Source organism: Pseudomonas sp. C8002 (assembly GCF_013385765.1).
Lineage (GTDB): Bacteria > Pseudomonadota > Gammaproteobacteria > Pseudomonadales > Pseudomonadaceae > Aquipseudomonas.
In genome coordinates this window covers 552326-598432 of sequence record NZ_JACAPJ010000012.1, presented here as the reverse complement: position 1 = coordinate 598432, position 46107 = coordinate 552326, and the positions used below count along the sequence as shown (strand labels likewise).

35 protein-coding genes (1 of these 35 running past the window's edge) are annotated in these 46107 nt (G+C 62.1%); 15 read left to right on the top strand and 20 right to left on the bottom strand.

Going from position 1 to position 46107, the window contains the following annotated elements:
• Positions 1–211 precede the first annotated feature (211 nt).
• Positions 212–868 carry a DsbA family oxidoreductase gene (locus tag HX814_RS20490; protein ID WP_177008785.1) on the bottom strand — a complete coding sequence of 219 codons (657 nt, stop codon included), beginning with the start codon at positions 866–868 and terminating at the stop codon, positions 212–214.
• 62 nt (positions 869–930) lie between these two features.
• On the bottom strand, positions 931–1950 hold the full coding sequence (locus HX814_RS20485; RefSeq protein ID WP_032899419.1) for an alpha/beta fold hydrolase: 1020 nt from the start codon (positions 1948–1950) through the stop codon (positions 931–933).
• 203 nt (positions 1951–2153) lie between these two features.
• Between HX814_RS20485 and HX814_RS20480 the strand changes: the two genes are divergently transcribed.
• Both HX814_RS20480 and metR read left to right on the top strand, forming a co-directional pair.
• The gene (locus HX814_RS20480; RefSeq protein WP_177008784.1) at positions 2154–7730 is read left to right on the top strand and encodes a dermonecrotic toxin domain-containing protein; all 5577 of its coding nucleotides are present in this window, start codon (positions 2154–2156) and stop codon (positions 7728–7730) included.
• Between the two features lie 96 nt (positions 7731–7826).
• Positions 7827–8744 (top strand): transcriptional regulator MetR, encoded by a 918-nt coding sequence (gene metR, locus HX814_RS20475; RefSeq protein ID WP_003216460.1) that lies wholly within the window; start codon positions 7827–7829, stop codon positions 8742–8744.
• Positions 8745–8857: 113 nt separating this feature from the next.
• On the opposite strand, the gene HX814_RS20470 is transcribed toward metR, so the two are convergent.
• From HX814_RS20470 to HX814_RS20450, 5 genes are all read right to left on the bottom strand, one after another.
• Entirely contained in the window at positions 8858–9268 is a 411-nt protein-coding gene (locus HX814_RS20470) for an NUDIX domain-containing protein (RefSeq protein ID WP_177008783.1), read from the bottom strand.
• Positions 9269–9316: 48 nt separating this feature from the next.
• Positions 9317–10663, bottom strand: a complete 1347-nt coding sequence (locus tag HX814_RS20465) for an HD domain-containing phosphohydrolase (protein WP_023659212.1) — start codon at positions 10661–10663, stop codon at positions 9317–9319.
• 182 nt (positions 10664–10845) lie between these two features.
• On the bottom strand, positions 10846–11118 hold the full coding sequence (locus tag HX814_RS20460) for a type B 50S ribosomal protein L31 (RefSeq protein ID WP_003216453.1): 273 nt from the start codon (positions 11116–11118) through the stop codon (positions 10846–10848).
• A 100-nt stretch (positions 11119–11218) separates the two neighbouring features.
• Complete coding sequence (locus tag HX814_RS20455) at positions 11219–12544, bottom strand: APC family permease (protein ID WP_177015427.1); 1326 nt, start codon at positions 12542–12544, stop codon at positions 11219–11221.
• Positions 12545–12772: 228 nt separating this feature from the next.
• On the bottom strand, positions 12773–13594 hold the full coding sequence (locus HX814_RS20450; RefSeq protein WP_003216449.1) for a carbon-nitrogen hydrolase family protein: 822 nt from the start codon (positions 13592–13594) through the stop codon (positions 12773–12775).
• Between the two features lie 93 nt (positions 13595–13687).
• Here HX814_RS20450 and HX814_RS20445 point away from each other — a divergent pair, with 93 nt between their 5' ends.
• The 4 genes from HX814_RS20445 (at position 13688) to HX814_RS20430 (ending at position 17833) form a co-directional block, all read left to right on the top strand.
• Complete coding sequence (locus HX814_RS20445) at positions 13688–14452, top strand: LuxR C-terminal-related transcriptional regulator (RefSeq protein WP_177008781.1); 765 nt, start codon at positions 13688–13690, stop codon at positions 14450–14452.
• Between the two features lie 130 nt (positions 14453–14582).
• Positions 14583–16202 (top strand): FMN-binding glutamate synthase family protein, encoded by a 1620-nt coding sequence (locus tag HX814_RS20440; protein ID WP_003216444.1) that lies wholly within the window; start codon positions 14583–14585, stop codon positions 16200–16202.
• 66 nt (positions 16203–16268) lie between these two features.
• Positions 16269–16565 carry a cupin domain-containing protein gene (locus HX814_RS20435; protein WP_003216439.1) on the top strand — a complete coding sequence of 99 codons (297 nt, stop codon included), beginning with the start codon at positions 16269–16271 and terminating at the stop codon, positions 16563–16565.
• A gap of 143 nt (positions 16566–16708) precedes the next feature.
• On the top strand, positions 16709–17833 hold the full coding sequence (locus HX814_RS20430; RefSeq protein WP_177008780.1) for an OpgC family protein: 1125 nt from the start codon (positions 16709–16711) through the stop codon (positions 17831–17833).
• Between the two features lie 45 nt (positions 17834–17878).
• Here HX814_RS20430 and HX814_RS20425 read toward each other — a convergent pair whose 3' ends face one another.
• Entirely contained in the window at positions 17879–19291 is a 1413-nt protein-coding gene (locus HX814_RS20425) for an amino acid permease (protein ID WP_003216436.1), read from the bottom strand.
• 656 nt (positions 19292–19947) lie between these two features.
• Here HX814_RS20425 and HX814_RS20420 point away from each other — a divergent pair.
• The 3 genes from HX814_RS20420 (at position 19948) to HX814_RS20410 (ending at position 28993) form a co-directional block, all read left to right on the top strand.
• Positions 19948–20406: a transposase gene (locus HX814_RS20420; protein WP_032899435.1), complete on the top strand. Its 459-nt coding sequence runs from the start codon at positions 19948–19950 to the stop codon at positions 20404–20406.
• Positions 20407–20659: 253 nt separating this feature from the next.
• The gene (locus HX814_RS20415) at positions 20660–23752 is read left to right on the top strand and encodes a biosynthetic peptidoglycan transglycosylase (protein ID WP_177008779.1); all 3093 of its coding nucleotides are present in this window, start codon (positions 20660–20662) and stop codon (positions 23750–23752) included.
• 135 nt (positions 23753–23887) lie between these two features.
• The gene (locus HX814_RS20410) at positions 23888–28993 is read left to right on the top strand and encodes an NEL-type E3 ubiquitin ligase domain-containing protein (RefSeq protein ID WP_177008778.1); all 5106 of its coding nucleotides are present in this window, start codon (positions 23888–23890) and stop codon (positions 28991–28993) included.
• Positions 28994–29006: 13 nt separating this feature from the next.
• On the opposite strand, the gene HX814_RS20405 is transcribed toward HX814_RS20410, so the two are convergent.
• From HX814_RS20405 to HX814_RS20365, 9 genes are read right to left on the bottom strand one after another with little or no spacing between them, the layout of a single operon-like run.
• A complete protein-coding gene (locus tag HX814_RS20405; protein ID WP_177008777.1) occupies positions 29007–29978 on the bottom strand; it encodes a fimbrial protein in 972 nt (323 codons plus the stop codon).
• Between the two features lie 36 nt (positions 29979–30014).
• Positions 30015–30548, bottom strand: a complete 534-nt coding sequence (locus tag HX814_RS20400) for a fimbrial protein (RefSeq protein ID WP_087692798.1) — start codon at positions 30546–30548, stop codon at positions 30015–30017.
• Between the two features lie 11 nt (positions 30549–30559).
• Entirely contained in the window at positions 30560–31039 is a 480-nt protein-coding gene (locus tag HX814_RS20395; RefSeq protein WP_134327276.1) for a fimbrial protein, read from the bottom strand.
• Positions 31040–31053: 14 nt separating this feature from the next.
• On the bottom strand, positions 31054–31551 hold the full coding sequence (locus HX814_RS20390; RefSeq protein WP_003216424.1) for a fimbrial protein: 498 nt from the start codon (positions 31549–31551) through the stop codon (positions 31054–31056).
• Positions 31552–31561: 10 nt separating this feature from the next.
• On the bottom strand, positions 31562–32143 hold the full coding sequence (locus tag HX814_RS20385) for a fimbrial protein (RefSeq protein ID WP_003216422.1): 582 nt from the start codon (positions 32141–32143) through the stop codon (positions 31562–31564).
• Positions 32144–32164: 21 nt separating this feature from the next.
• Positions 32165–32917: a fimbria/pilus periplasmic chaperone gene (locus HX814_RS20380; protein ID WP_008435565.1), complete on the bottom strand. Its 753-nt coding sequence runs from the start codon at positions 32915–32917 to the stop codon at positions 32165–32167.
• Entirely contained in the window at positions 32914–35526 is a 2613-nt protein-coding gene (locus tag HX814_RS20375) for an outer membrane usher protein (protein WP_177008776.1), read from the bottom strand. Before HX814_RS20375 ends, HX814_RS20380 begins: the two co-directional genes overlap by 4 nt.
• 16 nt (positions 35527–35542) lie before the next feature.
• Entirely contained in the window at positions 35543–36103 is a 561-nt protein-coding gene (locus HX814_RS20370) for a fimbrial protein (protein ID WP_023659209.1), read from the bottom strand.
• Between the two features lie 51 nt (positions 36104–36154).
• Positions 36155–36676: a fimbrial protein gene (locus HX814_RS20365; protein ID WP_023659208.1), complete on the bottom strand. Its 522-nt coding sequence runs from the start codon at positions 36674–36676 to the stop codon at positions 36155–36157.
• Between the two features lie 538 nt (positions 36677–37214).
• Here HX814_RS20365 and HX814_RS20360 point away from each other — a divergent pair.
• Positions 37215–37763 (top strand): PadR family transcriptional regulator, encoded by a 549-nt coding sequence (locus HX814_RS20360; RefSeq protein WP_003216412.1) that lies wholly within the window; start codon positions 37215–37217, stop codon positions 37761–37763.
• The gene (locus tag HX814_RS20355; protein ID WP_177008775.1) at positions 37760–38509 is read left to right on the top strand and encodes a siderophore-interacting protein; all 750 of its coding nucleotides are present in this window, start codon (positions 37760–37762) and stop codon (positions 38507–38509) included. Before HX814_RS20360 ends, HX814_RS20355 begins: the two co-directional genes overlap by 4 nt.
• A 71-nt stretch (positions 38510–38580) precedes the next feature.
• On the opposite strand, the gene HX814_RS20350 is transcribed toward HX814_RS20355, so the two are convergent.
• A complete protein-coding gene (locus tag HX814_RS20350) occupies positions 38581–39222 on the bottom strand; it encodes a Pr6Pr family membrane protein (protein ID WP_177008774.1) in 642 nt (213 codons plus the stop codon).
• 1 nt (position 39223) lies between these two features.
• Entirely contained in the window at positions 39224–39460 is a 237-nt protein-coding gene (locus HX814_RS20345) for a VF530 family DNA-binding protein (protein WP_003216406.1), read from the bottom strand.
• Between the two features lie 378 nt (positions 39461–39838).
• Here HX814_RS20345 and HX814_RS20340 point away from each other — a divergent pair, with 378 nt between their 5' ends.
• Positions 39839–41857, top strand: a complete 2019-nt coding sequence (locus tag HX814_RS20340; protein ID WP_134327279.1) for a TonB-dependent receptor — start codon at positions 39839–39841, stop codon at positions 41855–41857.
• Positions 41858–41999: 142 nt separating this feature from the next.
• Here HX814_RS20340 and HX814_RS20335 read toward each other — a convergent pair whose 3' ends face one another.
• Positions 42000–44024: a c-type cytochrome gene (locus HX814_RS20335; protein ID WP_177008773.1), complete on the bottom strand. Its 2025-nt coding sequence runs from the start codon at positions 44022–44024 to the stop codon at positions 42000–42002.
• Between the two features lie 223 nt (positions 44025–44247).
• Between HX814_RS20335 and HX814_RS20330 the strand changes: the two genes are divergently transcribed.
• The 3 genes from HX814_RS20330 to HX814_RS20320 all read left to right on the top strand — a co-directional run.
• Entirely contained in the window at positions 44248–45450 is a 1203-nt protein-coding gene (locus tag HX814_RS20330) for a pyridoxal phosphate-dependent aminotransferase (protein ID WP_177008772.1), read from the top strand.
• A 39-nt stretch (positions 45451–45489) separates the two neighbouring features.
• Positions 45490–45975 (top strand): N-acetyltransferase, encoded by a 486-nt coding sequence (locus HX814_RS20325; RefSeq protein ID WP_008435578.1) that lies wholly within the window; start codon positions 45490–45492, stop codon positions 45973–45975.
• A 69-nt stretch (positions 45976–46044) separates the two neighbouring features.
• Positions 46045–46107 carry the 5' end (the start) of a hypothetical protein gene (locus tag HX814_RS20320; protein ID WP_008435579.1) on the top strand. 435 nt of this gene lie beyond the right edge of the window, so only the first 63 of its 498 coding nucleotides appear in the window; it begins with the start codon at positions 46045–46047; its stop codon lies beyond the right edge, outside the window.

Below are 46107 nucleotides of genomic sequence, written 5' to 3'. Positions count from 1 at the left end.
AACCGGCAGGACGCCGGTTTAGCCGCGCCGGGCCATGGATGGCCCGTCGCGGCGGCCCGCGGAGCAATGCCGGAGTGAGGGAACGCCGAGCCTAAGCGAGGCGCCGACAGGCGGGGCAGAGCGTTTTGGTTACTTTTGCGCTTTTCAAAAGTGACCCGCTGTAAGAGCGGAACCATAAGCAGCCGTTACCGAAGAAACGGATATGCCCCCATCACCCCCTGCCAGCCTCACTGATAATCTGCCGAATCGCCCCGACAAACGCCTCAGCCGGCTGCCCACCACTCACCGCGTACTGATCGTTGAACACGATGGTAGGCACAGAAGTCACCCCGCGAGACACCCACAACTGCTCCTGCTCCCGCACCTCGGCGGCATATTCGTCCGAAGCCAGAATTTCCTCTGCCCGCACACGATCCAGCCCAACACCCTCGGCAATCCCCGCCAACGTCCCGTGATCAGACGGATCCTGCTGGTCAGTGAAATACGCCTTGAACAATGCTTCCTTGAGGTTGTACTGCAACCCCTCAAGCCCCGCCCAATGCAACAGACGATGCGCATCAAACGTGTTGTAGATACGACTCTGCCCGTCAGTACGAAACGCAAACCCCAACTCCGCACCCATATCACGAATCCGCGCCCGGTTAGCCTGGGACTGCTCAGCCGTGGAACCGTATTTTTCAGTGATGTGCTCGGTAATGTTCTGCCCTTCGGCAGCCATGTTGGGGTTCAGCTCAAACGGCTGGAAATGAATCTCGGCCTGCACCTCCGGACCCAGTTGGTCCAGGGCCTCGGTCAAGCCACGCAGGCCAATGATGCACCAGGGACACGACACGTCGCTGACGAAATCGATTTTCAGGGGAGTACTCATGACTAGGCAACCTCGCTGGCATTAAACGCCGGAAAGGTCCCACGATACACCCCGTCAAGCCCTTACAAAACCTTCGCAGGCACCACCGGGTCGATCTGCGCCCAATGCGCCGCATCCTGCCGATGCGCTTGCAAGTAGGGCAAGACCGCCGCCAGCAACGGCGCCTTGAACGCCTCCTGGAAACGATGGGCCAGCCCCGGAATCAGCCGCAACTGGCTGCCCTGGATATGCGCCGCCAGGTGCACCCCATGCATCACCGGCAACAACGGATCGGCCGTGCCATGCACCACCAGCGTCGGCACCCGCAGTTGATTGAGCAACGGCACCCGGCTCGGTTCGGCAAGGATCGCCATGATCTGGCGCTTCACACCGTCAGGGTTGAACGCCCGGTCGTACGACTGCGCCGCCTGCTGCAACAGCACCTTGCGATCATCCTTCACATAAGGACTGCCCAGCGCCGCCAGCAGGTCGGCCTGTTGTTCCAGGGCCACTTCACGATTGGGCGCGCTGCGGCGCGACAACAGTTGCACCAGCGCCGCACTCGGTGCCGGCAGGCCTTCGGCGCCGGAGCTGGTCATGATCAGCGTCAGGCTTTCCACCCGTTGCGGCGCCATGGCCGCCAGGTGCTGGGCGATCATGCCGCCCATGCTCGCGCCCAGCACGTGGAATTGCTGGATGTGCAAGCCGTCCATCAAGCCCAGTGCGTCGTCCGCCATGTCGGTCAGGGTGTAGGGCGCCGCCACCGGCAGGCCGAGCTTGTAGCGCAGCACTTCGAAGGTCAGGTTGGCGCTGGCCGGTGCCTGGCGCCAGGTGGACAGCCCGACATCACGGTTGTCATAACGAATCACCCGAAAGCCCTGCTCACACAGGGCCACCACCACTTCGTCCGGCCAGTGGATCAACTGCCCGCCCAGGCCCATCACCAGCAGCAAGGCCGGGTCGGAGGCACGACCAATGCTCTGGTAGGCCAGGCTCACCTGTTCCAGATCAACCCGTTCAGTCGGGACATTCACATCACATCGAGAAGCCGCAAAGGACGGCAGGCCGAATAACAGAGCGGCCATGAAAAACAACACGCGCATGAAAAACACCGAAACGCAGAACCCCAGTAGAGCGCGAGTCTGATGAACTTTGTACAAGCGCGCTGCCACAGTTCAGTGACAGTTTGATGAAGGGCGCCCAACGGTCATCCGCGTATCTATCTATCACCTCACGCCCTGGCCCCGCCTTTTTAATGGTGCATTCACCGGCAAGCCCGGTCTCACCAGAGCATGAACACACCATCATGAGTGACCTCACCCTACTTCCCCCGTCTGCCACCCTGAGCGACTTCGCCTCACCGTCGCTTCCAGGCCAGGCCCGCCTCCAGGACCAGAGCCTGTCCCTGCAAGCCTCAGCGCGCTGGCGCGACAGCCAACAGGAGCTGCATCAACTGATTGCCCAGGCACCCGGCGTGCGCGACTCCATCGAACAACTGCTCACAGAGCATTGGCAACTGGGCGCCGCACCGGTCGGCCTGGGTTTTCTCAAGACCGAAGATCACGACGAGCACTTCGTCAGCCTGGCGGATGCCTGGGGCTTTATCTGCCAGTTTCCAGACATCTCCCCCACCCTGGATGCCCGCAGCACCGTGGTCGGCCTGGCGTCCCACCGCCTGTCAGCCCTCACGCCCGTGCAATTGCTCAAGCGGCTCCAGGCACTGGGCCTGGGGAAACTGCTCAGCGCCCGCTGGGAAAACTATTGGAGTACCCGGGCGCCGGGTACGCCGTTGTCCCGTCGCGAGCGGGCGGCACAACTGTACTGCCAGCATTTCGAGGCCTGCGGGCAATCGGCCTATGCCCAGGGAAGGCTGGGTGCCCAACAACTGATCTCGTTGCAGACAGTGCTCAACCCGGTCACCACCCCCAATGGCGTACGCCCCGTCGAGACCTGCCAGCTGGCGTTGCTGCTGCCCGACCAGAGCAAGGTCAAATTGGCTGGCGCCTGGGTCATCTCCGTGGGCCAGGAGCCGCTGTTGACACAAACCCTGTACCTGCCCTGCCGGCAACCCGGCGTGATGGTCTTCAGCCAACGCCGCGACATGGAACAGTGGCTGGTCGCAGCGCATCAGCAACTGATCCCGCCGGACGTCGCGGCTGACGCTGTCACCGTCGAATACAGCTCGCGCACCGAACCCCTGGAGCACGGCATTCTGGACCTGCTGTCGCACCTGCACGCGGCTCAGCTGGAAAGCCTGCGCAACCGTCATCGCAATGGCAGTGACCTGGCCCGTTACGCCAGCCATGCCCTGGATGATGCCGACCGCCTGGACAGCCAGCGCCGGGAAATCCCGATGCTTATCGCACCGCATCAACCGGCAGCTACGCCCGGCCCGGACGCTGACGACCTGCCTCCTGCCTTGCCCTTCGGCCACCTCAGCGCCGACATTGCCCTGGGCCAGCGCTGGGCCGCGATCAGGCTGCAACGCAGCGCACTGGAACGCTTCCTGGGCGATGGCCCTGAGCAAACCGCCCGGCTGGTGCAGTTGAAGGGTTTGATGCAAGCGCTGAAAGACGCAGAGCAGGCCGGCAATGATGCCGCCAGCGGCCTGCTGGCCAAAAAAGCTGCCCTCGATCAACTTGAGCTGCGGCAAAAACCCAATCCGGACTATGACGCGCTCTACCAGGCGCGGCTCGCCGCCCTGCGCGCCGAGGGCGCCATCCAGCATGCGCTCCAGCAGATCAGCGATGAAGAACACGGCCTGCTCCTGGCCGTCACGGAACACCCCGCGGCCCCGGAACGCCGCCCGGCTGTCGCGGTGACCCGCCTTATCCTCTCCAGCCGTGACCCAAGGGAAGGTTCCGAGGAACTGACAGGCCTGTTGCTCATCACCCAGACCAGCGCGCTGACCTCTTCGGCGCCCCACAGCCTGTTGCTGTACTGGCCCGGCAATGCAGGGGGCCTGCAGCGTTTCGAATCCCGCCAAGCCCTGGAACACTCGCTGTTCAAGCTGTCGAGCGAAGCGCAGGACGTCACCCTGCAATTGTCGCTGCTCACCGGCGACCCGATTGAATACTCGTTGCAACAGCAGCTGTACGCCAGCGAACAACAGGCGTATGCGCTGATCTCCCTCTTCCCGGTGCCTCCGTTCGGCCAGGAGCGAACCGAAGGCCTGGACAGACTCAAAGAGCAAACCCTGTTTACCCTGCAAACCCCGGTGTGCCCGGCGCGGGAACTGGCGTATGGACAACTGCTCGAGCAACAACGCAGCAGCACCCTGGCCGGGGCACTGCCTGGGGAGTTGAGCCAGTTGCCGGCAGATGAACGCCTGGCGCTCAAGCACCTGATACACGCGCAGATCAGCGCCCTGCATCGCTCGCAGCGACTGCTCGAGCGCGAGCTGGAACCCTTCGACGACTTCGGCCAGCGCCGCCTGGACCAACGCCTGCGCGAAGACTTCCAGCTTGAACACACCTGGTCGGTGCAACTGGACCTGCCCGATACGGTCAGCCAGGAGCGCGAATACCTGTCCGAATACGCGGGCCCGGGTACACCGTTCAAGTATGTGACGGTGCCCAGTACCCGCCGCAGCACCCTGTCATTGTTGCAACTGGCCCAGCAAAACATCGACCCGACGCTGGCCCAGCGCCTGACCTACATGAAGCTCGATGTCTCCGGCCCCAATGCCCCTGAAACCACCCGGCTGACCACCGGCCTGTCCCTGGAATACCTGAAGACCCTGGTCAAGGAGCTGGACCTCGCCGGAGCCTACGAAAGCTTGATCACCCGCACCTTCCTCGGTGATCCCGCGGCGGCGCCTTTCACCACGCAGCACCGTCGCGAATGCCTGACCGAGCCGCTGCGCCTGATGCTCATGCTGCAGGGCAAACGCGCCCGGGCCCTGGGGCGATTCGACGACAACGATCTGCGGCTGCTGAACATCGCCATCGACGCCGACAACGCGGATGCCTGGCAGGTGGAAGACAAGAAAATCGTGCTGTTGCCGGCCACGCTGAGTGCGGGCGGTGAAGATACCGACTTCGGTCCGACCACCCTGTCAGGGGTCACGTTTATTCAGGAACAAGTCTCCGGCCTGACCCTGCTGTACCTGCCGAACAGCCCGGACAACCAGGACCTGCGGCGCTACCCGAGCCTGGAACTGGCCCGCAAGGCGCTCTACGACCTCAGCCTGGTCAGCGGCATGAGCGCCTACCTGGCCGGCCTGGCCATCAAGGGCGACACCGCCGCCCACCTCGCCCGGATCGCCCAGGCCCAGCAACGGAATTTTGATCCGGTCTTTGCCGTCGGAACCCCGTGGCCGGCCACCACCTCGCTGGCCGCCCATTTGCTGAACGCCCATATGGGCCGCGTCATAGAAGCGCACCGCGCGACCTCGCGCTCCAACGCGGCCTTGTTGCTGGAGCAGAATGCGCTGCGCGCCGGGCTGATCTTCAACTACCTGAAAATCGCCCTGGGGCTGGTGCCTTTCGTGGGTTCGGTCGTCGCGTTGTATGACGCCTGGTCCAGTGCCAACCTGGCCACTGCTGCGTTCCTGCGCGGGAACGTCGGCCATGGCCTGGCCGAGGTCGAGGCGGTGCTGTTGTCGCTGATCGACTGCGCCATGGACATTCTGCCGGGCAGCCTCGCCCTGCCGATCAACGCCCGCGCTGCCACGCGCCAGCGTCAATTGCGCCATCTGGCCAGCAGCGCCGCCAGCCTGCACCTGCCCTCGGTCACCCAGGCTCGGCGGGCGGCACAGCGTTTCGCCGGTTATGAATATGAAGGAGTGATCTCGCTGGCCGGGCTGCAACCGCAGACCCACGGTTTTTATCGCAATGTGTACCGGCATACCGAAGGCGACTTCATCGTGCGGCGCGGGCGCATCTATCAGGTTGAGCTGGCCGGCGATCCCCTGGACTGGCGCCTGAGCCCGACCCGCAGCAAAACCTACAAGCAGCCGATTGCCCTGGATGAAAACGGCGAATGGGACACTCACTACGGCGTCTACGGCAGCGCATTCAAGGGCGGCCTGGCGGGTGGCGGCAGCGTGCTCGGGCATATGGCCGAAGTGCTTGATCCGATCTGGCCCCAGTCGATCCGTGATTACTTGCCACGCTGGTGGACCGACCGCGCCCTGCGCCGCCAACAGGCGCTGGCCAACAGTATCAACAGCCGCGAAGACCTGATTGCGCTCTCCATTAACCGAACCGAAGAACTGATGGCCCGCACCGACAGCGCAGGCCCGGCGATCCGCAGAGCCTTCGAGCAGGACATCGAACTGTACAGCCGCCAGTATCAGGAACTGACGGAGTTCGTGCCCTTTACCAGCGGCAACCGCCAGCGCGCGATCAGAGAGGACATGAGCCGCAATGCGGCGCGCCTGACCCTGACCACCCTGAACCGGGCGCGCTATCACTTCAAGCAGATCGAGGCACGGATCCTGGAGCTTGGAACCCATAACATGACCGCTATCTCCCCCGAGGTTTTCGACACCTTGGCAATCGTTCCCGCCATGCTGGAGATCCTGCGGCAGCGTAAAAGGATCAGCAGCGAGATTCTGCGTGACCTGGACCGGATCGATGCCGACTTTTCCCAGTTCAACCGCTGGTTCGATCAGGTTACCGATGCCGCCCACCGTACCCGGCTAAGCCCGATGCTGGAGCAATTCCGACGTACGCTCAATGACAGCTACCGCACGCACCTGAAATTCTTACACCGCTTCGATACCCTTGAGACTTACCCCGAAGTTGCCGAGCTGTCTTGGTTCTACTTGCGGGCCCAGGCCCGGGACAGCTACGCCAAAGTCAACCGGGCATGGGCTTCGCATTTTGAACTGCCCAACGCCAGCGCCAACATCACACAGCGGCGCAAGGTGCTGGAAGACTGCATACAGGCCTATGAACAATTCCGGCTGACCATCCGCACCTGGAACCTCGGTTACCCGCAGCATTTCGACCAGGCGCAACTCAGTGCGTTTTTCGTCGACATTGACCAGATGATCGAACTGGCTCGCCGGGCCATCAAGGAGTCGCCGGCAAGCCGCCCACCGGCCGGGCAACCTGTACGGCGGGTATTCGACACCGAGGACAATATTTCCCTGGTGGGCACCGAGAGCATCGACCCACAAACCCAAGCCACCACTTACCAGGTTGAGAGCGCCAGCGGGCGCGTCGAGACCTGGGTGAAGGGCCCCGGCGGCAAGTCCCGGCTCAAGGACAATGCCGCCTCGGAACCCGCGCCGCCGGAGTCCAACGTCAAGCCGTTCGTGGTGAGCGAAGCCAGGGCTCGCCTGGACAACGTCGGGCTGTACGAAAGCCGCGCCACCGCCTACACCGAGCAAAAAATGCTGCCGGTGGACCTCGAACACCTGCTTGTTAGTGAAGCGGCCGAGTTGAACCTGCGGGCCAATCGCCTGGAACGCCTGGACCCCACCGAGGACCTCGTGCGCCAACTGCGGGCCAAGGCCGCGGAGCTGACCATCAAGGGCCGCAACCTGCGAATCCGCCAGACCCTCGCCAGCAAAACCCCTACCGAAGGCTATCTGGACTACCTTCGCGAACAACGGGTGGTGGAGATTCGCAAGGGCGAACCGGCCCGCAACCTCAATGAAGGCAAGAAAGGACGGGCGGATTATCTTCAGGAATACGTGGTTCAGGACCTGACACAAACGCCGCCCGCCACCCTGTGGTACGCGCACTTTCATTACGACAAGGCCGGGGCGCAGTTCGACGAGTTCATCAAGGCCCACTTGAAGATTCCCGAGCAGCGCAACCTGGGCCTGCAATGGCAAGTCGCCCAGGCGCAAGCCGGGGCCGCGGTGGACCCTATCTGGCGCGGCAATATCGGGCGAGCGCTGGCCACCCGGCACTTTGCCGGGGTGTGAGGCGGCGGGACTTGAGCACGACGGTCGACAGGCCTATCAACATGAGACAAACTCAACCGATCCGAATTTGTCACAAGTTATATTCATGGAGACCCCGTGCTCGAAATCCGCCATCTCAAGACCCTGCACGCCTTGCGCGAAGCCGACAGCCTGGTGGAGGCCGCTGAGCGCCTGCACCTGACGCAATCAGCGCTCTCCCACCAGTTCAAGGAACTGGAAGAGCGCATGGGCATGCAGTTATTCGTGCGCAAGACCAAGCCGCTGCGCTTCACCAGCGCCGGCCTGCGCCTGCTGCAACTGGCGGACGCCACCCTGCCCTTGCTGCGCGGTGCCGAACGCGACATCGCGCGCCTGGCCGGCGGCACGGCCGGGCGTTTGCACATGGCCATCGAGTGCCACAGTTGCTTCCAGTGGTTGATGCCGACCATCGACCAGTTCCGCGATGCCTGGCCGGAAGTCGAGCTGGACCTGGCCTCCGGCTTCGCCTTCGCGCCGCTGCCGGCCTTGGCCCGTGGCGACCTGGACCTGGTGGTGACCTCGGACCCGCTGGAGCTGCCGGGCATCACCTATGTACCGCTGTTCACCTACGAAGCCATGCTCGCCGTGGCCAACCAGCACCCGCTGGCGAACAAGCCGTACATCGTGCCCGAAGACCTGATCAGCGAAACCCTGATCACCTACCCGGTGGAGCGGGATCGCCTGGACATCTTCACCCGCTTCCTGGAACCGGCGGATGTAGAACCGGCCCAGGTGCGCACCTCGGAACTGACGGTGATGATGATGCAGTTGGTGGCCAGCGGTCGCGGCGTGTGCGGCATGCCCCATTGGGCGCTGCATGAATACAGCTCCCGGGGGTATGTGAAGGCCAAGCGGCTGGGGGAGAAAGGTTTGTTTGCCACGCTGTACGCCGGGATTCGCGCCGACATGCTGGACGCGCCGTACATGCGTGATTTTCTGCTGACGGCCAAGGACACCTCGTTTTCGACCCTGGACGGCGTCAGCGCCGTTCGCTGACCTGTAGCGGATACCTGTGGCGAGGGAGCTTGCTCCCGCTGGGCTGCGCAGCAGACCCAAAAATCCTGGGGCCGCTTCGCGCCCCAGCGGGAGCAAGCTCCCTCGCCACAAGATCAGGCAGGGATCAGAGAGGCGCGGTAGAACGGCAGAATCAAATCCCGAGTCAGCGGCGCAAGCTGCAAACCGCCGTCACCGGCCGGGTCGATCCAGCGCACCTCTTCAATCTCGGCAGCCGGTGTCACAGGCACGTCGATGTGCACCTGGAACAATTCGGCCTGCACCACAAACCCCGGCTCATTCACCGCCGGCGCCGAGAACTGCCCAAGGTACACAGCCGCCGCCGGATCAACTCGCAGGCCCAGTTCTTCGTGCAGCTCACGGGCCAAAGCCTCTGCGGGTTGCTCGCCGGCATCGATCTTGCCGCCCGGCTGCATGAAGGCCTGGGTGCCGCGCTTGCGTACCAGCAGGGTCTGGCCGTCGCTGCCGATCAGCAGGGCGGCGGCGATGCGAATGGTGGAGGTCATGAAAAGGTCGCCTTGAATACAAAGGTGCAAGGATCCCATGAACCGGTCTCACCCCGAAAGCAGTGCCTCATCCGGCTCCTTGATGAACACGCTGTACTTCGCCCCTTCCATGGCCTCGAACGCAATCAGCTTGTCCACCAGCGGCAGGTTCAACACCTTGCCGGCGTTGAGCAGCAGCATGCCGTTGTCGGCGTTGAGGTTGCGCGCCAGCACCATGCCTTCGGCCAGTTCGCGGGTGGTCAGGACCTTCACCGACGGGTCGCCCAGGGTCACGTCGCTGAGGAACGCGGCGCAGGCCTGGATGAAGTCCTCGACCATGTCCGGGTCGTAAAGGCGCCCGGCGTATTTGCGGATGTAGAGCAGCGCTTCGTCGCTGTTCATCTGCCGCTCAAGGATCAAGCCGCGTTGCAATTCGATGAAGTCCACCGCCAGTTTCAACAGGCGCGAACCCACAGGTATTGCTTCGCCCTTGAGGTGGTCGGGAAAGCCGCTGCCGTCCCAGCGTTCCTGGTGATGGCGGATCAAGCGTGCCGCGTCTTTCATCGGTTCCAGGGTCATCAGCAACGATTCGCTCTGGGCCGGATACGCCCGGTACCGCTCACGGTAGGTGCTGTGCAGCAGGTCGCTGGGAGAGACCATCATGTTGTCGCTCCAACTCAACTTGCCGATGTTGTAGAGCGCGGCGGCCATGGTCAGGTCGCGATTGCTGGCCTCATCCAGGCCGCGGCCGTGGCACCAGGTGCGCACCAGCTCGATGATCTGCCGGTTGGTTTGCTTGGCTCGGGGCAAGCGCAGGTTGGCCAGCAGCGAGAACACTTCGGTGCCGGTGGCGTAGCTGTGTTTGAGTTCTTCGTAGGCCAGGTCGAGCATGTCAGCGGTTTGCTGCAGCTCGCTGGTGCGCGAGGCCACGCGTTTTTCCAGGCTGGCGTTGAGTTGCTTGAGTTCGTCGTTCTGCTGGCGGGTCAATTGCTCCAGGCGCAGGCGCTCACGCTCGGAGTGTTGATGGGCCAGGGATTGCCGCAACGCCAGCAGCAGTTCTTCGTCTTTCCAGGGTTTGCTCAGGTAGCGGTAGATCTGCCCTTCGTTGATGGCTTTGATGATCAGCGTCAGGTCGGTTTCACCGGTCAGCAGGATGCGCACGGTGTGCGGGTAATCATGGTGGATCTGCGCAAGCAGGGTGGCGCCGTCCATGTCCGGCAGGCGCGCGGCACTCATCACCAGGTCGACGGGTTGCTGCGCCAGAATCGCCAGCGCGTGAGCGGCGTCGGTGGCGCTGCATAATTCAAAGGGTTCCAGGCGCAGCAACTGCGTCAGGCGGTCCAGCACGTCCGGGTGTGCGTCAATCAACAGCACCACCGGGCGGTCGGGATTTGCGAAGGTCACTGACTCTCCCATGGGGCACCTCGTATAGCGTCGATGTGCGTGTCCTACGGTCAAGGTAACAGCCTCCTGGCCATTACCCAGCAGTTTAGTCGGTTTTTCTTTGCGGTGATGGCCTTGAGATATCACTTCGTCAGATGGGCATAAAAAAGGGCCACTTCATTGAATGAAGCGGCCCTGAGGTAACGCGCGGTGCATCACGCCTCGGCGGTTTTACCGGCCGAACCAAACGATGCAAATCGCTTGTTGAAGCCGGCGATGCGGCCTTCGGACTGGGTCTTGCGCTGTTGGCCGGTGTACACCGGGTGCGAGGCACTGGACACGTCCAGGAGCACGTAGGGATAGGTGTTGCCGTCGCTGTGTTGTTGCGTACGGTCGGTTTCCACGGTGGAACCGATCAGGAAGAAAACGTCGGCGGCGGTGTCATGGAACAACACGGTGCGGTAGTCGGGGTGGATACCAGGTTTCATAAGGCCTCCGGGGCGTCTGGGTGAACATCAAGTGTTATACAGTAACACAAATGATGCACCCAAACGAGAACCGATTGCAATAAGAATAGACCCCGAGCTTCTATGCGGCTTCCTGGAAGTCCATTTCCGGGGGCTGCCGGGAGAAGCCCCGCGTCAGGAAACCCAGGTACAGCAGGCCAATCGCCAACCAGCTCAGGCCCAGGTAAATCGCCAGGTGATCAAGGCTGACCATCAACCACAAATCCGCCACCAGGCCGATGGTCGGGAACACCAGGAACAGCACCAACTCCCGCAAACCGCGCTGCTTGGCACCGATCCAGTAGTGGAAGATCACCGACAGGTTCACCAGGCTGAAAGCCAGGAACGCACCGAAGTTGATGAACGAGGTGGAGGTGGTGACGTCCAGTCTCAACGCCAGTAACGCAACCACCGCGCACAGCAGGATGCTGTTGACCGGCGTACCGAAGCGCGCGTGCAAGGTACCGAAGAACGACTTGGGCAACACCCCGTCGCGCCCCATCGCAAACAGCAACCGCGAACCACTGGCCTGCGCTGACAGCCCCGAGGCGAACTGGCCGACGATCAGGCCGATCAGGAAGATCGACACAAACAGGTCGCCGCCAATGTTGCGGGCAATCTCGTAGGCGGCAGAATCCACGTCGGTGAACTCGAACGATGGGTGGGCGATCTGCACGAAGTACGACACACCGACGAAGATCAGCCCGCCGATCAGGGTGATCAGCATGATCGCCCGGGGAATCGTGCGGCGCGGGTCGCGGGTTTCTTCGGTCAGGGTGCTGACCGCGTCAAAGCCCAGGAACGAATAGCAGGCGATCGCCGCACCGCTCATGATCAACGGCATTTGCATCTGGCCGTTGAAGAACGGGGTGATGGTCCACAGCGGCTTGCTCGCATCACCGCCGATGTAGTGGATGCACAGCGCGACGAAGGCGACCAGCACCAGGAACTGCACCAGCATCAGCAAGGCGTTGATGCCGTTGGCAAGTTTCAGGCCGATGATGTTGATCACACTGGTGCCCCCGATAAACGCCAGTACCCAGACCCATTGCGGCACGGCCGGGAAGGCCGAATGCAGGTAGGCCGCGCCGATCAGCCAGATGGCCATGGGCAGGAACAGGTAGTCGAGCAACACCGCCCAACCGGCGATAAACCCGAGCTTGGGGCTGATGGCCTTGCGCACATAGCTGTAGGCGGACCCGGCCACCGGGAACGCCGAGGCCATGCGGCCGTAGCTCATGGCGGTGAAGAACATCGCCACCAGGGCGGCCAGGTAAGCGGCCGGGACCATGCCGGCGGTGGATTGCGCCAGGATACCGAAGGTGCCCAGGACAATGATCGGTGTCATATAGGCGATGCCAAACAGCACCACCGACCCTAACGACAGGGTGCGTTGCAAACGAGCCATGAGCGATTCTCCGCGCAATTATTAGATTTATGGCAGAACTGAAGTCGGTGCAGCGAACGCAATAATTTTTATGGTTGAAGCAGCTTTTTGGTGAAATGCAGCTTCTGTGGCGAGGGGGCTTGTCCCCCGTTGGGCTGCGAAGCGGCCCCAGAAAAAGCGGGAGCGCTTCGCACTCCAACGGGGGACAAGCCCCCTCGCCACAACAGCATCCTTGCCACGAGACCCGTGTCAGGGTTTGGGGATCAACAATTCCCGCGTCCCGTCCTCGCGCTCAATCACCTCCCCCGGCAATTTCAAGCGCTGGTCATCCAGGTAGCGATAGTCCTGTCGCGCCGCCGCCAGTTGTCCCAGGTCCAGTTCAACGCTGAACTGCCCTTCCCCGCGCCCGGCTTCAAACAGCAAGCTGCCGAACGGATCGACCAGCGCACTGCCACCGGCGAACATCAGGCCGTCGTCGCCCTCTTCCACCCGGTTGACCATCAGCGCGAACGCCTGGTTTTCCTGGGCGCGGGCCATGATCGCGGTGCGGTGGGTGGGGCCGTACGGGTCCATGTTGCCGTTGGTGACGATCAACACTTCAGCGCCCAACTGCGCCAGGGCCCGGGCGGTTTCCGGGAATTCGATGTCGTAGCAGATCAACAGGCCAACTCGCACGCCGTTCCACACGCAGGTGGCGTAGCGGTCACCCGGGGTGAAGACGCCGCGGTCCGAGGCCCACAGGTGGGTCTTGCGATAGCGCAGGGCGATGCCGTCCGGGGTGATCATCAAGGTGGTGTTATAGAATTGGCCCGCGTCGCTCTCGGCCATGCCGATGACCACGGCGATATTGCGCGCACGGGCGGCCTGGATAATCGCCTGGACGGTCGGGCCGTCCACCGGCTCGGCCACCTCGGCCACGGTGCCGGCGGTCGGGAAGCCCATCAGATGGGTTTCCGGGAATACGACCAATTGGGTATCCGCCGCACACGCAGCAATCGCCGCCAACGCGCGCTCAAGGTTGTAAGCTGTGCCGTTATCGCGGCCTGCCAGCTGGGCAAATTCGACCTTCATGGTGATTCCTTGTTCTTTATCTGTGGCGCAGTATGCGCAGCCGCGAACACTCGGGAAATCACGCAGCCGGGTTAACCCTATGGGGGTAGATGCATGACATTGTCGCTGGAAGACATCGCCTGGCACCGTTCGGTGGGGCAGATGATAGACGCCCTGGACCAGCCGAATTTCTGGACGCAGCTGATCCGGTTGCTGGACCAATATGTGCCGTTCGACAGTTGGGTGGTGTTGCTGTTCAGCAGCGAGCACAAACCCCTGGTGTTCGCCGAATGCCCGGGCCAGGACGGCGAACCCGACCATCTGTTCCAGGATTACCTCAACGGTTTATACCTGCTCGATCCCTTCTACATCGCCAGCCGCGAACACTCGCGCACCGGGCTGTTTCGCCTGGCCGAAGTGGCCCCGGAGCATTTCGAGCTGACCGAGTATTACCAGCGCTACTTCCGGTTGAACGTGGTGGCCGATGAAATCCAGTTCAACTGCCAGCAACCGGACGGGCGAACCCTGTGCCTGTCCCTGGGCTCCAAACAGCGCTTTGACCCACAGCAGATTGCCCTGCTGTCGCTGATTCAACCGTGGGTACTGGGCTTGCTGCGCCAGCGCCTGCCCCATGAACTCAACCAGGTGAGCGCTCCGGAGCAGCCGATCCACAACGATGGCTGGGGCGCGCAACTCACCGCGCGCGAGCTGGATGTGGGCCGTTTGATGCTCAGTGGTTGCTCCAGCAAGGAAATCGCTCGTAAGCTGGAAATCTCTGTTGAAACCGTGAAAGTCCATAAGAAACACATGTACAGCAAGCTGGGGATCAAATCCCAGTCGGAGCTGTTCTCGATTTTTCTGCAGGCGCAAAACGCCTGATCGAGCCCTGTAGGAGCGAGCTTGCTCGCGAAAAACGTCAATGCACCGCGGTCATCCAGACAACCGCGCTATCGTTAACGACCTTCGCGAGCAAGCTCGCTCCTACAGGATAAAAACTAAGGAACCCTGTATGAGCCTGTCCTTGTTAAGCCGTTACGCGTTCTTTGCCGTCTGCGTCATTTTCACCCTCGCCAGCATGCCGTTTATCGAACACGAATGGCTGTGGCCGATCGCCGTGGTCACCGGCATCCTTAGCCTGATCGGCATTTTCGACCTGCTGCAAAGCCCCCACGCGGTGCGCCGCAACTACCCGATCCTGGGCAATATCCGTTACCTGGTGGAAGGCATCCGTCCGGAAATCCGCCAGTACCTGCTGGAATCCGACAGCGACGCCCTGCCCTTCTCCCGGGCCCAGCGCTCGCTGGTCTATTCCCGCGCCAAGAATGAAAGTGCCGACAAACCCTTCGGCACGCTGATCGACGTGTACCAGTCGGGCTTTGAGTTTATCGGCCACTCCATGCGCCCCGCGCCGCTGAGCGACCCCAGCGCGTTTCGCGTGATCGTCGGCGGCCCGCAATGCAAGCAGCCCTACTCGGCCTCGGTGTTCAACATCTCGGCCATGAGCTTCGGTTCGCTGAGCGCCAACGCGATTCGCGCGCTCAACCAGGGGGCCAAGCTCGGCAACTTCGCCCATGACACCGGTGAAGGCAGCATCAGCCCCTATCACCGGGAAAACGGCGGCGACCTGACCTGGGAGCTCGGCAGCGGCTACTTCGGCTGCCGCACCAGCGCCGGCCTTTTCGACCCGGAACGCTTCGCCGTGCAGGCGCAGAACCCGCAAGTGCGGATGATCGAAATCAAGATGAGCCAGGGCGCCAAACCGGGCCACGGCGGGATCCTGCCCAAGCACAAGGTCACCCAGGAAATCGCCGACACCCGCGGCATCATGATGGGTGAGGACTGCATCTCGCCGTCGCGCCACAGCGCGTTTTCCACTCCCATCGAAATGATGCACTTCATCGCCCAGCTGCGTGAACTGTCGGGCGGCAAACCGGTGGGCTTCAAGTTCTGCCTGGGCCACCCGTGGGAATTCATGGGCATCGCCAAGGCCATGCTCGAAACCGGCATCCTCCCGGACTTTATCGTGGTGGACGGCAAGGAAGGCGGCACCGGCGCCGCGCCGGTGGAGTTCACCGACCACATCGGCGTGCCGCTGCGTGAAGGCTTGCTGTTCGTGCACAACACCCTGGTGGGCTTGAACCTGCGGGACAAGATCAAGCTCGGCGCCAGCGGCAAGATCGTCAGCGCGTTCGACATCGCCAGCGTGCTGGCCATCGGTGCCGACTGGGCCAACTCGGCGCGGGGCTTCATGTTCGCCATCGGCTGTATCCAGTCGCAAAGCTGCCACACCAACAAATGCCCCACCGGGGTGGCCACCCAGGACCCGTTGCGCCAGCGCGCACTGGTGGTGCCGGACAAGGCCCAGCGCGTGTTCAATTTCCACCGCAACACGTTAAAGGCCCTGGCAGAAATGCTCGCTGCCGCCGGTCTCGACCACCCTTCACAACTGTCGGCCAAGCACCTGGTGCGGCGCATGTCGGCCACCGAGATCAAGTTGTTTTCGCAGCTGCATGTGTTCCTGAAACCTGGCGAATTGCTCACCGGCGAAGTGAACGGCGAGTTTTATTCGCGCATGTGGCAGATGGCGCGGGCGGACAGTTTTGAGCCGAATGAAATCGCCGCGGCCTGAGCCCGCACTGAACAACCCCGCTGAACCGGACCACCGAACGGCATCGTTGAAACAAGGAGCCTCACCATGCCGTTACTCGACTTCACCGCCCTTGCCGCCCAACTGCCGGACACCTGGAAATCCACCCGCGTGGGCCAGGTCGGCCCGGCGCGGATCAAGGTGCTGCGCATGGATGCACAGGCTTATGAAGAAGAAACCCACGACTACAACGAAGGGCTGTTGGTGATCGACGGCCTTTTGCGCCTGTCTATTGGCGAGGAGGCCATCGACGTCGGCGCCGGTCAGATGTACCTGGTTGAAGCCGGCATCGCCCACGCGGTACTCGCCGGCAGCCAAGGCACGCTGGTGATCATCGACGTTTAAACAAAGCGATGAGACATTCAGCAAAAAACTCAGCTTTGCAATTGCTTACAAATACCGCCAACCTGCGCCCGCCCGACGTACGGCTCGACTGAAGCCGTCGTCCACTTGTCATTACTAAACCCCTTGTTCAAGAGCCCGCTGCCATGTTGAACGGACGCGACCCGCGCATCGATTTTTTTCGGGGCCTGGCGTTGATCTTTATTTTCTGGGATCACGTGCCCCACAACCCTCTGGGCCAGATCACCTTGCGCAACTTCGGTTTCAGCGACGCGGCGGAAGTCTTCGTGTTCCTGGCCGGTTATGCGGCCGTGCTGGCCTACGGCAAGATCCTGCAGCGCGACGGTTATCTGATCGCCTGCGTGAAGATCTGGCGGCGCACCTGGGTGCTGTACGTGGTGCACATCTTCCTGCTGGCGATGCTGATGGGCATCGTGTTCTTCGCCAACAGCCATGTGGAAACCCGCGACCTCGTTGAAGAGATGGGCCTGACGCACTTCGTCACCCATCCCCAGCAAGCCCTGGTGGATGAACTGTTGCTGCGCTTCAAACCCAACCTGATGGACCCGTTGCCGCTGTACATCGTGCTGCTGGGTTGCCTGCCGCTGGTGTTGCCGTTGCTGTTGCGCAAGACCTGGGCGGTGGTGGCTGTTTCGCTGGCGGTGTACTTGCTGGCCCCGCACCTGGGCTGGAACCTGGCGGCGATTGCCGACGGCGTGTGGTATTTCAATCCGGTGACCTGGCAGTTGCTGTTTGTGCTGGGCGGCGCGGCGGCGATTCATGCCGGGCAACCCCGCCCTGTCGAGACTCGGCGCCTGTTGCGTCAGCCATTGTTCGTCGCTGCGGCGGTGTATGCGCTGTTGGCGGGGGTTCTCACGCTCTCGTGGCGCTGGCCGGAAATCCACGACGCGCTGATGCCGTCGGCGCTCAGTGACCTGCTGTACCCCATCAGCAAGACCGACCTGTCGCCGGTGCGCCTGCTGCATTTTCTGGCCCTGGCCTATGTCACCGCCAAGCTGCTGCCTGGCCGCGAATGGACGCAGAACTGGCTGGCCCGACAAACCTGCCGTATGGGGCGCTACTCCCTGGAAGTGTTCTGCCTGGGGGTGCTGCTGGCGCCACTGGCAGACATGATCAATGCGATCACCGGCGATGCCTTCGCCATGCAGATTTTCACCGCACTGGTAGGCGCCGGGTTGATGGCGTTGCTGGGGGCCTGGCTGGACTTGAACAAGCGGCTCACGCAACCGGCGCGCGTTGCCACCGCCTGAAAAACAAAAAGCCCCGAAAGGGGCTTTTTGTTGAGCGCAGGAAACTCAGCTCGCGGTGCGTGCCGCCGCTTGAGTCGGCTGCAACTTGAACACGTAGAACAACACCGTCAGCAGCACCAGGAACACCGGCCCCACGTAGAGCGCCACACGGGTGTCCGGGAAGTACGCCATCAGGCCCACCACCAGCACCAGGAACGCCAAGGCCAGGTAGGAGCTGACCGGGTACAGCCACATGCGGTATTTAAGGCCGTCACGTTCGGCCTGGGTCAGGCTCTTGCGGAACTTGAGCTGGGCCAGGAGGATCATCAGCCAGGTCCAGATCGCGCCGAAGGTAGCGATGGAAGTGACCCAGACGAAGACTTTTTCCGGGACCATGTAGTTGAGCAGCACGCCCAGCAACAGCACGAAGATCGACAGCAGCAGCGCCTTGCGCGGCACACCGTTGCTTGAGGTGGTACCGAACGTGGCCGGGGCCTGGCCGTTCTGCGCCAGGCTGTAGAGCATGCGCCCGGTGCTGAAGATACCGCCGTTGCACGACGACAACGCTGCGGTGATCACCACGAAGTTGATGATGCCGGCGGCGGTCTTGATACCCAGGCGCTCGAAGGTCATCACGAACGGGCTGCCCTGGGTGCCGATTTCGTTCCACGGGTAGATCGACAGAATCACGAACAACGCACCGACGTAGAACAGCAGGATGCGCCAGAACACCGAGCCGATGGCACTCGGGATGGTCTTCTGCGGGTTCTTCGCTTCACCGGCGGTGAGGCCGATCATCTCCACGCCCAGGTAGGCGAACATCACCATCTGCAGGGACATCAACACACCCTGCACGCCATTGGGCATAAAGCCGCCGTGGGTCCACAGGTTGGAAATGCCCAGGGCCACGCCATCGTTGCCAAAGCCGAACGCGATGATGCCGACGCCGCCGATCACCATGGCGATGATGGTGACGATCTTGATCAGTGCGAACCAGAACTCGAACTCACCGAAAGCCTTGACCGCGATCAGGTTGATGGTGCCCATGCTGATCAGTGCTGCCAGGGCCCAGATCCAGCGGGGTGTATCGGGGAACCACACGCCCATGTACACGGCGACGGCCGTGATTTCTGCCACGCAGGTCACCAGCCACAGGAACCAATAGTTCCAGCCGGTGAGAAAGCCCGCCAGCGGGCCGAGGTAATCCTGGGCGTAGCGGCTGAACGAACCGGCCACCGGGTTGTGCACGGCCATCTCGCCGAGGGCGCGCATGATCACCAGGATCGCCAGGCCGCCGATGATGTACGACAGCATGATCGCCGGGCCGGCCATTTCAATGGCCTTGGCCGAGCCTAGGAACAGGCCGACGCCGATGCATGCACCGAGGGCCATCAGGCGAATATGCCGTTCGCCGAGTTCGCGTTTCAGCGGACCGCCCTGAGCGGTCTCGCCGTGGGGCAGATGATTGCCAGCTGGCATAGGGATACAACCTCGTCTTGTTATTGGATATGAGCCACCGAGTCCGGGGCGTCATGGCGGGTCTGCCATGGCGTACCGTTGCCGGATCACCTTTTGGGTAAAACGGTCTGGCCGGGCCAGATCAGCGGGGGTGCAGTATAAAAAGCTAAACCCAGGGGTTTTCACTCTATAAACGGCAAGATTCAGCGGGAACTCTCGGTAAAGGCGCCTTTTGCGGAGGAGCATCACCTGGTTAGCGTAGGAATCATCGCCACCAAACGGCGGCGAGTATTGCACGGTAATGGTGCAGCGTCATGCCCCTACCTTTGGCGGGTTTACGGGTGGGGGAGGCTCTAGCTCGACGGTTTGGGGTTATGTGGCGGGGTTATCTGTGACGAGCGGGCTTGTCTGTGGCGAGGGGCTTGTCTGTGGCGAGGGGGCTTGTCCCCCGTTGGGCTGCGTAGCAGCCCCAAAACCTGCCATAAGTTCTATCCGGAAAAATGCGGTGTCTTTACTGGGGCTGCTGCGCAGCCCAACGGGGGACAAGCCCCCTCGCCACAGACAAGCCCGCTCGCCACAAATCTACCTTCGAGAAACACGCCGACACTGAACTGCAAGAGAGCACTCCATAGCAGCTGCTAACGTCAATTGACTACTTCCCCTCAAGGAGCAAAGGAATGCTTCATCAACCCAACTCTCATCTGTTACGCCGTGGTCGACATTCAGAATCTGGCCGTCCTTATCTGATTACCGCCGTGGTTCACAACCGGCAACCCCTGTTCAAAGACTTCCATTTGGGAAGACTACTGGTAGCAGAATTCAGGAAGACCCATGAATTGGGAATGGTCGACTCTCTGGCATGGGTCGTCATGCCTGATCACTTTCATTGGCTATTTGAGCTGCAAGGCACAACGTTGTCGCAGGCTGTGGGACGTACCAAATCCCGCAGCACCCTCACCATTAATCGCGCACGCGGCAGCAAAGAACGATTCTGGCAACTTGGCTACCATGACCGAGCAGTGCGTAGCGATGAAGACCTTCGCAAAATTGCCCGCTACATCATCGCCAATCCTCTGCGAGCGGGCCTGGTCGAACATATTGGTGACTACCCACTATGGGACGCAGCCTGGCTCTGATTTTTCCTGTGTGGAGAGGGCTTGTCTGTGGCGAGGGGGCTTGCCCCCCGTTGGGCTGCGCAGCAGCCCCAGTAAACACACCGCATTTCTTCAGGAAGATCTTCATGGCAGGTTTTGGGGCTGCTGCGCAGCCCAACGGGGGACAAGCCCCCTCGCCACAAACAGCATCACACTCACAAATCCCCCCCACTCGCCCACCACCGTCTAAGCTTCAACCAAGTCCGATCAATCTACGTAAATGGATCAATCGACTATGGGCGCTTTATGGCAAAACGCTTCGACCAAGGCTGCGGTATCCACCGATAGCCCGGATGAACAGCCGTTGCCACAAAGCCCTCCTCCCCGCCGACGGTTGTGGTGGCGGCTGTTCTGGCTGGTGCTGCTGATTGCGCTGATCGCCCTGGGCTTTGCCGCCCTGCGGGAAATGCGCACTTCAAGGTTGCAGGCCAAGACCTTCTCCGACATTGCCTCAACCCTCACCTACCAAATGCATTCGGGCCCCAGCGATGCGCGGGTTTACCCTGGCGCCGGGCCCTTTGACAAGCGCCTGGGCTACAGCGCCCTCGGCGAGTTCCTGCCGCGCTTGATCAAGCGTGACTACCTGATCCAGGCTCAAGCGCGCTTCTCCCCCGACCTGATGGCCTACGCCCAGCGCGGCCTGTTCGTGCCCTACCCGGAAAAGATCCAGGCCGGCCTGACCATCACCGATTGCCGCGCCGCGCCGCTGTATCAGTTCACGTATCCACAACAGTTCTACCCAAGCTTTGCGGCGATCCCGCCGGTGGTGGTCAGCAGCCTGCTGTTTATCGAAGACCGCGACCTGCTGGACCCGAAAAACCCGCAACTCAACCCGGCCGTGGATTGGCCGCGCTTTGCCAAGGCCGCCTGGTCCCAGGTGGCGAAGCTTTTGCACCTGCCCGGCCAGACGGCAGGCGGCAGTACCCTGGCCACGCAGCTGGAAAAATACCGCCACTCGCCCGACGGCCTGACCCTGTCCGGCGGCGAGAAAATCCGCCAGATGATTTCTGCCAGCGTGCGCGCGTATCAGGACGGCCCGCAAACCCTTGCCGCTCGCCAGGACATCGTGCGCGACTACCTCAACAGCGTGCCCCTGTCGGCGGTACCCGGCCATGGCGAAGTGCACGGCATGGCCGAAGGCTTGCGCGTGTGGTACGGCGCCGACTTCAACCAGACAAACGCGCTGCTCATCGGCACCGACCCCAAACAGCTGCCGCAAAAGGGTCTGGCGTTGCGCGAGGTGCTGTCGCTGATGATCGCCCAGCGTCGCCCGTCTCACTATCTGTCCAAGGGCCACAAGGAACTGGCGGACCTCACCGACAGCCACATCCGCCTGCTCGCACAAAACAACGTGATCGACCCGGCGCTGGCCAGCGCAGCCCTCGCCAGCAAAGTCACCTACCGTGACTGGCAGCAACAACCGACGATCCAGCCAATCGAAACCAACAAGGGCATCAGCGTCGCCCGCACTCGCCTGGCCGCCCTGCTCAACCAGCCGCTGTACGACCTCGATCGACTCGATCTCTCTGCCACGAGCACCTTGCAAGCCGACCTGCAAAGCCAGGCCAGCACGTACCTCAAGCAACTCGCCGACCCCGCCTTCGCCGCGCAGATCGGCCTGCTCGGGCCCACGCTGCTGACACCCGCCAGCACCGCTCAGGTTCGCTACAGTTTCAACCTCTACGAGATGACACCCGACGGCGCCCGCGTGCGCGTGCAAACCGACAGCACCGACCAGCCATTCGACATCAACGAAGGCAGCAAGCTGGAACTGGGTTCAACCGCCAAGCTGCGGGTGATGACTACCTACCTGCAAATCGTCAGCGAACTGCATGATAAATACGCTGCGACACCTGCCGCCGAGCTGCGCAAAGTCCCGGTCGAGGACACGGACCGCATTACCCGCTGGGCCCTCGACTATCTGGCCCAGAACAGCGACCGCAACCTGCCGGCCATGCTCGACGCCGCCCTCAATCGCCAATACTCGGCCAACACTGGCGAAGGTTTTTTCACCGGCGGCGGCATGCACCACTTCCATAACTTCCGTAGCCAGGACAATGGTCGCAATCCCACGTTGATCGAAGCCCTGCGCGAGTCGATCAACTTGCCGTTCATTCGCCTGATGCGTGACCTGGTGCGCTACAGCACCTATCACGGTGCGAACAACAGTGCCGAGTTGCTCAGGGACGACAGTGACCCGAGGCGCCAGGAATACCTGGCCAAATTCGCCGACCGCGAAGGCACCACCTTCCTGCTCAAGTTCTGGAAGAAATACCGCAACAAGAACACCCAGGCGCGCCTCGACACCTTCCTCGACAGCATGCACCCCACCGCCATCCGCCTGGCCGCCGTACACCGCTACCTGCTGCCCAACGCCAGCCCGGCGAGTTTCAACAGCTTCGTCCGCTCGCACTTGAGCAGCGTCAAAAGCCCTGAAAAACTCACCGACGAGCGCCTCGAAAAGCTCTACCAGAATTACGGCCCCGGCGCCTACGACCTGCCTGACCAAGGCTATATCGCCAAGGTTCACCCGCTGGACCTGTGGCTGATGGGCTACCTGCTGAACAACCCTGACGCCACCTTCACCCAGGCCACCGCCGCCAGTGAACACGAGCGCCAGGAGGTTTACAGCTGGCTGTTCAAGAGCCGCCACAAGAGTGCCCGCGACAGCCGCATCCGCACCATGCTGGAGATCGAAGCCTTCCTCGATATTCACCAGCGCTGGCAGAAAGTCGGCTACCCCTTCGACCATCTGGTGCCGTCGCTTGCCACTGCCATCGGCAGCTCCGGCGACCGCCCGGCGGCCCTGGCGGAACTGGTGGGGATCATCCTCAACGATGGCGTGCGCCAGCCCACCCTGCGTATCGACAGCCTGCGCTTTGCCGCCGACACCCCGTACGAAACCCGCTTGGTCAACGACCCCAATCGCGGCAAGCGCGTGATGCCTTCCGAGGTGGCCACGGCACTCAAGGGGGCGCTGTCCCAGGTGGTGGACGCGGGCACTGCACGACGCGTGTCCGGCAGTTTCAAACTGGCGGACGGTACGCCTTTGGCCATGGGCGGCAAGACCGGTACCGGCGACAACCGGATCGAAGCCATCGGCGCCGGCGGGCGGATTCTCAGCTCCAAGGCGATCAACCGCACGGCGACCTTCGTGTTCTACATCGGCGAGCATCATTTCGGCACGCTGACCGCCTTCGTCCCCGGCGCTTCGGCCCAGGGTTTCAAGTTCACTTCGGCGTTGCCGGTACAGGTACTCAAGGGCATGGCGCCGATTCTTACGCCCTATCTGCAACCGGGCAACAACAGCTTATGCAGCGTGCGCTGATGGGCCTATCCCTGCGCTTTTCACTTGCGGATTACTGAGGGATCCGCCGCGGTTTCCACCCACTATTCAAACTTATCCGCAGCCGTGCCGGTGCATAGACTCAAGCCTTCTTTTTGAGCTCTACAGGTTGCCCCCATGGCCGACATACCCGACCAGTCCCTGCACCACGCGTTTATCGAAAACGCCCTGCCGCACTGGCTGAAAACCACCTCGCCACTCCGCCTGCGCGCACTCAACGACGTCGCCCGCCAAGGCATCCGCCACTATCCCCATGCCAGCGCCAACCAGCATCAAGCGCTCAAGCCCGCGATCGCCGCACACTGGCAGCAGCAGGCTGCGATGGACCAGCGATTCCAGGCATTGACCGACGTGTACGCCTTCGCCGAACCGCTGCTGAAAAATGCCTTGAAGGCCTATGGCGAGATCGACGTCAGAACCACCTGCCTGCGGCTGTATGCCAGCGCCAAAGTTGCCTGGTGGGTGCACGATTTCAATCGTGGGGAGCAAAGCAAAACCCTGTCGCTGCTGGACGTCGCGCTGGCCAACTTTGCCGCCTCGGACACCTTCGTCGACTACGCCTTCCTGTCCGCCGAAGACCCTCGCGGGCAGCGGGATACACTGACCTTGCGCCACTCCATCACCGGCGCGGTATTGACCGCTGAACAGTTCAAGCACATCTGCCGCACCCTGGACCTGGGCGCCCGCTACCAGAAAAGCCTGCGCCAGGCCCTGGGATTCTATGACCCGGCGGTGACCCGGGCCGTGCGCCTGCAGATGATTGCCACTCAGAAGACTGCCCTGGGTACGGCGGCGCACCTGGCCTTGATCAACCGGGACATCGACGCCGATGCCCACGGCGCCGTGCTCGACCTGATCGCCGGCCGCGTCGCGCTGCTGGACGGTCAGGCGCTTGGATGCCATACCCTGAGCCTGATGAACACGGCATTGACCGGCATCCTGTTGCTGTTTGTCCCGCAGCCCACCCGGCCCGTCGGCAAGGTGCTGGTGTACATCCCCGCAGACCCCGAACACCCTCTGAAGCAATACCCTTCGCCTGCGGCCTTCCTCAGCCACCTCACGGAAAAACTGCGGGACAGCCAGCGCTACCAGACCTTCTTCAGCCAGTTCATCGACCACGCCAGGCGCGGTGAATTCTTTGCCGGGCTCAATACACGCTTGAGCCGTGTGCGCTGGCATCAAACCGCCCACACCGACCCGCGCCCCAGCTGGCGCGACACCCCGATCACCCAGCCAAACCTGCAATTCAGCGTGCAGGCTATCGGTGACGATCACGTCAATCGCTCAACGCTCGCCGCCGAAAATGACCTGTGGAATTACCAGTACCGCCTCAAGTTGAACAAGATCGTCAACGATGCCCTGGACATCGCCGTGCCCACCGCCACCGCCGACCGCCACGCGCGCTGGGCCTGGTGGGACAACCTGGAAAAAATCCTCGGGGATATCTTCAATGCGGCGCTGCTGTTGCTGACGCCCTTCGTGCCGCTGCTGGGGGAAGCGATGCTCGCCTACAGCCTGTACCAGATCACCGACGAGGTGTTCGAGGGGATTGTCGATTGGGCCCAGGGGCGTGGTGCCGAGGCGGCGGAGCAAGTGGTCGCGGTGGCCGACAGCGTGATCCAGTTTGCCTTGTTCGGTGCTGCCAGCCAGTTGGGCCATGTCGCACGGCTCAAGCTCAGCCCCTTCGTCGAAGGCTTGCGCCCGGTGGTGCGGCCCGACGGCAGCACGCGCCTGTGGCACCCGGATATTGCGCCCTATGCTGTGAAAAACCTCGACCAGCCGCCCATTGTCGACGGCCTGCACACCCATCAGGGCAAGCAGATCCTCGCGCTGCAAGGTGCTCACTTCGAAGTGCAGGCAGACCCTGAAACCGGCGACACGCGTATCGCTCACCCGGAGCGCGCCAACGCCTATCAACCCCTGGTGCGGTTCAACGGCGACGGCGCCTTCGTACATGAAGCCGAGCAACCGCGCACCTGGGACAGCGCCACGCTGATGCGCCGCCTGGGGCCGCGCACGGCGCCCTTCAGCAACCAGCAACTGCAGCAGATGCAACGCATCAGCGGTGCCGACGACGGTGTGCTGCGCAACCTTTACGTGCAAAACCGGCCGACCCCGCCGCTGCTGGAAGCGACCCTCAATCGCTATGAAGCCCAGCGCGCTGCCACACAGACCGTGCACACCATTCGCGCCGGCGCACCGCTGCCGCTGGATGCGACGTCCGCCTGGTTCGAGCAGACCATCACCGAGCTGCCGGGCTGGCCCCAAACCAAGGCACTGGAAGTGTTCGTGCGCTCGGACAAGAGCGGTGACTCCCACAAGTACGCCAACCCGCAGGCATCGCCGGCCGACACGCTGCAATTGAGCCTGGCCGAGGTGATGTCCGGCGAGTTGCCGGCGCGGGTGCTGGAGTTTCTCGATGAGCCGTCGATCAGGCACCTGCTGGGCGGCGACGTGCCGCAAGCACTGCGCGTGCAAACCTTGCGCGATCAACTGGCGGACTCGGTGGCGCGCCAGACCGGTGACATCGCCGACTACATCCATCAGGCCCGCCAGGTCAGCGCCGATCCCCATGAACGCCGTTTGCGCGAACAGGCCAGCCCGCTGGACCGGCCGCTGGCCGACACCCTGCTGGCCGGCACAACCCCGGCCGAACGGCAAACCCTGGACCACCACGTACCGCTGCGCCTGCTCAATCAGGCCAGGGAACTGAGCTTCGCCCAGCACAGTGTCCAGGCCTACGCGGGGTTCTTCCCGCCCTGGGCGATCACCGAAGGTACCGAGCGCCTGGTGCTCAATACCCTCAAGCGCTACAGCGATGGCTTTGGCGACCTGCACCTGCAAATCCGCGATCGCCTGGTCAGCGGTACGCTGCGTTGTGAAGCCGGGCCGGCCGATGCCCGCCGGCGCCGGGTGCTGGTGCGCCAGAACGACATGGGCTACGAACTGTTCGATCAGCAGGGCCAGCGCCTGCATGGGCCGGATACCCTGTATGAATGCCTGTTGCGCGCGCTGTCCGAAGCGCAGCAACGTGAACTGGGCTACCGGCCCGGCCAGGGCGCCGGGCTCAAGCATTGGCTGATGGAAACCCTCGAACCCCTGGCCGAACGGCGCCGGGTGCTGGCCGAGCCACCGCTGCGCAGTACGGCAGATGTGCAGACCACCACCCTGCTCGGCGGCGCGGCCCTCGGCGGGTTGCGCCGCGCCCAGGAGCACCTGGGCCAGGCCCGCGCCCGGGAGGTGCTGGCCAGTCTGTTCCCGACCCTGGAGGAGGAACGCCTGCAGCGGTTCCTCAATGAGATCGGCCCGGGGCTGAACAACGATGTCCTCAATCGCCTGGTCCTGCAGCGGCACAACCTGTACCGGGAGCTGGAGCAATGGAAGCGCCTGCCCGGCCCCCATCCCAAAAACAGCCGCATGGCCCGGGAGGAAAAACTGCGTAAAAATATCATTGCGCACAAACTCTATCGCTGCTGGGAAGACCGCCTCGCCGAGCACCGCGACGACTTGGGCCAGGTGCAGAGCGGCGCGAGCCTGGACCTCAGCGCCCTCGACCTGCCCGGCAGCCTGCCGCTGCTGGGCAATGGTTTCGAGCACGTCACCCAACTGAAGCTGGCCAACTGCATGTTCAACGACAGCCAGTGGCCCTTTCTGCAGGCATTCCCGTCCCTGCGGGAGCTGGACGTCAGTGCGAACGAACTGACGCGGCTGCCCGAGCCCATCGCCAACATGCGCTACCTGCGCGACCTCAACCTGGGGGAAAACCAGATCACGCTGCTCAACGGCGACGTTGCGCGCCTGAAAAACCTCAAGCACCTGCGCAACCTGAACCTGTACCGCAACCCGCTGACGCAGCCACCGAACATCTCGAAAATGCCGCACCTGCGCCGCCTGTTCCTGAGCCGCACCCCCATCACCCAATGGCCCACCGGGCTGTTTGCCCACCCACGGGAGGAGGGTTTCCTGCTGGACCTGAGCCAAACCCGGATTGATCATGTGCCAGCGCTCATGGCCGGCAGCGCCGAGGCCCGGACCGTCGCCCACACCCGCCTGGACCGCAACACCCTGCTCAACGACCAGCGCCTGCTGTACGAGCAGTACCGCGAAGCCGCCGGACTGGACCCCAACCGCAGCTATGAGCCCCGTGGAGAGAGCGGCCCGTGGCTGGAACGGGTCAGGCCGCCGTTACTGGGCAGGCGCCAGGAGCTGTGGCAAGCGGTGGAGCGCGAGCACGGCTCCCAGGGTTTGTTCGAGGTGATCAAGGCCCTTGAAGCGCCCGACTTCTTCCAGCGGCCCCAGGACATGGACACCTATTGGGACAATCTTGAAACGTTGCGCGAGCGCGTCTGGCGTTTGCTGGAGGCGGCCCACAACGATACGGCGCTGCGTGAAAAGCTGTTCAAGATGGCCAGTTTTCCCGGCCTGTGCGCCGACGGCAGTGCACAGATTTTCAATGACCTGGGCATCGAAGTGCTGGTCAGCGAAGCCCAGCGTTACTCCGCCTCGGCCAGCGAGCGCGAGGGCAAACTGGTGACGCTGGCAAAGGGCAATGCACGGCTCAAGCAATTGAACCGCATCGCCAGCGAGGACATTGCCCATCGGCTCAAACCCGAAGCCGAAGGCGGCCTCGGCCAATGGCTGCGTTCCCAACGACGGGAGGGCGTGATGGGTAACGTGGACGACGTGGAGGTCTACCTGAGCTACCAGACCTCCCTGGCCAAGCGCCTCGACCTGCCCTGGCTGTCGGAACACATGCTGTACCGCGACACCGGCGACGTAAAACCCACGCAGATCGAACAGGCCTACAGCACGGTGCTGGAGCTGGGCGAAGGCGATGGCCTGGTCAACCAGATGTTGCTGGAGCCCTATTGGGAACAGTACCTGCACGACCACCACCCGAACACCCTTGAGGCCAATGCCCGGCATTTCGACGAACAATGCGCACGCCTTGATGAACTGCAGGAAGCCCAGGCCAGGCTGGCCCAGGCCAACGGCTTACCCGCCGAGCAGAAGGAAGCGTTGAGGCTCACGCTGATCGGCCTCGCCGACGCCCTGGGTGTACCGCACCCGCAGGTGCTGACCGGGCAACCCATGACGGACGACAGCTACAACCTGCTGCTCAACGAACTGGGCTACCGCGAAAAACAATGGATGCGCGAGTTGACCCACCAGGCTTTGGAACGCCACAGCCAACAACGTAACCGCGTCACGCGCCAGGTCTGACCGTATGGGTGTGTCATGGCACCCCCATTACCAGTACGCCGCTGCCGTTCAACGGCCCCTCTACAGGCAGGGACCCCGCCTGCTTGACCAGGGCGAACGTTACAACGTCGCTCCCGGAACTGTTGGTGATACGGGTCAGGAACGAGCCATTGACTCGAATCGCAGTCCCCTGACGGACAAGGGCCGTGCCCACGTTCGGATTGCTCATCACCAGCGCATTGGCGTTGAACGAGGACGGCGTGCCTTTGTAGGTAATGGTGATCGGCGTGGTAATCCCCGGGTCCGGGCACCGGTAGGTGAGCGTGCGATCGGTACGAACGGTGGTTGATACGGGGTCGGTGCCTATCGCCCTCTGGTGCACGTTGCCGAAGTTGATTTCGATCGGTTGGTTATTGTTGATCGTGCACGACGACGGGGAGATGGTGAAGTCGTTGTTGGCGATGTACGTAAGCTGCAGGCTCGTGGAAAAGGAATCGTAGTTGTTGGTCTGGTCGAGACGTAACACGCCCAGAGTGTCACCTATTCGAATGTCGATCGGGTTGGTCGGGTTGTTGCGGATCAATATATAAGGGATGACATCGATCGGGATCGGAGACGTATTGTTAGGCATGGTTGCAATCCTGATACCCGCCTGGATAGGCGTGTTCCAATAACTGCCATTGATACGCAAGCCGGTCGTCTGGCTGACGAACTTCGGACCAGGCGACCAGGCCGGGCCGATCCTCGTCCCGGTGGCCCAGTAGTCCTGCCGTCCATCCGGGGTATAGCTGTCCGGTTCAAACCGGCATTCGATCCTCACCCCGGACAGGAGAATGCGCGGCTCATTCACCTCCAGCCGCACATTCACCGGAACCTGCAGGTTCAACGTCCCGCCAATGCTCACCCGTTGCCAATTGCCGCCATTGACCCGGCAATCAGCCGCTTTCACGGTCGTCGTGACGCCAGCCAGGGCAAGCAGCACAACGGCTCCAAATAGTCGTTTCATGTTGTTCTCTTTCATCCCATGCATAACGGTTTAGCGTTACGGATAATCCAGCGTAAACGTCGAAGTCACACGGTAGCTGCCGTGCCCGATGGTCTTGTCCCGCAGGGCATCCGGCTCACCCTGCACATAGGCCTTGAGCAGGATGACGTTGTTGCCGGGGCTCAATTTCTGTTCGTCGCCGACCTTGTTCACCGGCACCGGCTTGTCGCTCAGTGTCTCCAAACCCAGCCCGATACCAGAGGCACCGCTGCCACCGTCCAGCGCAAACAAACCGGGCAGCGCGCGGTTTTCCGCACCGTTGAACAGGATGGTCACCGAGTCGCTGATGGTGGTATTGCAGTCATCCAGGTGCAGGGTGAAACGTTTGCCCACTGAGCGTGTGTTGATGTAGAGGTGCTTGCTGGTCAGGTCCCACAGCTCCAGGGTGATGGCTTCATCGCCCGGGCGGATGGTGCAGGCCTGTTCCACCAGGTTGCCCTTGAACCTCAGGTTGTCCACCGCCTGCGCCGTGGCCGCCAGGCCGAAGGTCAGCAGCAGGACCAGCCCCTTATGAATCATTGCGTGTCGCATACACTCGACTCCTACTGGTATTCAGCCAACAGCGTGGCCACCGCCGTGAACCCTTGGGCCTTCAGGACCGAACCCGGCCGTTTGACCGGCACCACTTCCAAGGTCGGCGGTGCCGCCAGGCTGATGTCCAGCGGCGTGTTGAGGCGAAACGGCGCGTTGTTCTGGTACAGCCGAATCCCCAGGTCAGGCGCAGTGGTCTGCAGGGCCGCGTTATCAAAGGTTGTCTCTGCGCCCTTGACGCTCAACTTCAACAGCCACGGCAGCGTGGAGGCGCCGCAGCGGATGGTGTAGCCGACGGCCCTGCGATATTTCACGCCATCGACACGCTTGGTGCCGACATCCCCGAAATCGACTTCAATCGTGCTGCCCGAATCAATCGTGCAGGGCGGCGGCTCGTTCAGCGTTCCGTTGAACGTCAGGTTGGCCGACGCAGCACTGAAAAAGCCGAAGCAACACAAGCCGAGCAACGTTCGCTGTGGCCAACATTTCATTGATCGTTTCCTCATTATTGGTACTCGATCACGAGGGTGGCGGCGGTCGCAAATGCCCCGCCCGTCAGCGTGCTGCCTGCGCGCTTGACCGGCACCGCCTGCACGGCCGGAAAGGTCGGATGGGTAAACCTGAGCGGCGTGTTCAGCGGCCAGTCCGCCCCATTGGCGAAGAGCTTGACCCCCAGGTCGGTCTTGGGGGTCGAGAGCACTTTGTTATCAAACCCGGCTGCCGCGCCCTTGAGTTCCAGGGTCATCGCGTTGCTGTAAACGGGAGGACTGCAGGTGACGGTATACGGCACGTCCCGTCGATAATTCACGCCATCAATCCGTGACGTCAGCAGGTCATTGCCGAACGGCACATTCAGCGTGCCGCCGCTGTTAATCACACACGGTGGAGGTGCAATGATGGTCGCGCGGATCGTCAGGTTGGTATCGGCCTGCACGCCCTGGCTGACCGCCCACAGCAGTCCCGCACCGATAAAAATGGCCCACGGGCCGGTTAACCTGGTCATTGTTCTGCCCTTACTCATAATTGAGCCTGAAATCCACCACGGCCCGGAATGCACCGCTGGTCAGGGGTGCCGGGGTTCGCGTGGGCTGGACGTTCCAGGTCTGCGTGTTGCGGCCCAAGGGCAAGAACAATGGCTCCCCCCTTGAACCCAGCTGTACATCGCGCCCCTGGGAATCGGTCAGGCGCAGGCCCATCCCGGTGATGCCTTGCACCTTGACCAGCCGTGAATCGTCGGCATCGGCTGGTGCGATGAACGCTACCGAGAGCACCGGTTGATAAGCACTCCATGTCAGGTTCCCCGTGCGCTCACTGGCGATGCGGCCGGCGGTGCGCCGACAATCCTCGAACAGCAGTTGAAAGGCCACGGAGGTCGCCTGGTCACCCGGCCGTTGCAACTGGCTGGCCGATACCGGGCCCAGGTCGATCGTCTGGTGCAGGGATGCCATCTCCAGGCTGCAGGGGGTTTCATGCATGGACCCGAGAATGTTGAGCATCCCGACCATGCCCTCCACATCCTCGTCATCCGCGGCGTGCGCCGGCCCCATCAGGGCCAGCAACAGACCGCCCAAGACCTTCACTGTGTGCAACTTCATGACGTTCTCCGGCAGCAGGCACTACTGGTTGGCTACAGACAGTTGCGTGTTCACCTTGCATGTCTCGCCACTGCAGGTGAACGCCAGCAGCGGACGGCCACCGTAATCATTCACGTAGGACAAATAGGGGGTGGTGCCGAGCTCCTTGGCAGTCGGCCCCAGGGCCTGCGTGCCTTTGGGCGGGACCATCACCGGCTCGAAGCCCGGTATGGTCTTGCCGTCCTTGCTGCTGCGCGCATCCACCAGGGTCACGTAGTAAGGCGTGGGGTTATTCACCTGGTAGTGATCGCCTTGCCGGGTAAGGGTCAGCTTTTCCTGCCATGGGTTGGACAGGTCCTGCTGGGTGGGGGTAATTGCCTGCGGCCGGTAAAACAATTTGATCCGGGTTTGCAGGGCGATTTGCAGGGTGTTGGGCTTGTCGCTGCGCGGCGGAATTTCCCGCAGGTTGAAGTAGTAGACCGTCTCCCGATCCTGGGGCAGCGATTTGGCGGCCGGCAACGCCTGGACCTTTACCTGGCTTTGCTTGCCGGGCTCCAGGCGTTGGACCGGTGGCAGCACGATCAACGGCGAGGTGATCTTGTTGCCCTCTTCATCCTCGATCCAGCCCTGGGCCAGGTACGGCAACTGGGGGTTGTTGTTGGTGATGTTGACGCTGGTTGCGTCTTTACCACCGTCGAAAATCACGCGGGTACGGTCCAGGCCGACAGCGGCGTTGGCGCTCTGGCTCAAGACCGCCAGCAGCAGTGCGTAGGTAAAACGTATGTGGTGTTTCATGAGGATGGGTTCTCCATAGTGTTTCGCTGGCCGGTCAGGGTGGCTGGCTCGGGTGAGGCTTGATCGACGGCTACCCTCTGGCAGCGCAGTTGCAGGGCATCGGTGAACGCATCCGTTGGCAACTCGACAGGCAGCGTCAGGACGCAACGCTCGGTGCCGCCCCAGCTGACGATCATCTGCTCGCCGGCCTGAATGCCGCTCAGGTAGACATCCCCGCCGTCATTCACCACCCCGGTGTCCTGCTGCTTGCGGTTTTTCACCGTGGCGCCGAAGGGCGGTGCGCTGCCATCCGGCAGGCGAAGAACCGCCATGGCCTTCTGGCCGGAAATCACTTCCAGGGATCGGTAGCCAATGGCCCCCTCGGTGAGGGTCAGTTGCGTCACGGATTGAGTGGCCTCGACATCGCTGGGCAATTTCTCCAGGTCAACACTGGCCGCCGTACGCTGGTAGCTGGTGATGTCGGAGATGACCGCCTTGCCGAACGCGTTGCTGCGGGTCGGCGTGCCGTAGCCCCGCACGGGCACATCGGGCACACCGGCGGTATCGACCAGCAGCCGGGTTCCGCCGGTACTGGTGGTTCGATGCAGCGCCCCGCCGTAAGGCGTGAGCGTGCCGCCGCCACGCACGGATGCGCTGAGGGTGCGGTTATTGCCTTGTTGCGTCGTGGCGCTGAGGTCGATGTCGGCCTGGTCACCAATATGGCTCAGGTAGCCGCTGGCCGAGGTGTCGCTGGCACTGACCTGATAGCTGTTACGTTCATCCAGGCGATCGGCGTAGCGTGTGGTAAAGCTGTTTTTGCCGCCGGCCCTGTTGGCATCCATCGACAGGGTGCCGGTGGGTCCCAATGGCAGGCTGACCGTCAGCGCTGCTCCGTTGTCCTTATATTGGTATTCATGGGTGCGATATAAATTCAGCGACAGGCTCATGTTCCTGACAGAGCCCACGTTGAAGTAACGAGACGCCGACAGGTTCCAGCGCTGGGTGTCCGGCCGGTTCCAATAGGTTTGTTTGTTGTAGCTGGCATACACCGTGGTGTTCAGATCGCGGAACTGTTTGTTCACCGTGACCGTATACAGCGCCTTGTTACCGCCAATGGGTTTCCAGTGTTCAATGAAGTTACCGTCTTCATCGAACACGCCGCGCCCACCCAATTCACCGTTCAACCCATAGTGCCGAGCATCCAGGTATTGGCTCATGCTCAAGTAGTTCTTCTCGGAGAACCGGTAACCGGCGAAGGTGACCTGGCTGTCGTACTCTTCAAAGTTCTTGGAATATTGAAGGCGGTAGGATTTGCCCGAAAGTGTCTGGTTCCACAGGCTGGCGCGAGACTGGGTGACGTCCAGGGAAACGGCCCCGAACGCCAGCAAATCCCGCCCCGCCCCCACCGACAGCGCACGGTAGTTGTTATCCGTTATCGCACCGCCCAGCAGCGACCAACCATTGCTAATTCCCCAGGAAAACTCGCCGGTGCCGAAAAAGTCACCGTGGGAGTGGTACTGCAGGTTGGACGGTCGCCCGGCAGACAGCTTGTAACGAACCTGCCCGGGACGCGTCAGGTAGGGAACGCCTGCCGTATCGAGCTGGAATTTCTGTACCGAACCGTCCTGCTCCTCGACCCGCACATCCAGCGTGCCGGACACGGCGTCGTTAAGGTCCTGGATCCGAAAAGGGCCTGCCGCCACCAGCGTTTCATAGAGCACACGCCCCTGCTGGCTGATGACAACCTTTGCATTGGTCTTGGCCACCCCGACCACTTCCGGTGCATAGCCCCGCAGGTTGGGCGGCAGCTGGCTTTCGTCTGACTTGAGCCCGGCACCGGTAAAGCGGAAGCTGTCGAACAGGTCCGAATACAGGTAGTCCTCCCCCAACACCAGGCGTGCCTTCAGCGCAGGAATGGCGCGATATGCGTAATAGCGACTCCACTCCAGTTTTTGCCGGCGGGCCTGCGCCTCGCGGTCTTTCTCGACACGCCCTTGCCAATCCGCCCGCAGGCGCCAGGCCCCGGCATTGGCCCCGAGTGTGCCGTTACCGCTGAGGTCATTGCGCGTACCGTCACCTTTGCGGTAGCTGGACTGCGCAGTCATGTTGTAGTCGACCAGCAGCCCCGGCACCCCCTCGTCCCAGCGTGACGGCGGGTCCCAGTTGATGGCGCTGTATTCCAGGTAGGCCTGGGGAAGGTTGATGTCCAGGGTGGACGTGCCCAGGTCGGCACTGACTTCCATGCCGGGCAAGCCCGTGACATCCAGGCACTGCCCGCCCTTCCACCACTTCAGCTGGTCAGCACCGGACGCCTTGAGGCCCAGTTGCTCGACAAGCTCGCGCGATAAACAGGGCACACTGCCTTTGGGATCATCATCGGGGGCAAAGAACGCCACCGATTGTTCAGATATAGGTTGGGTATTGAGCTGGACCACCATCGAGTAGGTGCCAGGCAAGATAAACCCACTGCGTGCAAACTGAGACAGGTCAATATTGGAGCGATCAATCAGATCAAGAACGTCGGTATTAAACTCAATATCCCCGGCGCCCATTGCAGTTCCAGCCAGTGATATCAACCCGCCAAAGAGGCTGGGGCGCAGCGTATTCATGACTTTCGACGTATTCAACATACACGCAACTCAATCTTCAAAAGTATTCCAACTTGAACCGCACTGCCGCGCGGTGAGCCCCTGCCAACAGCGGCACTCCGTTGCCCACCAGGCGGAGCCTGTAATGAAGTGTCATGTCGCCATCAACCACCGGCAGCAGCGCCATCGGCACTCCCGGCACACTCACCTGGCCAGCGGCGTCCTCAATATGGAAGGCAACCCCCTGCGAGGCCCCAAAGGCCGCAAAGGTGCGCCCGCCCATATCGCTGGGCCCGTCGAACGTCACGCGAAGATGCTCCCAGTCCGGCAGCGTTTCGCCGGGGCGCAGCGGGTCGGGACGCGTCACGGTGCAGTTGACCAGCCGTAGCTGGAACGGCTGCATTTGCCCCGCGCCCTCTCGTAACAGGCGGCCGATGGGTTCGGGAGGCATGTCGATGGTCTGATCGGCAGTGACCGCTTCCAGCCCGCAGGCCGAGTCGATGATCTCGCCTCCCAGCGTGACGAGCCCATCGCCTTGCACACGCGTCTGCGCGGCATCACAAGGGCTGATGAACAACGTCAATGAAGAGGCAATAGCGAGACTTATGAATGTTTTCACCTTGATCTCCCGCCAGTTTTCCCCCGCCACCAGTGGTGGCGGGGGAAACACTTACTGATAAGCCAAGGTGAAGTTGGTGACCGCGCTGAAATCACCAGGAACGATGTCGCCTGTCGCCTGGCCTTGTACGTAAGCGCCGAACTGCAGGGTGTTATTACCGGCAACAATGGCCTGCGGAGTGGTTGGCACGCCCAGCTCAATCGCTTTGCCGCCGTGGGTCATCATGATGCCGATGCCGCCCGCGCTGCCGACCGTGCCGATGCCGCCAGGCACAACGCTGGACGGTGCACCGGTGAAGGTAGTGGTCACGGTGTTATCGGTGAGGCCAGACAGGTCGCACCCTTCAAGCTCGATCGCCACGGGGCGGGCGGTGGACTTGCCGCCGGATTGCAACTGATGCTTTGCAATAGCGCCAAGTGCAACTGACTGATCCACAGACTCAGGCTTGATAGAGCAAGCACCCGAATGGACCGAACCGGTAAATGTAATCGTCCCGTCCGCCGCATTAGCAACAGAGATCGAACCCGCCAACAGGCCGACAGTCAACAGCGCAGCTTTTACTTTAGTCTTCATTTGCAGAGCTCACATGTATTAAAAATCAAAACGAAATCCTGGCTTAGTTGCGCACAGGACTTAATTAACCCAGCGCCAGAACAATTTCCCGAAGCAATGGAAATTGGATGCTTTCCAATTACTTGTATTGCAATTCAGGAGTTCGTTCGAGGCCGGGCAATTATCCATTTCGATTTTGAATATGAAAGCCGGTCGATTCGCTTATTCACGTAGCCTTGTCACACCAAGACACATAGGAAAATTATGGCACTTTGCCAAAACTTTTGAATCAACCGTAAGAAACGGACTACATCAACTTAACGAGAATGATTTAGTGCAGAACAAGTCCGTAAGAATAGGATTACATATTATAAAAAACAACAGTAATTACTGGGGCACGCCAACTAACAAGTTGGCGAATATGTCGAAAGGGTCAGTGCGCTGATCGGCCCGTTTCGAGTCCCGTCTCACAAGACGCGAGATGACCGTTCGTCTGCCGAGGTTGCGGCGGCAATAAGATATATCTTACGTTGTATCTAAACCAAACGAGAGCACCGAAATGAGAGACCATCATTCACACCGCGACCCCGGTGACAGCCGCGACGGCTTCGACAAACGTCCAGGCCGCGAGCGCGGCGGCCGTGGCCCACGGGTCTTCGCCCCCGGCGACCTGAAACTGCTGCTGCCGGCGCTGATCGCCGAACAGCCGTGCCATGGCTACGACCTGATTCGCCGGATCGAGACCCTGTTCGACGGCGCCTACAGCCCCAGCCCCGGCGTGATCTACCCCACGCTGACCTTTCTCGAAGAAAGCGAATTGATTACCGGTGACGCCGAAGACGGAAAAAAACGCTACACAATCACCGACGCCGGTCGTCTCTTCTTAAGCGAACAGGCGGTTGCCCTCGAAGGCATTCGCATGCGCATGGATGTGAGCAAACGTTCGCTGCGGGGCCAGGACCGTCCGCCGGAAATCCACGAGGCGGTGCATAACCTGCGCCACGCCTTGCATTCGCACCACGGGCGCTGGAGCCCGGAAGAAATCGTTCGTGTCGCGGCGCTGCTCAACAGCACCGCCCAAGCCATTGCCGACGGGAAAGCTCAATGAATACCCAAGCCATCCACCGCGTGACCCACGAAATCAAACGCCGCCGCCTCGAAGTCCTGCGGGTGGTCGACATCACCCCGCGCATGCGCCGCATCACCCTGGGCGGGCCGGAACTGGCGGGCTTTATCAGCCTGGGCAGTGACGATCACATCAAGCTGCTGTTCCCACAGAACGCCGCCGAACAAGCGGCGCTGGACAGCCCCGACTTCAACCTGCGCGGCGACGGCCCGCAACCCGCCATGCGCGACTACACCCCACGCCGGTACGACCTGGACATCGGCGAGCTGGACATCGACTTCGTGCTGCATGGCGATGGCCCTGCCTCCACCTGGGCCGAGCAGGCCAAGGTCGGTCAGCACCTGCACATCGGCGGGCCGCGTGGCTCGATGATCGTGCCGGATATCTTCGACAGCTACCTGTTGATCGGCGATGAAACCGCGATCCCGGCGATTGCCCGGCGCCTGGACGAATTGCCGGCGGGGCGCAAGGTATTGGCGGTGATAGAGATCGCCAATGCGGCGGAACAGCAGCCGCTGGCCAGCGCTGCCGAAGTGGAAGTGATCTGGGTGGTGCGCGGCCAGGATGACCTGCTCGAGACGGTGCACAACCTGACGCTGCCGGGCGGTTCGCTGTACAGCTTTGTCGCCACCGAGAGCAAGCTCTCGCGCCAGGTACGGCGGGTGCTGCTGGACACGCACAACGTCAATGAGGCATTCCTCAAGGCCGTGGGTTACTGGCAACAGTGATCCCTGTAGGAGCGAGCTTGCTCGCGAAGAACCTGAGAGCGCCGCGTTAAACCAGACACACTGCGTTATCGTTAACGTTCTTCGCGAGCAAGCTCGCTCCTACAGATTTTATCCAGCCCCACCACCCCCAGAGCAATCAGCACAAACCCCACCAGAATCCCCCCGGCATTGATGAACACCTGTGGATAACCCAGGGTGTCCACGTTAATGAACGGGTACTGATACAGCCCCCACACATACCCGCGCAACAACGCATAGGCGAAGTACACCACCGGGTAAATCACCCACAGCCCGATGTGTTTGAGGCGCAGACTGCCCTTGGGCACGCACCACCACCAATACGCGAAAAACACCAACGGCATCACGTCGTGCAGCAGCTCGTCCGCCACAAACTGCACCCCCGCAGGCTGCCACATGTGGCGCAACAACAGGCTGTAGGCGAGGCTGACCACGACAATGCTCACGGCAATCCCGCTGCTGACTACGGGCCCGAGGAAGAACCGGCTCGCCGCGGTTGGCCGTTGCACCCACGCATGGGTCAACACCACCGCCACCAGGGTGTTGGTGAGCACGGTGAAGAAGCTGAAGAAATTCACCAGGCCCGGCAACAGGCTGGCGCCATCGACCCAGCGGAAGTAGAAAATGATGTACTGCTGCAGCGCCAGGCCGGCCCAACCGCCGAGGGCTGCGAGGCCGATAAGGTGACGTTTCACCTCAGTCCTCGACCGGTCGCTTGGTGCGCATCAACTTCACGTACAAACCTTCGACCTTCTCCCGCGCCCACGGGGTCTTGCGCAGGAACGACAGGCTCGACTTGATGCTCGGGTCACTGGAAAAACAGCGGATGTTGATGCGCTCGGCCAGGCCTTCCCATTGGTAATGCGCCACCAGCGCGGTGAGGACCTGTTCCAGGGTGACGCCGTGCAGTGGGTCTTTGTTTGTCGCGGTCATGCCGGGCCTTTTGTGCAGAAAAGAAGAAAACGAAGCCGCGCACCTTAGCGGACGGGCCGTGCGGGTGGAAGCGTTGCCTTCACTATAGGCCACTGTTCGATCGTTCCCACGCCCTGCATGGGAATGCCGAATTGGACGCTCTGCGTCCCTCGGTCGACGCAAGTTTTAACCCGGCGCAATGGTGACGCAGAGCGTCACAGCATGCATTTCCACGCAGAGCGTGGGAACGATCAGCGTGGGAGTGATCGAGCGGGGTTTGGGAAAGTTCCCCTTGGCAGGGAAAAAAGTGATGTTATATTGTAACGATAACTATCAAAGGGTATCGAATCCCTTACCGTTTTCAGCCTTCTCTTTTTGCCGTTTGCCAAGGAACGACCGATGTCCCTCTCTTCTCTCTGGCGCCTCACCCCGCTGGCCGCCGCCCTGTTGATCACCTCCCAGGTCAATGCCCTGGAACTGCAACCCCAAGTCATCACCGGCAACCCGCTGGGCAGCGAAACCCTCGCCTCGCCCACCACCGTGCTGGAAGGCGATGACCTGACCCTGCAACAAAAAGGCAGCCTGGGTGAAACCCTGAACAAGCAGCCCGGTGTGTCGTCGTCGTACTTCGGCCCGGGGGCCAGCCGGCCGATCATTCGTGGCCAGGATGGTGACCGCATTCGCCTACTGCGCAACGGAGTCGGCGCGCTGGATGCCTCGTCGTTGTCCTATGACCACGCCGTGCCGCTGGACCCGGTCAACGTCGACCGCATCGAAATCGTGCGCGGCCCGGCCGCCCTGCTCTATGGCGGCAGCGCCATCGGCGGCGTGGTCAATACCTTCGACAACCGCATCCCCACCGAAGCCATCGAAGGCATTCACGGGGCCGGTGAATTGCGCTACGGCGGCGCCGACACCACCCGCAGCAGCGCTGGCAAACTGGAAGCCGGCAACGGCACCTTCGCCTTGCACCTGGACGCCAGCGCGCGGGAATTCAACGACCTGAAAATCCCCGGCTTTGCCCGCAGCCGCCATGCACCGCCAAGCGACGACGGTGAAGGCAAGAACGGTCGCCTCGGCAACAGCGACGGACGCCAGGACGGCGGTGCAGTCGGCGGTTCCTACACTTGGGACGACGGTTACGCCGGGCTGTCCTACAGCAACTACGACAGCAACTACGGCTCCCCGGCCGAGCAGGACGTGCGCATCCGCATGAAGCAGGATCACTACGCCTTTGCGTCCGAAATCCGCAACCTGCAAGGCCCTTTCACCTCGGTCAAACTCGACGCCGGCTATACCGACTACAAGCACATGGAAATCGAAGGCGGCGAGACCGGCACCACCTTCAAGAACAAGGGCTACGAAGCGCGGGTTGAAGCGCGACACTTGCCGATCGGGCCGTTCAACGGCGTGGTGGGCGCCCAAGTCAGTCGCAATGAATTCTCGGCCCTGGGTGAAGAAGCCTTCGTGCCGCAGACCGATACCAACGCCGGCGCGCTGTTTATCCTCGAAGAAATGCAGGCCACCGAGCGCCTCAAGCTGAGCCTCGGCGGGCGCCTGGAACACACCAACGTCGACCCGGACGGCAAGGGCAACGCACGCTTCGCCAATGCCGACAAATCCGCCGACTTCACCGCCGGCAGCCTGTCGTCCGGCGCGGTGTACACCCTCACGCCGATCTGGTCCCTGGCCGCCACCCTCGGCTACACCGAACGTGCCCCGACCTTCTACGAGCTGTATGCCAACGGCGCTCACGTCGCCACCGGCACCTACGAACTGGGCGACGCCAACCTGTCGAAAGAAAAAGCCGTGTCCAGCGACCTGGCACTGCGCTTCGACAACGGCACCCACAAGGGCAGCTTCGGCGTGTTCTACAGCCACTTCTCCAATTACATCGGCCTGCTGGGCAGCGGTCGCACCTTGAATGACGAAGGCGAGGAAGACGCCGGCGGCATCCCTGAGTACAAATATTCCGGTGTGCGTGCGCGTTTCGCAGGCTTTGAAGCCCAGGATCACATCAAGCTGGGGGAAGGTGCTTACGGCAAGTTCGCGCTGGAACTGTCGGGCGACTACACCCGTGCAACCAACCTGGACACGGGTGAAGCGTTGCCCCGCATTGCGCCGTTGCGTTTGAACAGCGGCCTCTTGTGGGAACTGGATCGCTGGCAGGCGCGGATTGACGTTGAACACGCGGCGGGCCAGGGCCGGGTGCCGGATAACGAAAGCGGTACCGACGGCTACACCACGTTGGGCGCCAGCGCCGGCTACCGCTTCAATGTCGGCGGCAGCCAGTGGCTGGCGTTCGTCAACGGCGAGAACCTGACGAACCAGACCGTGCGCTACGCCAGTTCGATCCTGCGGGACATCGCCCCGGCGCCGGGTCGAAGTGTGCAGGTCGGTCTGCGTACCACCTTCTAACTGACTGCACTCGGTTAAAACTGTGGGAGCGGGCTTGCTCGCGAAAGCGCAGTGTCAGTCAATACATGGGTGACTGACTCACCGTCTTCGCGAGCAAGCCCGCTCCCACATTGACTGTGCCCACTTCGAATAGGTGGTGGGGTTAGTACCGCGCATCCACGGGCTTACCCCCCTTCGGCCAGTCCTTCACCTTGTCCGGGAAATCCGGACGAGGTTGTTGGGAGAAGTACGCTGCCACATCCACCGCCTCCTGATCCGACAACCCGCCCTGCCCCAACGGGAATTTCTCGTGGAAACCGATCGGCATGTTGCGTTTGACGAACGCCGCCGCCGTGTACAGCCGCGCCATCCCCGCCCCGATATTGAACGACTGCTCGCCCCACAACGGCGGGTACACCAACTCGCCATCCGCCCGCGTCAACCCTTGGCCATTGTCGCCATGGCACACCGCGCACTGCTTGGCGTAGACCTGCCTGCCATTCTGCATATCCGGCTTGATCGCCGGGTCGACCTTGCCCACCCCGCGCCCGGCGACTTTATCTTCGGACCTGGTGTTGTTTTTCATCCAGTCGAAGTACGCCACCATCGCCTGCATATCCGCCGATTCCGCTGGCAACGGCTTGCCATTCATCGAGCGACGGAAGCAGCCGTTGATCCGCTCTTCCAGGCTCACCACCTTGCCCGCACGCGGCGCATAGCTCGGGAAAAATGCCGAGACGCCCACAAACGGCGAACCATCCGCCACAGTGCCGGCGTTGAGATGGCAGCTGGTGCAGTTCAGCGAGTTGCCCACGTTATTGGGCAGCAGTTCCTTGGTCTGCAGGTGCAGGCGCATGCCCCGTACCACCTGATCGGCATTCGGCGCCGCCAACAATTCGGCCAGGCGTGGGGTTTCAAACGCTGACGAGTCGGTGGTGACCGGGTTGAGCTGGCCGCGCATTTTCTTCACTTGGGCAGCCGTGACAGGCGTGCCTTCGTTGCCCCAACTGCTGCGCACGAAACTGAGGATTTCAGCGATTTCCTGATCCGCCAACCGCGCAAACCCAGGCATGGTGTAGACCCGTGGATGGGCTGCGGTCTCGGCGGTTTCCCAACCGGTGAGGGTGATGTGCAGCAGTGACGTCGGGTTGTTCGAGGCAACGCTCGGGTTGCCGGCCAACGGCGGGAACAGCCCTTTCACCCCGCCGCCATCGCTGCGGTGGCAGTCACTGCAAAACTGCATGTAACCCAGGCCACCACGGCTGGTGAACAAGTCCTTGGGCGGTGCGGCGGGTTCGTGGGCCACGGCGGGCATCGGCAGGTCGTCCTTGCCCGGCGGCAGGGATTTGAGATACGTCGCGATGGCGGTCAAATCGGCATCGGTGAAGTGTTGGGTACTGTGATGAATCACATCCGCCATGTTGCCCGCGACCGTGGCAAAGCGGTTCTGCCCGGTCTTGAGCAATTGCACGGTGTCGTCCACCGTCCACAGGTTGCGCAGGCTCAAGGCGCGCCAGTGCTCGACAGTCTCCCCGGCCAGGTAATGCCGGCCACTGCGGCCCGCGTCGCTCATGGCTTTTTCCTGGAAGGCGATGCCGCGCGGGGTGTGGCACGAGCCGCAGTGGCCCAGGCCCTGGACGAGGTAGGCGCCACGGTTAAGCACGTCATCCTTCGCCGGGTCCGGCACGAATGGTTGCTTGTCGAGAAACGCCAAATTCCACAACGCCAGGCCCCAGCGCTGGTTGAACGGGAAGCCCATCTCGGCGTCCAGGTTGGGTTTGTTCACCGCCTCCACGCCCTGCATCAGGTAGGCGAACAAGGCGCGCATGTCGCCTTCGCTCATCTTCGCGTAGGACGGGTACGGCATCGCCGGGTACAGGTTCTGCCCGGCCGGCGTCACGCCTTCACGCATCACCCGGTCGAACTGCTCGAAGGTGTACTGGCCGATGCCGGTGTCACGGTCCGGGGTGATGTTGCTCGAATAGATCGTGCCCATCGGCGTGCCCAGTTCCAGCCCGCCGGCCATTTGCGCGCCTTGCCTGGCGGTGTGGCAGGCGATGCAGTCGCCCAGTTGGGCAACGTATTTGCCCTGTTCGATCAGCGTGGGGTCGGCTTCGTTGGCGTACAGGGGAAGGGAAAGGCACAGCACCACCCCCACAAGGCCCAGACGTGACAGGGGAAAAATCATCGCACTATTCCTTTAATAACCCGGCCTGGGGCGGTCCCCTCGGCGCAGGTCTGCAATCGTTTTTATTGGGTCATCAGGCAGATAACCGGGGCATGGCCAGCCCCAGCTTCGTTGTAGCGGATTTTTTGCGCGCGGCCCTTGATGTGGATCAGGCGGCATGTTCTACAGTGGAACTGAAATTGACTAATTGACGCGGGCATCGATGTCGGCGAGGAGAGCAAGGATGCGTTATTCACCCTTTGTGGGGCGCATTGGCGGCGAATCCGTCAGTGCCTGGGATATTCACTACGCCGCCGCCGAAGCCCAACTGCGTGGCGAAGACGTGATTGTGCTCAGTGTCGGCGACCCGGATTTCGCCACACACAGCGCGATCTGTGAAACCGCCGTGGACGCCCTGCGCGCCGGCGACACCCACTACACCCCTGTGCTCGGCCGCCCGAAACTGCGGGAAGCCATCGCAGCCCGGCAGAGCCTGCTGCAAGGGATTGCGGTGCACGCCGACAATATCGCCCTGGTCGCCGGCGCGCAGAATGGCCTGTTCGCGGCCTGCTTGTGCCTGTTCAGCCACGGCGATGAAGTGCTGGTGCCAGAGCCGATGTACCTGACCTACGAGGCCTGTGTCCAAGCCTCGGGGGCACGCATTAGAACCGTCGAACAACCGGCCGCCAACGGCTTTCGCCTGACCCGTACCGCGCTGCAAGCCGCGATTACCGACAAGACCCGGGGCATCGCCCTCGCTACACCGTGCAACCCCACCGGCAATGTCTACTGCCGCGAAGAGCTGGAAGCCGTCGCCGAAGTGGCACGCGCCCACGACCTGTGGGTGATTTGCGATGAAGTGTATGGGCAGCTCATCTATGACGATCAACACCTGAGCATCAGCGCGTTACCCGGCATGGCCGAGCGCACGGTGGTGCTCAACAGCCTGTCGAAGAGCCACGCCATGACCGGCTGGCGGGTTGGCTGGGTGGCAGGCCCGCCCACATTGATCAACCATCTGGAAAACTTGCTGCTGTGCATGATTTACGGCCTGCCAGGGTTTATCCAGGCGGCGGCGCTCAAGGCACTGGAACTGGATGAGGCCTTGGTCAGCGATGCCCGTGCGGTGTATCGGCGCCGGCGTGACCTGGTGGTGAACGCGTTGAGTGCGATCAGCGAGCTGGACTGCCGAGTCCCCCAGGCGGGCATGTTCATGCTGGTGGACGTACGCCGCACCGGGCTCAGCGGCCGGGAATTCGCCTGGCAACTGTATCGCCAGACCGGCGTATCGGTGCTTGACGCCCAAGCGTTTGGCCCCAGCGCCGAAGGGTTTGTGCGGGTTTCGTTTACCGTCGCCGATGACACCCTCAGGGAGGCCTGCCAGCGCATTGCCGGCTTCGTCGAAGGGCTTGGGGCCGACGCCGCGCCTTTACGTGATCGCCGATAACGGGCATAAAACGCCCTTTGCCCCGTTCGAAGGACTGCCATGTCTCAAGGATTGACCTATCGCCAGGCGCACCTGGATGACCTGCACACCCTGTGCGTGCTGGGCCAGCCGCTGAACCGCCTGCACCACCAGGAACGGCCCGATATCTACCGTGACGCCACCGACCAGGTGGAGCGCGACCAGTCCCATTGGCGGCCCTGCCTGACCAGCCGGGTTCAGGCGGTGTTTCTTGCCGAGCAGCACGGCGTTGGTGTTGGATTTATCACCGCGCAAATCATCGAGACCGCCAGCCCGTTGTTGCAGCCGCTGCGTGTTGCCAGGATCGGCTCGATCTGCGTGCTGGAGGCACACCGCGGCCAGGGCATTGGCCGTGAACTGATGGCGCTCGCCGAACGCTGGGCCATCCGCCAGGGCGCCCGGGATTTGCGCCTGACCGTCTGGGCCTTCAACGAACCGGCGCAGCGGCTGTACGAGGAATTGGGCTACGAAAAACGCGCCTTCGAAATGGGCAAGCGCCTCGGTTAAATCGATGGACAAGCCACGCGCGGCCCGGCGAATATCGACGCCCAACTTCATCAGGCACGGACGCTGACCATGCTCGACATTCTTCAGGGCACGCCCCTTTGGGTGTACGCCGTTTATCTGTGGATCTGCTGG

Coding starts and splice junctions, on each gene's coding strand:
- HX814_RS20490 (WP_177008785.1), bottom strand. CDS start 868: ATGAGTACTCCCCTGAAAATCGATTTCGTCAGCGACGTGTCGTGTCCC.
- HX814_RS20485 (WP_032899419.1), bottom strand. CDS start 1,950: ATGCGCGTGTTGTTTTTCATGGCCGCTCTGTTATTCGGCCTGCCGTCC.
- HX814_RS20480 (WP_177008784.1), top strand. CDS start 2,154: ATGAGTGACCTCACCCTACTTCCCCCGTCTGCCACCCTGAGCGACTTC.
- HX814_RS20470 (WP_177008783.1), bottom strand. CDS start 9,268: ATGACCTCCACCATTCGCATCGCCGCCGCCCTGCTGATCGGCAGCGAC.
- HX814_RS20465 (WP_023659212.1), bottom strand. CDS start 10,663: ATGGGAGAGTCAGTGACCTTCGCAAATCCCGACCGCCCGGTGGTGCTG.
- HX814_RS20460 (WP_003216453.1), bottom strand. CDS start 11,118: ATGAAACCTGGTATCCACCCCGACTACCGCACCGTGTTGTTCCATGAC.
- HX814_RS20455 (WP_177015427.1), bottom strand. CDS start 12,544: ATGGCTCGTTTGCAACGCACCCTGTCGTTAGGGTCGGTGGTGCTGTTT.
- HX814_RS20450 (WP_003216449.1), bottom strand. CDS start 13,594: ATGAAGGTCGAATTTGCCCAGCTGGCAGGCCGCGATAACGGCACAGCT.
- HX814_RS20445 (WP_177008781.1), top strand. CDS start 13,688: ATGACATTGTCGCTGGAAGACATCGCCTGGCACCGTTCGGTGGGGCAG.
- HX814_RS20440 (WP_003216444.1), top strand. CDS start 14,583: ATGAGCCTGTCCTTGTTAAGCCGTTACGCGTTCTTTGCCGTCTGCGTC.
- HX814_RS20435 (WP_003216439.1), top strand. CDS start 16,269: ATGCCGTTACTCGACTTCACCGCCCTTGCCGCCCAACTGCCGGACACC.
- HX814_RS20430 (WP_177008780.1), top strand. CDS start 16,709: ATGTTGAACGGACGCGACCCGCGCATCGATTTTTTTCGGGGCCTGGCG.
- HX814_RS20425 (WP_003216436.1), bottom strand. CDS start 19,291: ATGCCAGCTGGCAATCATCTGCCCCACGGCGAGACCGCTCAGGGCGGT.
- HX814_RS20420 (WP_032899435.1), top strand. CDS start 19,948: ATGCTTCATCAACCCAACTCTCATCTGTTACGCCGTGGTCGACATTCA.
- HX814_RS20415 (WP_177008779.1), top strand. CDS start 20,660: ATGGGCGCTTTATGGCAAAACGCTTCGACCAAGGCTGCGGTATCCACC.
- HX814_RS20410 (WP_177008778.1), top strand. CDS start 23,888: ATGGCCGACATACCCGACCAGTCCCTGCACCACGCGTTTATCGAAAAC.
- HX814_RS20405 (WP_177008777.1), bottom strand. CDS start 29,978: ATGAAACGACTATTTGGAGCCGTTGTGCTGCTTGCCCTGGCTGGCGTC.
- HX814_RS20400 (WP_087692798.1), bottom strand. CDS start 30,548: ATGCGACACGCAATGATTCATAAGGGGCTGGTCCTGCTGCTGACCTTC.
- HX814_RS20395 (WP_134327276.1), bottom strand. CDS start 31,039: ATGAAATGTTGGCCACAGCGAACGTTGCTCGGCTTGTGTTGCTTCGGC.
- HX814_RS20390 (WP_003216424.1), bottom strand. CDS start 31,551: ATGACCAGGTTAACCGGCCCGTGGGCCATTTTTATCGGTGCGGGACTG.
- HX814_RS20385 (WP_003216422.1), bottom strand. CDS start 32,143: ATGAAGTTGCACACAGTGAAGGTCTTGGGCGGTCTGTTGCTGGCCCTG.
- HX814_RS20380 (WP_008435565.1), bottom strand. CDS start 32,917: ATGAAACACCACATACGTTTTACCTACGCACTGCTGCTGGCGGTCTTG.
- HX814_RS20375 (WP_177008776.1), bottom strand. CDS start 35,526: ATGTTGAATACGTCGAAAGTCATGAATACGCTGCGCCCCAGCCTCTTT.
- HX814_RS20365 (WP_023659208.1), bottom strand. CDS start 36,676: ATGAAGACTAAAGTAAAAGCTGCGCTGTTGACTGTCGGCCTGTTGGCG.
- HX814_RS20360 (WP_003216412.1), top strand. CDS start 37,215: ATGAGAGACCATCATTCACACCGCGACCCCGGTGACAGCCGCGACGGC.
- HX814_RS20355 (WP_177008775.1), top strand. CDS start 37,760: ATGAATACCCAAGCCATCCACCGCGTGACCCACGAAATCAAACGCCGC.
- HX814_RS20345 (WP_003216406.1), bottom strand. CDS start 39,460: ATGACCGCGACAAACAAAGACCCACTGCACGGCGTCACCCTGGAACAG.
- HX814_RS20340 (WP_134327279.1), top strand. CDS start 39,839: ATGTCCCTCTCTTCTCTCTGGCGCCTCACCCCGCTGGCCGCCGCCCTG.
- HX814_RS20335 (WP_177008773.1), bottom strand. CDS start 44,024: ATGATTTTTCCCCTGTCACGTCTGGGCCTTGTGGGGGTGGTGCTGTGC.
- HX814_RS20330 (WP_177008772.1), top strand. CDS start 44,248: ATGCGTTATTCACCCTTTGTGGGGCGCATTGGCGGCGAATCCGTCAGT.
- HX814_RS20325 (WP_008435578.1), top strand. CDS start 45,490: ATGTCTCAAGGATTGACCTATCGCCAGGCGCACCTGGATGACCTGCAC.